Below are 57671 nucleotides of genomic sequence, written 5' to 3'. Positions count from 1 at the left end.
GGCATTTCCGCCTTCTGATGTAGCGGACCCAATTATTAGTGTATTTTGATAAATTACACCGGGACTGGTCGCATTGACAGACAGTTTGCTGACATCATGATCCATATTTGTTTGAAGGCCTTCTTTGAGGTTAGCTCTTCCATTTTTCCCGAAATCCTGCACTGCTTTGCCATTCTTTGCATCTACCGCGTACAATCCGGCACCAACGGTATAAAGAATGCGCTGATCTTCTCCATTTTCCCAATACATCAATCCCCTGCTTTGGTGGGGTCGGTCCTTTTTTTCGGGTAGGAATTTCCAGATCTCTTCCCCCGTATCTGCGTGCAGGGCAAACAGATTTAATTCTGGAGTCGTGCCATACAAGATTCCGTCGATGACGATGGGTTGGCACTGGATAGCCCCCTCCCTGGTGACAGCGGCGTTGTACATCCAGGCTATTTCCAGGTTATGTACATTTTCCGTATTAATCTGGTCTAGAGGAGAATACCTGTTCCCTTGTTTATTTCCCCCATATGTGGGCCAATCTGTCCCTGCAATCAGTGCATCAGGTTGATCAGGCCAGAAATATAACAGGCAACAACCAATAAACAGGATGCTTGTCATCCAAATTATTCTTTTTCTCATGGGTAGAATCTGTTAATTTAAGTAGTGGTCGCTTTTTTTCAATCGGGCCGACCGGATGACCTAACCAGTAAGCTTTGGAAACCTGGTGTCAGTTAAGTACAGTTGTTAAGGCTTAATGATGGTCCCATCTCCCTTGCGCAAGGTACCCATGCCATTATGTCTGATAGGGTATTTTGCCGCTTCAGTTTCATTGATGTCAATTCCCAAACCATATTTTTCAGTTACGGTAAAATAGCCGTTTTCCATAAGAGGTGTTCCGGGAAATACTTCCTGAACACGGGCATTGAAAAACTGCCCTTCCTGTATTCCAAAATTGTATACTGCCAGATTAATGTGGTTGTTGGCCTGGTGGCCAACCGGGGAAGTATCTCCTGGACCGTGCCAGGCCGTTCTTACATTAAACCATTCACCCAAACGTGCTACTTTCATGGCTGGGGTAATGCCTCCGATCTGGGAAATATGACAACGAATAAAGTCAAAGAGCTGATTGACCATTGGGTCTCTGAATTCGTTGATGTTGTTAAACAATTCCCCCATCGCCAGCGGAACGCTGGTAGTGGTCCTAAGTTGCTTAAACCAGCCCATATTCTCAGGAGAAAATGGATCTTCTATAAAGAAAGGGCGATAATCCTCCAATTCCTTGATCATATTGATGGCTTGTATCGGTTCCACCTGTTCGTGCATGTCATGCAAAAGTTCCACTTTTTCACCACAAGTCTTGCGGACGTATTCAAACATTTTTGGTACGCGTCTCAAATATTCACCCTGGTCAGAATATCCATCTGTTTCCCTTGCATAACCTGCTGCTTTAAAATCTGGAACAACTTTTCCAAATGTCCCGGTACCTCCATATCCTCCCTGCTGTATACGTACGTGCCTCCAGCCCTGATCCATATATTTCTGAACTTCGTCCGCTATTTCTTCGACAGTTTTACCACTGGCATGGATATAGGTATCTACATTAATTCTGCTTCTTCCACCCAACAACTGATAAACGGGCATTTTGGCTCGTTTTCCTTTTATATCCCATAAGGCTTGATCCAAACCTGATAGCGCATTATTTAAAACAGGGCCATTCCTCCAATAGGAACTTACATAGGCAGACATCCACAGATCTTCAATATTGTCTACGTCCCTTCCGGAACAAAAATCATTGAGATAAATATCAATTGCCGGAACTACCACCGCCGCCCGCTGGGTAAAGGTGGCACAGCCCAAACCGTATAAGCCCGGTTCGGAAGTTTCCACTTTTACTATTACCAGATTTGATCCACCTGGTGCTGTGGTGATTGCCCTGACCCGGGTAATGGTGACAGGTGCTGCTCCTTTTTGATAGGCCGGTGTTTCATAGGTGGACGCCCTTGCTTCAGCACTATCCATAAGTCCAAACAAGCCAGCCGTTGAACCCATTGCCAGCATTTTTAGAACATTTCGCCGATTTGAAGGGAGAGTGAAATTTTGTGTTTTCATTTTAGAGGTTTTTTTAGGTTAATATTTTTTTTGGGTTTGTAAGACAAATCAAAGCCCAAAAACTCCTTAGAGAAAAGCAGGGCATTTAACTGCTGCAATTAAAAATAAGCAGGTTAAAAAAAGATTAATGGAATATTAATGGTTGAGTGAATAGCCGATTATACGCTAATTCTTTTAAAAAAAGAATTAAAAGTATCCCGTTGACTACCAATTATTAAGAGAAAATTGTTCGGTGATGACACCAAAAAATAACAAGGTTGAAATTAGAATTTTATTAACTTTCGCCATAGTGCTATCCTCTGCAGCTTGTTAACAAAGGGTACCAGGATGAGGATAAAATGCAGATTCAACCATTAAATTTTCCCAATTACCGGATCAAATGCTGCTGGAATGCCATATAGTAATTAACTTAATAAAAAGTAATCAGACAAGAGGAATGGTACCTTATTGTCATTGAAAATAAACTGGTGTCATGACAACGCTAGAATGACCTGCAATGCGGTATTGGATTTTGAGTTGGATTAACGAGCATAGCCCTGGATATATATGCTTTTGGGAACGTTGAAATAGCTCAAAAGACGCACTGGATTAACATAGATTAAGGCTTAACATGACACCATGCAAAAGCAAATAATAAGACAGGACTCAGGCTGGCTAGTCTTGTGATTCAATTGACCTACAAAATGAAATCCTGCTTCCAAAAGTATCTTTTACCAATTTTTATAGTTTTTAGTTTTTCAGGCCCCATTTCAGGCCAATATTATGGTTTATCATTTGCAAGTAGCGAGGCCATTCAGGACTTGCGAACCGGATTGGACCTAAGCCCAGGTAAGACCCTGTGTTTTGACAATAATTTTCAGTTGTCTTTTGACGTCTCCTTTCAACCTGACCAATTGGAGTATTTTGGTTATATCTTCCGCATTATCAATCAAAGAAACCAAAATTTCGATTTAATCAGTAACCTTACCTCCCCAAATGGCAGTCAATTTGTAATTATAAACCAGGGTAATGCTGCCCCCCATTCCTTTGATTTAGAAAATACAGGAATCTTTAACCAATGGGCTAAGTTTACCTTTGATTTTGATTTAGAGAATCGGCTGCTCACCTATTCCTTTTTAGGCATAAAAAAAACCGAACCTTTATCTTTTGAAAAAAACAGCTGTTTTAAAATATTGTTCGGGTCCAATGACTATCCCAAATTTAAAACTACTGATGTTCCGCCGATGAATATCAGGAATATAACCATACATGAGGGGGATTATCTTAGATACGAGTGGCTTTTGGATGAATATTCCGGGAAAGTGGCAAAGGAAAAAATTGAGGGCCAGGATGGGCAGGTGGAAAATCCCTTGTGGGTAAAAAAAATGCGAATGGAATGGAAGTTGCTCAAAAGTTTTTCCGTAGAAGGGCCGATTAGTGTAGCTTTTGAGGAAAGTGAGGAACTGATACATTTTGTCGGGTTAGATTCTTTGATCAGCTTTTCCTGCGCCAATAACCAAATGATACATACTCCCTACGAATCGGGAAGACTTCACCTATCACGAGGCAACCAGTCATTATTCAATCAGTATACAGGGCAGCTTTACACCATTTATCCGGATCAGCAAAAAATAGCAGTTTTTGATGAAAAAACCCGTACATGGGACAAAAATTTTGACCCTCCTGAGCGTATAACGGATAATTGGCAATTCAATAAATTCTATTCCAGACAGGATAGTTCTATTTACCTTTTAGGCGGCTATGGACATTTTATATACAAAAATAAGGTGAAACGATATCACATCCCAACCGCAACATGGGATTCAATAATGCCTCCTTCTGATTCCTTTGTGCCCAGGTATCTTTCTGCATTGGGTCAGGTGGATAGCGGAGCCTACATTCTGGGGGGTTATGGGACCGAAACCGGACAGCAGATCCATAATCCAACGAATCTTTATGACCTTTTATATTTTAATGTGAAAGACACAACCTTTGAGAAAATTACTGAATTGAAAATTAAAAACGAGGAATTTGTTTTTGCGAATTCACTGATTATTCAGGAAAAGACGCGCACCTATTACGGGCTGACTTTTTCCAAACACCTGTTCAATTCAAATCTGCGTCTTATAAAAGGTTCTCTCGATTCTGCAGATTATTCCCTGGTAGGAAATAAAATTCCTTATAAGTTTTATGATATCAACGCCTTTGCCGACCTATTTTATTCCCCCAATCTGGACCGGTTTTTTGCGGTTACCCTATTTCACAATACAGACAACCAAACGGAGGTATCGATATATTCCATCGCCAACCCACCACTTCCATTGGCACAGGAGGGGGAACCTTTCTGGAATTATGGGTTGAATTACATTTTACTGGTTGTTGCCGGACTGGTTGCTTTGGTTGGCGTAATCCTATACATCAGCAGAAAGAAATTAAGTATCGGTCAGGCTCCCTCGATAGAATCAATTCCCAATTCACATATATCCAGCCCGGATGAAGGGGTTATACAAGACCGTAAAAATATCATTTACTTGTTTGGTGTATTCCAAATGTTTGACAGTGAAGGAAATGACATCACCAAAAATTTTACCCCGCTTATACGGGAATTATTCCTGGTCATGTTGCTTTTTACCATCAGGTGGGAAAGGGGCATCAGCTCGGAAAAGCTCAAAGATTTGCTCTGGTTTGACAAACCGGCAGAGAGTGCAAGAAACAACCGATCGGTCAACATCGCAAAACTAAAAGCAATTCTCGCCAAAGTAGATGGCTGCCATATCTCTAAAGAAACGGGATATTGGAAGGTAAACACGGACCCCACCAAAATCAGAGTGGATTACCTGAAATACCATCATATCGTACAGGACAAAAACACCCTGAACAAAAGTATCATTCAGGAGCTAATCGCAATTGTCCACCGGGGAGGTTTTCTCTCCAATCTTGAACATGAGTGGTTGGATAGCTTTAAGGCTGAAATCAGTAATGAGGTTATTGATATATACATTCATTTTGCCAATTCCATGGACATTGCAGAAGATCCTGAATTTATGATAGAAATTGCCAATTACATCTCTTATTTTGACCTGGTCAATGAGGAGGCAATGATGTTAAAATGCAAAGCCCTGGTACACCTGGGAAAGCATTCCCTGGCAAAAAAAGTCTTCGATAACTTCAGGAAAGAATACAAGAATATTTATAACGAAGACTTTATCAAAGACTTTCAGACAATTTTGGATTAATCCAGTAGTAGGCTCTATTTCCAAACTTGAGCGTCCTGTACGTTCAGGATTAAATTCAAAAAGAAACGAAAACCTCTTGAACTTTCACATTGGGAATTAACTTATGCTCGATTTTAGAAAAAAACAAACACTTCATTTATTACGCCATGGCCACGATCAACTCCGGCCATTCGATATCTTTTACCCGATCATCAGAACTGCCTACTCAGCCCCAATTAAAAAACAAAAACCCTAAACTACTCACTAAAAGTAATTTAGGGTTTTTATATGTAGAGAGTGGGGGATTCGAACCCCCGGTACGCTATTAGACGTACGACAGTTTAGCAAACTGCTGGTTTAAGCCACTCACCCAACTCTCTGATTGTAATTCAACAATTTGACATATTTTAGAACAAATCCCCATCACAAAGGCTTGTCAGGCTATGCCCTATTTGGATGCAAATATAATCGATTATTTTCCATTTTAACAACAACAAACCACCAAATAATGGCTGAAATTGCCCTAAAATCCAACTTCAAAAGTTAAGCTCCTGTACCTCAATAACAAAATAGCTACCCACTACCACTGCAATATTTATCAGTCTGAAGAAAAGTCCCTTTAAAAACACCCTGAATTTGCCTGAGAAAAGCGAATTGAGCGTGCCATTCCTCAGATCAACCGGAAAGGGTTTCGGGAAACTTTATTTATCCGACTGTACCTAATATAAAAAGTCACTTTTGAAATCAGCGGTAAATGCCTTTCTTTGCATTTTATATTTAACCAGAACAGCATGAAAATCATTGCCATTGGGCGGAATTATGGGGAACACATCCAGGAATTGGAAAATGAAAGACCTGATGAACCGGTAGTATTTATGAAGCCGGATACCGCCCTGCTGAAAAACAACGAGCCATTCTACCATCCGGAGTTCTCCGATAATATCCACCATGAAGTAGAACTGGTCCTCAAAATCAGTAGAGAAGGCAAATACATTCAGCAAGAGTTTGCCCATAAATATTTTGATGAGATAGGTATTGGCATAGATTTCACCGCCAGGGACCTGCAGCAAAAATGTAAAACCAAAGGCTTGCCATGGGAAATCGCTAAGGCTTTCAATGGATCGGCCCCTCTGGGAGAATTCCGGCCTGTATCCAATTACCCGGCAATGAACAATATCAATTTTCACCTGGATATCAACGGTGAACGCAGGCAAACAGGAAATACCTCCCTCCTGCTTTTCCCATTTGATGTGATCGTCGCATATGTGTCACAGTTTTTTACGCTTAAAACCGGTGACCTGATTTTTACAGGCACCCCGGCGGGAGTGGGGAAAGTAAATATCGGTGACCGGCTGGAAGCTTATGTGGAAGACGAAAAATTGCTGGATTTTGAAGTTAAATAAATCCCATTATCTCCTTTTGTCTTCCCTGCTTATCCTAATGCTGCTCTCACAAACAGCGAAGGACTATTATCTTTTTCCCATTAAACCCGGAAAACAAAACTTTTTAGCCGGAAACATGGCGGAAATTAGGCCCAACCACTTCCATACCGGACTGGACATCAAAACCGAAGGAAGGCAGGGCCTTCCCGTATATGCTGCTGCAGACGGATACCTGTCCCGCATCAAAATCTCATCATTCGGCTATGGAAATGTCCTTTACATCAAGCATCCCAATGGCAGTTCTACCGTGTATGCCCACCTACGGGAATTCGAAGAACCCATTGCCAGCTACATGAAATCCAAAATTTATGATGCTGAGCAAAATGAACTGGAATATTTCCCGGAACCAGGCGAAGTTACTGTCAAAAAGGGAGATGTCATCGCTTTATCAGGCAACACAGGCAGCTCCGGCGGGCCACATTTGCATTTTGAAATCAGGGATTCCTTAAACAGGGCCATAGACCCTTTGCACGCTGGGTTTTCTGAAATAAAGGATACTACCTCTCCTATAGTCAGAAGGGTAGCCATCACTCCATTGGATCAGAATAGCAGGGTAAATGGTATGTTTCGCCGCCAGGAGTTTTACCTGGTTTATAGCGGCGGGGCTTTCAGGGTACCTCCTACCATCAACATCAGCGGAAAGGTAGGCATAGAAATTCTTGCCTATGACCAGTTGGATGAGATGTACAACCAAAATGGATTTCCCATTTACGAAATTTATGATCAGAAAAAGCGGATCTTCAAATCGGAAGTGAATGAAGTGGATTTTCGCCTGGGCAGGTTCATTCTGGTCCATACCTACCGCAACCGCTATACCCGACTTTACAAAAAGCCCAACAATCGATTTGATTTTTATGAACCGGATTCGGCATTCAGCGGAGCCATAAGTGCCAAACCCGGAGAGAATAAAGAGATCCTGGTAAAACTGAAAGATGCCTACGGCAATGAAACGGACCTTGTACTTGATTTTTACGGAGAAGAAGCCCCTACCCTGCTGAGGAATTTCAATTATACCTCTGGCAATAATAGCCTTGACTATGATGAAAACCACCTGATTATCAATGCACCAAAGTCCGATAATGGCAGTCTGGCCAAATTTTATGTCCATGGCTACAGCATGGAAATACCTTATGCCTATGAGGGAACCAATAAGAGGACCTATCTTTGGGACATGCGTTTAGGCGTTCCAGACTCTGTAGATGTTTGTACCGAAACTTTTTTTCCCGAGGTAAATGCAGTCATTCCCTCAAATAAGGAAGTCCAATATGCTGATGACCGGGTGGCGATAACTTTCGGTAAGGAAACGCTTTTGAATGACCTGTACCTTAGATCAAGTGACATACAGGAGAAGTCATTGCAGGGCATCGCTATCAACGATCCGTACGAATACTTGTGGAACAGCATGAGCGTCTCCTATCATGCACCGGACTTTCCGGGAGATAAATCCAAAACACACATGTATCTGTTGTATGACAATGGATACAAAAATTTTCAGGGTGGCAACTGGGAGGGCAATAGCATCCGTTTTGCCACCAGAAATTTCGGGAAATTTGTGCTGGTCACAGATTCGGTTCCTCCCGGCATTCGTCCTATACGGATCAACCGCAATCAATTGCGGTTCGTCATCAGGGATGGTTTGTCCGGAATCCGGGATTTTGAACTTCGTGTAGCCGGGGAATGGATACAGATGAGGTACGAACACAAACAGGCAGTGATATGGTCTGATCCACCTTCCGGTAAGACCCTTGAGGGAGAAGTAGTTTTAAAAGTATGGGATCAGGCAAATAACGAGTCCATTTATAGGGGAAAGATTTAATTTATTACGATATTTAAGGCCTCAAATCAATTCACCAATCCATAAATAAAAAAATCATGTCACTAGAAGTAGGCCAGGCAGCACCTGATTTTAATTCAATCGATCAGGATGGAAACCCCATCAGTCTTTCAGATTTTAAAGGCAAAAAGGTGGTATTGTATTTTTACCCCAAAGACAATACTCCCGGCTGTACCGCCCAGGCTTGTAACCTGAGAGATAATTATGAGGCCCTCCAAAAAGCAGGGTACGTGGTATTGGGCATCAGTTCTGATTCCGGAAAATCTCACAAAAAATTTATAGAAAAGCATGAATTGCCTTTTACGCTGATTGCCGATGAGGATAAAAGCGTTCATGAAAAGTATGGTACCTGGGTAGAAAAAAACATGTATGGCAGAAAGTACATGGGTACCGCCAGGACCACCTTTGTCATAGATGAAAAAGGAGTAATCGAAGAAATAATTTCAAAGGTAAAGACCAAAGAACACACCAATCAAATTATTAAATAATTCCAAATCAATGGAAAAACATTCAACAGAACAATTAAAATCAATTTGCTCTCAGGTTAGGAGAGACATTTTAAGGATGGTGCATGCCTGTCAATCAGGCCATCCCGGAGCCTCTTTGGGCTGTACGGAATTTTTCGTGGCCCTGTATTTTGACCAAATGAAGCACAATAAAAATTTCAATCCTGATGGGATAGGGGAAGATCTTTTTTTCCTTTCCAATGGCCACATTTCCCCGGTATGGTATAGCGTGCTTTCAAGGAGTGGTTACTTTGATACCAAAGAATTGGCAACTTTCAGGAAAATCAATAGCAGGCTCCAGGGTCATCCGGCTACTGAAGAGGGGCTTCCCGGCATCCGGGTGGCTTCCGGCTCACTTGGGCAGGGGCTTTCTGTTGCCATTGGAGCAGCACTAACCAAAAAAATGAATGGGGACAAGCAAACTGTCTATGCCCTTATGGGGGATGGAGAACAGCAGGAAGGACAGATTTGGGAGGCTGCCATGTGCGCCCCACACCACAATGTGGATAATTTAATCGCTTCCATAGACGTCAACGGTCAGCAGATCGATGGCCCTACCAAAGAAATCATGAACCTGCGGGATTTAAAGGCAAAATGGGAAGCTTTTGGCTGGGAGGTCATCGTTACAAAAAATGGCAATGAAATCACTGAGGTGATCCAGTCCCTGGAAAAGGCCAAAAGCTTGCTGGGAAAAGGAAAACCGGTGCTGAACCTGCTCCACACAGACATGGGTTTTGGAGTGGATTTTATGGTAGGCACGCACAAATGGCATGGAGTGGCACCAAATGACGAACAATTGGAAAATGCCCTGGGCCAATTGGAAGAAACACTGGGGGATTATTAAATGCGATCAATTTTGATCTTTAAATGGTTTGAATAATGGAAAAAACACTCGATACCAAATATACTTACACAGAAAAAAAAGATACCCGTTCGGGATTTGGGGACGGATTTCTTGAATTGGGTAGAAAAAATAAAAATGTGGTCGGCCTTTGTGCTGACCTCATCGGCTCACTCAAAATGGGCGCATTTCAGAAAGAATTCCCTGAGCGTTTCTTTCAGGTGGGAATTTCAGAAGCCAACATGATGGGCCTGGCGGCTGGAATGACCATAGGAGGCAAAATACCTTTCACCGGTACCTTTGCCAACTTTTCCACAGGTAGGGTCTATGACCAAATCCGGCAATCTATTGCCTACTCTGAGAAAAATGTAAAAATCTGTGCTTCCCATGCGGGACTTACCCTTGGAGAAGACGGTGCCACACACCAGATTTTGGAGGACGTAGGCATGATGAAGATGCTGCCTAATATGACTGTAATCAATCCATGTGATTATAACCAGACCAAAGCGGCTACCATGGCCATAGCTGACCACGAGGGTCCGGTATACCTGCGCTTTGGCAGGCCCAGTTGGCCTATTTTCACTCCTTCCGACCAGAAATTCGAAATAGGCAAAGCCTGGAAAATGATTGAGGGAAAGGATGTCAGCCTTTTTGCTACCGGGCATCTGGTCTGGGAAGCTGTAGTAGCTGAAGCCATGCTGAGAGAGGAAGGCATTTCCGTGGAATTGATCAACATCCACACCATCAAACCTCTGGACACAGAAGCAGTGCTCGCCTCCGTTGCCAAAACCGGTTGTGCAGTGACGGCCGAAGAGCACCAGCTTAATGGTGGATTGGGTGATAGTATTGCCCAAACACTGATCCGAAACAATCCGGCACCCCAGGAATTTGTCGGCGTTGATGATTCCTTCGGTGAATCCGGAAAACCAGTGGACCTGCTGGAAAAATATGGATTGAATGCCGAAAACATTGTAAAAGCGGTAAAGAAAGCTATTTCCAGGAAATAAAAGGGATTAGCCTAACACAAAAAGCGGAAAGAGAGAACTTTTTCCGCTTTTTTTATGGAAACATAAATTAGGTTAATATACAGGAAACTACTATTTTTAACTAAACTCCCTTAGCCACATAGCATGCAAATCTCCTGGTTTTCATTTTCGAAAGTGCTGTTTTCACTTTTTATACTGGTCATGTTCATAATGGACCTTGAAGCCCAAACCCTGACTTTTGAAGAGCAGGATGAAGGCTGGCTGTTGCTTGACGATGGGAAGCCCCGTTATTTTTACCAAGCAGCGACCAAATCCCTTGATGGAAAATACCCCAGGGCAAATTACATTCATCCTTTATACGATACAGACGGTGAGGTAGTAACGGAGGATTTTCCAGCCGACCACCCCCATCACCGTGGAATATTCTGGACGTGGCACCAATTGTGGGTCAGGGACCAAAGGGCTGCAGATCCCTGGGTCTGTGAAAACATCATCTGGGAAGTTAAAAGGGTAAAAACCAGCATTCATCCCAATGGCGCCGCAAACCTGGAAGCAAAAGTACTATGGAAAGGGACAGGTCCAATTAAAAAAAATATTGTCGAAGAAACATTGATTATCAGCTATCAACGAATTTCTTCCAGTGCCTATAAGCTTGTTTTTGATATTACCCTAAAGCCACTTGTCAGGGAGGTAAGGTTGGGTGGTTCTGAAGACCCAAAGGGCTATGGAGGCTTTTCGCCCAGAATCAAATTGGCCGAAAATGTGGGTTTTTATGATGAAAACGGAGCGGTGGTACCACAGGACCTGGCTGTCCAGGCAGGTCCATGGATCAATGTTACCAGGGAAAAAGCTGAAGATCCTGGCGTGGTCATCATGGGAGAACCTGACAGGCTTCCCTCCTACCAGGGTTGGATTTTGAGATCGGAAAACAGCATGCAAAACATGGCTTTCCCGGGCAGAGAAGCCATGTTATTGAGTAATAAATCACCCTACTTAAGGTTCAAAAATCAATTATTGGTACATCAGGGTCTGGGTAATCAAGAAATCGTAAATCAGTATAGAATTTTCAAAAATCAACCCTGAATTTTTGATTCAAGCCGTTTCAGGTAGCTGTTGTTACCTTTTTGCATCAGCATGAGGATTCAGCCATACCAATCCCAAAACCCTTTTTTTTTTTAAACAAATAATAATCAACACTTTAAAGAATAATTTTTATTTTGGTATAATATTGGCCCATGATTGATGTGTAAATCAATCAAACTACAATATGAATGTCACAGACAACTCCCCCGTAATTCTAATAACGCGTGGAGAATCACTGTTTTCTGGAAAATTGGCAAGTGAATTGGCTGGTAAGGGGGCCAGTATTTTGCTTTGTGCACAGAAAATGGATGAGAGATGTAAGTGGAACAAATATAATATTGAAAAAGAAAACAATTCCTGCCAGCTCCTTATCGGTGATATTCAAAGTGCTGAGTATTGCCGTAGTATTAAAGAAATGATACTGGAAAGATTTGGAGGCCTTGATATATTGTTCAATAATTCCCTCTTACCAAATATTCCGGAAAACGGTATCCCCACCGCCCTATGGAAGAAGCTTACTTCTTTTTCAGAGATTGGGATTTTTTCCTTTCAGCAGTTAACGGATACTTTGATACCATGTATTAATCCCGGCGGTAAAATCATAAATAACCAGATTTTGGAAAAAAGATGTTCAGCAAGATCAATAAATAACGGGGTTCATGCCAGGCATCTCCGGCTATTTACTTCGTTTTTTTCCAAAAGGCTAATACCAGGAAAAGTCAAAACTGAAGGAGTCTTGTATTTGCAAGCCATGAATGGGCAACCTGTTTTAGCACCTGATCAAAAGCTGGATTCCCTGGATGGAATTTCGAGTGACGGGCTGTTTGATTATTCCCATCCCATCCTTTTAAATGATGAGAATTAATCACTTTTTGCAGAATATGCTGAGATAATAATTCATTTTTGAAATTCCTTATTTTGAAAAGATGGTTTAATTCATTTTCTATTCATTAAAAATCCAGTGAAGTCTATTTTAACGTAGGGCTCGGTCAGTACTATCAAAAAAGGCAATGGTCACGGACCATTGCCTTTAAGTTGGTTAATTGTTTCAAAAATTGGGTTTCTATGCTTATTTAGCAGGTTCTTCTTTCACCTCTTTACCCATGTTATCATACTTCTTCTCTACTTCTCCTTCAGGAGTATCGCCTTCGAATTTTACCAGGTAAAATACTGATGCTTCTTCCATGACCTGATGGGCTTCCTTGATTTTGAGATCTTTTACAGCCTCATCATTTTGAATGGCTTCTTTTACCTTTTCCGGAAGACTTTCAGGATCGATTTTTGTAGTTTCCTGAACCAATTCCTGATCTGCAGATTTCACTGTCTGGGCATTGATGCCTGCAAAAGCCAATACGCTCATTGCGGCAAGAGATAACATTAACTTTTTCATAACGTTTTAAATTTATAGTGTTAAATAATAGTTGGTTGAAAACAATACTATTTATATATTATTTTCAATTATACTTACCCAAATGGTGTGCCAAATAATTTTAAAGTATTTTTCTTATAAAAAACAGGGCTTTAAATACCTTTAAAACTGGTATTTTAAAAATTTGATCAATTTTGAAAAAATTACAACTCATTTAGCGTATACAGCATTGTGTGGATCAAGCACCCCAATATGTAAAGGATTGCAGACAAAAGATTGATAAATTTGATATTAAAAATTTTGTAAAAAATAAGTGTTTTCTTGTATACCAGCAAATATCATGGATAGAAGGCCAAATATATATTTGACTGGAAAGCGGCATACAGCACTCAATCAATAAGGACAAGCCCTCTTGCCATTCGTGCAGAAACCAAACACACACCATCAAACTTACCTGGTATGTACCTCTTCCCGACGAACGTCTACATTCACCCACATCTAATATAAAATAGAAAGCCTTTTGTAAACTACCAGTCGACAACAGAATTAATGCAGGAGCCTTCCCGTCTTTCCTTGGAAAGTTCTATATTTGCGCTCCAATAAAAACGCTCATTATGGATATCCAGCAAACCATTACAAATGCCATAGCAAGTGCATTTCAGGCCCTTTTTGATCATTCTGTGGATCCGGATAGCCTAAGCCTGCAAGCAACCCGAAAAGAGTTTGAAGGAACCTATACCTTTGTAATGTTTCCTTTTTTGAAAATCACAAAAAGCTCCCCTGAGGCCAGTGGTGAAAAAATAGGGGCTTATTTGCAGGAAAATCTTTCCGTAGTCAGCTCATTCAATGTGGTGAAAGGATTTTTAAATATCTCTCTTTCGGATACCTATTGGCTGGACTTGTTTCAAGAATTGGCTACCAAAGAGGACCATGGCAAATTCCCACCTAAAAACAGGAAGGTAATGGTCGAATACAGTTCCCCCAATACCAACAAGCCGCTTCACCTGGGCCACCTTAGAAATAACTTCCTGGGATTTGCTGTTGCGCGGATATTGGAAGCTTATGGGTATGAGGTGATCAAATCCAATCTGGTCAATGACCGGGGCATACACATTTGTAAATCCATGGTAGCCTATGAAAAATTGGGCAATGGAGAGACACCGGAATCATCTGGTTTGAAAGGGGATCATCTGGTGGGAAAATATTATGTGCTTTTTGACCAGGAATACAAAAAACAGATCAAGGAGCTTACTTCATCCGGAATGGAACAGGAAGCGGCGAAAAAGACGGCTCCCTGGATGAAGGAAGCCCAGGAAATGCTGGTACGTTGGGAAGCCGGGGATCAAACTACCATTGATTTGTGGAAGAAATTGAATGGTTGGGTTTATCAGGGCTTTGAAGAGACCTATCGCAAAATGGGAGTCGATTTTGATCAGTACTATTACGAGTCCGACACCTACCTTTTGGGGAAGGACATCGTGGCGGAGGGCTTGGATAAAGGCGTATTCTTTAAAAAAGAAAATGGCTCTGTCTGGGCTGATCTCAGTGATGAGGGACTGGATGAAAAATTGGTTTTAAGGGCTGATGGCACATCCGTTTACATGACCCAGGATATGGGTACAGCAGACCTTAAATACAAGGACCATAGGATTGAAAAATCTGTTTATGTGGTAGGAAATGAGCAGGATTATCATTTTGAGGTATTGTTTAAGATCCTGCGTAAGCTGGGCAGACCATATGGCAACGGATTATACCATCTGTCCTATGGCATGGTAGATCTTCCTTCCGGAAAAATGAAATCCCGGGAAGGCACAGTTGTAGACGCAGATGACCTCATCGCAGAAATGGTGGACACAGCCAGGGAGCATACTCAGGAACTGGGGAAAATTGAAGGGTTCAGTCATGAAGAAGCGGAAGCCCTTTATCAAATGCTGGCATTGGGAGCATTAAAATATTTCCTGCTCAAGGTAGATCCAAAAAAACGGATGCTGTTCAACCCCCAGGAATCCATAGAGTTTCAGGGCAACACAGGACCTTTTATCCAATATACCCATGCACGGATTGCCGCTATCCTGAGGAAAGCGGCCCAAATTGATCTGGACTATTCCGCTAACCAGTTTCAGGCCTATAAACAGCTGGAAAAAACCGAGCAAAGCCTGGTATTTCTATTGGCCGATTATGAAAATAAAATCGCTTTGGCGGCTGAGGAACTTTCACCGGCAGTTATTACACAATATTTATTTGATTTGGCCAAGGAATATAACCGGTTTTATGCAGAACTTCCTATATTTAGCGAAACCAAAGCCGAAGTGCAGGCTTTTAGAGTAGGCCTATCCGCTCAGGTAGCCAAAACAATTAAGTCGGGCATGGGTTTACTTGGTATAGATGTACCCCAAAAAATGTAACTATGAAAACTTTATTCAACTTGATCGCTTTAGCTTTACTGGCTTTCCAGTTTCCTCAGTCCAGTCAGACAAAGTACACGCCATCGGACAGTGGTATTAGATTGGCTTCAAACTTAAATAACATGAATGTGCAAGAAAATTTTTATGATTTTACCATGAACGATATTGATGGTAATCCTGTGGATTTTTCTGCGTACAAGGGGAAAAAGCTTTTGATTGTCAATGTGGCCTCAAAATGCGGATATACGCCACAGTACGCAGAGCTACAGGAACTTTACGAGGCATACAAGGATCAAATGACCATTTTAGCTTTCCCGGCAAATAACTTTGGAGGTCAGGAACCGGGCACTAATGAAGACATCAAAACATTTTGTTCCGAAAATTATGGGGTTACTTTTCCCATGTTTGAAAAAATTTCTGTCAAAGGAGTTGATAAACATCCTTTGTACCGCTGGCTTTCAGACAAAAACCTTAATGGATGGAACAATACAGAACCATCCTGGAATTTTTGCAAATATTTCATCAATGAAAAAGGTGAATTGGTTAAATTCTTCCCTTCTTCCGTAAAACCGATGGATGAAGAAATAATTGCCTTAATCAAAGCTTAGTAACAGTATCTTGATTTGGAAAACACCAAATTACAGGCGAATCCCCTTTCAGGGGAATTTGCCTGATTTTTTTTTACCTTTAAATTTATGTTTTAACACTTGACTGTGCAAAATAAAAGACAGGCATGGATTCATGCCATGAGATTAAGAACTTTGCCTTTGGCCCTATCAAGTATTTTGATGGGTAGTTTCATTGCATTCCAAACCTCCGGTCTCAAATGGCCGGTTTTTTTGCTTGCTGCCCTTACCACTATTTTGTTGCAGATTTTATCAAATCTTGCCAATGATTATGGGGACAGCATCAACGGAGCAGACCACGTAGGCAGGAAAGGCCCGGTAAGGGCTGTTCAATCAGGCATTATTTCCCTTACTGAAATGAAGTCTGCAATGATTATTTTTGCCATTTTATCATTATTCAGTGGTGTTTGGCTATTGTATATCGCTTTAGAAGACCTTTTTAAGTTTCTGTTATTTTTCGGAATGGGAATCCTGGCTATTTTGGCCGCCATCACCTATACTTCAGGCAGCAAGCCTTACGGATATGCGGGACTTGGCGATATTGCCGTGTTTGTTTTTTTTGGATGGCTTGGTGTTATGGGTACCTTTTACCTCCATACCCAGTCTTTTGATTCTTCCCTTTGGCTGCCGGCTTCTGCTGTAGGATTGCTGAGTACAGCAGTGCTCAATATCAACAATATCAGGGACATACAATCTGATAAAGCTGCAGGAAAACGCTCTGTACCTGTAAGAATCGGTAAAAATGCTGCAACAAATTACCATTGGACATTATTAACCACCGCTTTACTTTTATTAATTGTCTTCATTCTGATTGAAAAGGCATGGGGAGGACTCTTTTATTTGCTGGCCACACCATTTATTTTAAAAACAGGTTGGGCACTGGAGAAATTTGATTCCCCGGAGAAGCTGGACCCCTATTTGAAAGTAATGGCCATTTCAACCTTTCTCTGTGTTTTATTTTTTGGATTGGGCTGGCTGATTTTTTAAACAAACAATTTGGCAATTTACTACCTATTTTGGGTAGATTTTTGTAGTTTACCTCCATCATAAACTTAAATATCTCGAAGCGAAGATGAAAAGCATTTTAGTACCTTATGATTTTTCGGAAGAAGCGGAAAATGCCTTCCAGCTGGCTCAGGAATTGGCCACCAAGGCAGCCTGTAAATTAAAATTAATTCATGTGATTGAAATTCCCACTGCCCAACATTTTAATACTATGGGCGAAATCAACATGGAGGATAATTTTATTGACAGGATATATATGGTTGATTTGGTAGAAAAAAGGAAGAAACAGTTTAAAGAACTGGAAGAAAAGCATGCCGTAAAACCATACCAATTCAGCACCAATCTTTTATTCGGGAATCCATACGCCGGTATATCCAGCGAAATAACTGAAGTAAAAGCGGATTTGGTTATTATGGGGTCAAAGGGCTCAAGCGGATTGGAGGAACTGTTGATTGGTTCGAATACAGAAAAGGTTGTCCGGCATTCCAAGTGTCCTGTTATAACCGTAAAAAGCGCGCTGAAAGCTGAGGATCTAAAGGTGATCGTTTTTGCCAGTGATTTTAGCGAAGACAGCAAGAAGGTAATGAAACATTTGAAAAATTTTCAAGAGCTTCTGGATGCTGAAATCAGATTAGTCAAAATCAATACACCAAATTCATTCGAAAAATCAAAAGTTTCATTTGAAAAAATCAATGGTTTTGTAAAGGCCAATATACTGACAAATGTTCAGATTGACATTTACAATGCGGATACAGAAGAAGAGGGAATCATTGAATTTGCAGATGAGATAAATGCCGACCTGATAGCCATGGCCACTCATGGCAGGACCGGTTTTTTACACCTGCTCAGCGGGAGCATTGCAGAAGACGTGGTCAACAGTGCCAAAAGGCCTGTATGGACCATGAAATTTAAAAAATAACAGCTGATTTATGGGTAGAAAAAGGGACAATGACTGGAAAAAAAGAGATGGAGTAGTGTATTCTACAGCGGATAATTTTGACTTCGATGAAGGCGAACAGGAGTCAACCGAAACTCTTCCTCCCAAACAACAGCATTTAAAAGTGATGCTGGATAAAAAATCCAGAGGCGGAAAACAAGTGACCCTTGTTACCGGATTTATTGGTAATGAGGATGATTTAAAATCTTTAGGAAAAGCCCTCAAAACCAAATGTGGTGTAGGTGGCAACACCAAAGATGGAGAAATAATCATCCAAGGGGATCAAAGAGATAAGGTTTTGGAACATTTAATGCAAGAAGGTTACAAAGCAAAAAAATCCGGGGGCTAAGCTTCCGGATTTTTTTTTACCACTTCCAACAGATATTTTTAACCCCAGATAGCAGAAGTTTACCGACTACTTTTCACAGTTGAACGAATTCTTTCCAGGTAAATAAAAATTGCTATTACCTTCATACCATCAAATTTTTACTACCGGCCAATCCGGTAAAGTTTGGAAGTGCGTAAGTACCTCCAAAAATAAACAGCAAAAAACAGTAGAAAATGGGACAGTTCAGATTATTAAGTTTTAGTGCGGAGGTAACAAACAAGGAAGGTTTAAATTTCCACCTGGGCCTGGAAGAAACCAAAAAATTATTGGTTCAGTTAAAGACTCTGCCTGCCATTAAGGAGGCATTTGTTTTGTCCATTCCGGAAAGAACAGAAATTCTTTATTTCAGCTCGGAAGCAATGGACGATGCCATATATGCTGCCATTGTTAGCATCAAGGCACAGGACGATTTTCCCGAAGCCAACCTATTTCAGCATTCCTGTAATGAAGAAATGGCACTCGCACATTTAACTGAACTTTGTTTTGGAGTGCAGGCTTCAACTTATGGATCGGTTCCCCTTTTCCCTCAATTTATAACGGCATTTTCTATCGCTTCCCAGTTTGGGATGACAGGTGAGCTACTCGAACAGTGGTGGAGCCACCTGATAAGTACGAATAAAGAAATCAAAAACGAAGTGAGTTTTCAATTCCCGAATTTTTCGATCTCTTACACGGTATCAGACATGGTAACCGAGTTGATCCGGAAAGTAAAAACTCCCAAAATCGCCATTATTGGTTTCAACGCATTGGGCAGAAGGATTTACCAGAGTCTGACGGAAAAAGGTTTCACGAATATATCTATTGTGGAGAGCAGCATAAAATCCTTTTCAAGCCTAAAAGGCAGGGAATTGAAAAACTTCATTTTTGAACCATTCGACCAAATCAAAAACGTACTGCAGGAAAATGACATTTTGATATCAACACTGGAAGATTTGGAGTCGGTATTGTCTCAAGATCCGGAAAGCCCGGAACTTACCGCTCCTAAAGTACTCATTGACCTTTCCATAAAAGGAGAATTTCTGAATTGGCTAAACCATCACGAGCTGGTCATTTCCTTCGAGCTGGCAGACATCTATCAGATCATTGAAAACAAGATGGAAATCAACAAAAAATGGTTAAAAAAGGCGAAACCCCTGATTGCACGTAAAAATGCCACTTTTTTTGATTGGATGGATAAAAAAAAAGGATTGGATATGTTGAATCAAGCGAATGAGTTGTTGATGAAAAATCCTTTTGGGGGCCAATATTTCACGAAAGTCTTAAGTAGTGATAGCCTCAAGGTTAAAAATGTCATGAGCACCAGCCTTGTGAATAAATTGCTCTTAAAACGGTCTATAGAGCAAATCAGCAGCAAATCTCCTTATAAAGACATTGTCAATTACGAAAGAATAGTGAATGAATTTTATTTATATAATTAATTTTTGAACTTTATTTTTAGCAGATTCGATAATTTGGTTAAAAGGTTTTTTGGTTAAGTTGGTTTATTGTTTTGGAGGCTCCCGCGGGAGCCTCTTTTTTGTGTCGTATAGCGGCATTTATTTTGTATGTTGGCAATAGCTCCTTAAATTTGCCTTCTCATGATGACCATACAGAACACATATCTTAACTCCATAATTTTTCCTCCTTCAAATGTCCTCAGGCATCATGAAAATCATATCAGTTCCAAAAAGTAGCTTAGAATCCGAAAGCACTTTTTCAATCAAAAATGAATACGATTTAATAAAAGTCATTTTGTAACCGAATTACATGGAAAATACAATCAGAATTGCTGTTCAAAAAAGCGGAAGATTAAGTGAGGAATCGCTGAAATTAATAAAAGAATGTGGCATAAAATTTTACAATGGAACAGGTAAATTAAAGTCTACTTCCACCAACTTCCCCATCGAATTTTTGTTTTTAAGGGATGATGATATTCCCGGTTATGTGGCAGATGGAGTAGCTGACCTGGGCATTGTCGGAGAAAACGAGGTAGTTGAAAAAGACAAGGCCATTGATGTCCTTAAAAAACTGGGTTTTTCCAAATGCAGGTTGTCGCTTGCCATCCCTAAGGGAGAAAGCTATTCCGGGGTAGGTTATTTTGAAGGCAAAAGCATCGCAACGTCTTATCCGAAAATACTAGGCGACTACCTGGAATCCCGGCAAATAAAGGCTGATATACATGAAATCAGTGGCTCCGTAGAGATTGCTCCCAGCATAGGATTGGCAGAAGGTATTTGCGATATTGTAAGCTCGGGGTCTACTTTGATGATGAATGGCCTTAAAGAAGTAGAAGAAATTTTCCAGTCGGAAGCTGTTCTGATATGCCATAAGGGCATTTCAGTTGAAAAGCAACAAACCGTTGAAAAGTTGCTCTTCAGAATGGATGCAGTTCAAAAAGGCAAGAAAAACAAATATGTCCTTTTAAATGCACCAAATGAATCTTTGGAACGCATTGTTTCCCTGATTCCCGGCATGCGCAGCCCAACAATTTTACCATTGGCCGAGAAGGGCTGGTCATCGGTGCATTCTGTTATCAGCGAGGATCAATTTTGGGAAAATATAGAGGAATTAAGGGCTGCTGGTGCACAGGGAATCCTCGTAGTACCCATAGAGAAAATGGTAATATAAAGCAGCGGTAAACTGAAGCGAGCAAAGTCTGTAAGGCTTTTTCGGGGTTCAGTTGATTTCAAAACTTTCCCTGTAATACATTGTGGGGCTGAAAACAACCTGATATAACATGAAATCGACACGATTAAGAGCGTCATTAAACCCACAGGGCAATGATTATTTTATTCGTCAAAGATTCCCTGTCTGCCGACAGGCAGGCATATGACATCTAAGAAACAATTATAAACCTATGAAATCGAGCATGACGAAATCGTCACACAGTGGGATGATTATCATTGCGAGATTCCATCTGACAGCTAAAAATCAAAATATAAACAGATGAAAATCCTGGTTAATCCTGACATCAATACCTGGAGTAAAGAACTGGCCAGGCCGGTTCAAAAAATGAAGGATATTGAAAAGATCGTAAAGCCGATCATGAAAAAAGTAAAGCGTCAGGGCGATAAGGCTTTGAAAAAATTTGCTTTGGAATATGACCATGTAGAAATTGAAAGTCTTTTGGTAGACAGGGAAGCTTTGGATACTGCAGGGCAAAAAATAAATGCCGGTTTAAAAGATGCCATTCAAACGGCAAAAATCAACATAGAGAAATTTCATAAACTTCAGGAAGCACCGCCCCTTAGTTCTGAAATCATGGACGGGGTGACTTGTATGAGAAGGAGTGTCCCCATCCAAAAAGTAGGTTTATACATTCCAGGGGGTACTGCTCCTTTGTTTTCCACCGTTTTGATGCTGGGGGTACCAGCTAAATTAGCCGGCTGTCAGGAAATTGTTTTATGCACTCCACCGGATACCAGGGGGGAAATCCACCCCGCTATTTTGTTTACTGCAAAAATGATAGGCATTGACAAGATTATAAAGGCTGGTGGGGCACAAGCAATAGCAGCCATGACTTATGGAACTGCATCCGTACCCAGAGTGGACAAGATATTTGGGCCAGGTAACCAGTATGTTACCGCAGCCAAACAATTGGCAACAAAACAGGGTGTGGCTATAGATATGCCGGCAGGACCTTCAGAAGTGCTGGTTTATGCCGATGAAACTGCCATTCCTGAATTCGTGGCGGCTGACCTGCTATCCCAGGCAGAACATGGAATAGATAGTCAGGTGGTTTTGGTTTGCCCTACAGAGAAATTTGTAAAAAAAGTCATTAAATGTGTGGAAATACAGCTGGAAAATCTTCCTCGTCACAAAATAGCCAAAAAAGCACTGGAAAACAGTGTGGCTGTGGTCATGGCTAATCCTGACAAAGCCATGGACCTGATCAACGCTTATGCTCCGGAGCACCTGATCATTTCAGTAAAAGATGAGGAAAAGGCTGTTTCCCGGGTTGTTAATGCAGGGTCTGTTTTTATTGGAAATTATACCCCAGAGTCCGCAGGGGACTATGCTTCAGGAACCAACCACACCTTGCCTACCAATGGCTATGCCAGGAGCTATTCGGGAGTATCACTGGATAGTTTTGTAAAAAAGATCACCTATCAGAAAATCACTGCAGCAGGGATTAAAGCATTGGGACCAACCATAGAGATCATGGCAGAAAATGAAAATTTGCAGGCCCACAAAAATGCAGTAAGCGTTCGTTTAAAGTACCTCTCCAAAAATGAATAATATGGCATTTGATCTATCAAAGTTGTTGCGGCCACACATTGCCGCTCTTAAGCCTTATTCCTCTGCCAGGGATGAATACACGGGAAAGGAGGGCGTTTTTCTGGATGCCAATGAAAACCCACTGGGGTCAATCACCAGAGAGGCTTTCAACCGTTACCCTGACCCCTATCAGATGGCACTCAAAACAAGGCTTTCCCAGATCAAGAAAGTGCCTGCAGAAAACATGTTTTTGGGAAACGGCAGCGATGAGGCGATTGATTTGCTCTTCAGGGCTTTTTGCAGGCCAGGAATGGATAATGTCATCATCCTCCCTCCTACTTACGGCATGTATGAAGTCAGTGCGGGCATTAATGATACCAGGGTCGTGAAGGTTCCCCTAAGTACCGATTTTCAAATACGGGAAGATGAAGTCCTTCAAGCCGTGGATGCCCATACCAAAATCATCTTTATTTGTTCGCCCAATAATCCCAGTGGGAACAAACTGCATAGGGATGCCATCTATAAAATCCTAAAGGGTTTCGATGGACTGCTGGTAGTAGATGAAGCCTATATTGATTTTAGTGATGAGCCTAGCTTTTGCGAAGAACTGGACCGATTTCCAAATCTTTTGGTCTTGCAAACCTTATCCAAAGCATGGGGGCTTGCTGCATTGAGATTGGGAATGGCCTATGCATCTAGAGAAATCATTGCGATTCTCAATAAAATCAAACCCCCCTACAATGTGAGCGGACTTACCCAGCAAACCGTACTGCAGGCAATGGGCAATATGGACAAGCTCGGTGGGATGGTACAGGATATTTTAAAGCAAAAAGAGAAACTGATAAAGGATCTGGGGAAAATTTCCAGGGTAGAAAAAGTCTTTCCCTCGCAGTCAAACTTTTTGTTGGTCAAAGTACCAGATGCCCACAAGGTTTATCAGCAACTGATTGGCAAAAAAATAATAGTCAGGGACCGGTCCAAAGTTCAGCATTGTGACGATTGTTTGAGAATAACGGTAGGCACGGAAGGTGAAAACAAACGAATGTTACAAGCCTTGAATGAAGTATTGGAAGCTCAGGCAAACGACTAAATCCCCAAATTACGATTAAGATGAAGAGAAAGGTTTTATTTATTGATAGGGACGGTACAATCATCAAGGAACCACCTACAGATTTTCAGGTAGATAGCCTCGAAAAGTTAGAATTTATCCCCAGGGCCATTACCAACCTGAGCAAGTTATCGGAAGACAATGATTTTGACCTGGTGATGGTTACCAATCAGGATGGTCTGGGAACCTCATCCTTTCCGGAAGATTCCTTTTGGCCTGCGCAATACAAGATGCTTAAAACCCTGGAGCAGGAAGGAGTGATATTCAAAGCCATACACATAGACAAAACCTTCCCGCATGAAAATGCCCCTACACGCAAACCCGGTACGGGCTTGCTACAAGAATACATGAATGGGGATGTTGACCTTGAAAATTCGTACGTGATCGGTGACAGGAATACAGACGTTCAGCTGGCAAAAAACCTGGGAGCCCGGGCCATCTATTTTGGGTCGGAAGAAGTTTCCGGAGCTGAGCTTTGTGTCAACTCCTGGGACGATATTTACAGTTTTTTGAAGTTACCTCCCAGAATGTCAAGCCTGGACAGATCAACTTCAGAGACCCAGATTTCAATTCGGTTGAACCTGGATGGAACCGGTAAAAGTGATATCCACACGGGCATTCCTTTTTTTGATCACATGTTGGATCAACTGGCGAGACATGGAGGCACTGATTTGGAAATAAAAGTCAAGGGCGATTTGCATATAGATGAGCACCATACCATTGAAGACACAGGATTGGCATTGGGTGAAGCATACCTTAAGGCCCTGGGTGACAAAAAGGGAATTTACCGATACGGTTTCCTTTTGCCTATGGATGATTGCCTTGCACAGGTGGCAGTAGATTTTGGAGGAAGACCTTGGCTGGTTTGGAATGCCGATTTTAAACGTGAAAAAATCGGTGATATGCCGACGGAAATGTTTTTTCACTTTTTCAAATCTTTCAGTGATACCGCAAAATGTAATCTGAATATTCAGGCTTCAGGAGAAAACGAACACCATAAAATTGAAGCCATTTTCAAGGGATTGGCAAGAGCCATCAAAATGGCAGTAAAAAAAGATCCTCATGGCCTGGATCAGTTGCCAAGTACAAAAGGGAAATTATAAAAAAAAGGCTATCCTGCCGTGTAGGATAGCCTATAAAAAAATAACTGATTTTTTATCTTATTGCAAGTGCTGATGATATCTTTCGGAAATCAAAAAAGATTTACTTCCTGTAATCGGTTGTAAATCATTTTTTTAATTTCTAATCGTACAATATAAGATACATTTACGATGTATTCTGCACCTTTGGATTGAAATGATATCCGTTTTTTTGTAATAAAAAAGAAATTCCTGTATATTTAAAACTAATCTATTAATATATGAGAATTTCATTGACCATTAACCTACTAGTCTGCTTTTTTGTTTCATTGCTTTTTAGTCAATGCATAGGCAGTTTCAGGGATGCGGAAGCCCTGTATCAAAATGGCAGATATGAAGAAGCTATTCAAGAGTTTAATAGGGTATTATTTGTCAGCTCAACGGATTTAAAGACTTTACATTTAAGAGCCAGATCTTATGAGGAGTTGCAGATGTATGACAAAGCCATCCAGGATTACCGCAGAATCCTGAGTCTTGATCCAACCTATGCCCAGGCCTATGCAGGAATTGGGAAAATCGCCTGGGAAGAAGATGACATGAAAGATGCGGAAAAAAATTTTTTATTGGCAGCCATGCACGACCCCAAGGATTATGACATCCTGATTTTTCTCTCCAGGTCCATGATTAAAAACGGACGCTTTAAAAGTTCCGTGGAATTTCTGGATGAAGCCATCCGGCTGAAACCAGAGGAAGCCATGCCACACTATTATAAAGGCATTGCCCAGGCTTATTCAGGTGATGGTCTTGGGGTCATCGTTTCTTTTAACAAATATCTGGAAATTGAACCCGACAACCTGAGCGCACATTATAACAGGGGCTTTGCCTTGATGAAACTGGGTTACAAAGAGTGGGCCATTGAAGATTTCGATGAGGTATTGGATAAAAATCCAAAACATTACGAGGCATTGGCACGAAGAGCGCTTTGCCTGATCGATAAAAATCCACGACAGGCTTGTCTTGATTTGGAAACGGCAGCATTAAACGGTAATTTACTTGCTAAATCCAACATGAAACGCTGCAACGGCAACCCATAAGCCTCACAAAATTGTTTATTTAAAGATTTTTAACTTTTCAAAAACCGAATTTTTTTCCGTTTTCAAAGAATAAACGTTTATATATTCTACTTTTGTACTTTGAAATATGAATAGCAAAAAATTAGTCATCATACCAACTTACAACGAAAAGGAGAATATCCAGGATATCGTTACGGCAGTGCTGGACCTTCCTGAAGGATTTGAAGTATTGGTAATTGACGACGGATCTCCTGATGGCACAGCCACACTGGTAAAAGCCCTGCAATTTGATTTTTCCAACAGGGTCCATTTGATTGAACGAAAAGGAAAGCTGGGTTTGGGGACGGCTTATCTGGAAGGTTTCGCCTATGCGCTGAACAATGGTTACGAATATATTTTTGAAATGGATGCTGATTTTTCACATGATCCCAAAGACCTTAGCAGGCTGTATCTCAAGGCGTTTGAAGAAGGACATGACATGGTGATTGGCTCTCGGTATGTATCTGGTGTGAATGTAGTCAATTGGCCGATGGGTAGGGTATTGATGTCATTTTTTGCCAGCAAATATGTGCAGCTCATCACAGGTATTCCCATAAAGGATACCACAGCTGGATTTATATGCTATCATAGAAAGGTTCTGGAAGCGATCAACCTGGAAAAAATCAGGTTTATTGGATACGCTTTTCAGATCGAAATGAAATTCACTGCCTGGAAACTTGGCTTTGACATCGTGGAATTGCCAATCATCTTTACAGACAGAACCAGAGGTTCTTCGAAAATGTCCAAGCACATTTTCAGGGAAGCCATATTTGGTGTAATTTATATGAAACTGAAAAGTATTTTTTTCGGGTACAAGGCGGTCAATCAAACTTAATAGACTTGATTGGATTGACATTGCTGGTAATCATGGCAGGAATAAACAACACGGCGGTGGTGATCAGAAGAATCAGAATATTCAGGCCAATGATTATCGGCCAATTCCAAAATACCGGGACAAAACTCATGTAATAATTTTCAGGATTGAGTTTGATCAACTGGGTATACTCCTGTATCCAACCAAAGCCCAGGCCAATAATATTTCCCAATACCATGCCTCTGCCAATAATCCGGACACCATTCCAAATAAAAATATTCCTTATTTGCCTGTTTTTCGCCCCCATTGCCTTTAATAGACCGATCATAGGTGTTCGTTCCATGATCAGGATAAAAAGAATCGACACCATATTAAAGGCAGCGACAAAAAGAATAAGTGCCAGAAACACATACACATTGTTATTCAACAATTCCAACCAATCAAAAATCTGAATGAATTTATCAGTAACCTTAACCAGCCTTAAATCATAATCTAAAAAATCATACAAGGATTCCTCGTAGCTATCAATATCCTGTGGATCATTCAAAAAAACTTCGAAACCACCTACCTGCGATTTATCCCAGTCATTGAGCACCCGAATGACCTTTATATCCCCCAGCACAATCTTGTCATCAAAATCCTCCAGAAAGGTTTCATAGAGTCCAACCACCTCCATTCTCCTAAACCTTGGCGGGTCCTGAACGAAATACATGGTAACCCTGTCACCGACATCGAGCAGCATTTTGCGGGCAATTTTAGTGCTGATAATGATCTCATTGGCAGCAGAACCATCTTCGTTGAATTGAATAAATCGGCCCTTTATCAGTGAAGATTTAAAAGAAAGGGAATCAAACCCCGGCCCCACTCCTTTCATCATAACCCCCTCTACTTCTTCCTCACCCTTGATTAAGCCCGGCTTGTTGGCATACACCTGAACATGTCGGATTTTGTCCAGATCGGTATAATTGGTATAAAAATTACTTTCAGTGCTCGTCGGTGAATCATCCAGAGATTGACTCATGACAAAACGGTTGACCTGATAATGCCCGGTGAAGGAAAAAACCTTATTGGAAATCACCTCCTGGAAACCTCCCAGAATCAGAAAGGAAATGATCATGATAGAAAGCCCCAATGCAATGCTGGCTACCGCTATCCTGTGAATGGTTCCGGTGAAACCTCCTGTCTTTTTAAAACTGATTCTTTTTGCAATGAAGTAGGAAAGGTTCAATGAAGTCGTTTATTTTGTTAACCGAAACGCAAATTAATATGAAGCACCTAAAATTAATACTTATCCTGGCTTTTTTGTTTGGAAACCTGACATTTTGCAAACAAAGCTCAGAAAACCGGGCAGAAATTACCAGACAGCCAGATAATGAAGTCCTTTCCAGGAAAGCGATACCCGGTGCTGACCGACCTGAGTTGTATTTGCCTAAATTAGCCGGCAAACGGGTGGCCCTTGCGGTTAACCAAACCAGCGTATTGACTCAAAGTGACAACATTCATTTGGTCGATTTTTTGTTGCAGGAAGGGATTGAGGTAAAAAAGGTTTTTGTTCCGGAGCATGGATTCAGGGGTGATGCCGATGCAGGCGAAAAGGTTGAAAACCAGGTCGACCCAAAAACAGGCTTACCCCTGGTCTCACTTTATGGGGACTCCAAAAAGCCATCCAAAGCTGCACTGCAGGATGTGGATATCATTATTTTTGATATTCAGGACGTTGGGGTTAGGTTTTATACCTTTATCAGTACCCTCCATTATTTGATGGAGGCCTGTGCAGAACAAGGTAAAAAACTAATGATCATGGATCGCCCCAATCCAAATGGAGACTATGTAGACGGACCTGTTCTGCAACCTGGATATGAAAGTTTTGTGGGCATGCATCCCATTCCCGTAGTCCATGGGCTTACCGTGGGCGAGTTGGCTCAAATGATCAATGGCGAGGGTTGGTTGGAAAATAAGGTGAAGGCCGAAATCGATATCATTCCGGTGGCACAGTGGGATCATTCATCCCATTATTCCCTGCCTGTCAAACCTTCTCCAAACCTGCCCAATGATGTATCGATCAGGCTGTATCCCTCCCTGTGTTTTTTTGAAGGGACAAATATCAGCCTGGGTAGAGGAACCCTTTTTCCATTTCAGGTATATGGCTATCCTGATCCAAAATTCGGTGATTTCACTTTTACCCCTGTCAGCATTGAAGGCATGTCCAAAACCCCCCCTCAGGAAAATAAGGTTTGTTATGGAAAAGATCTTAGAAACGAGCCCCTCACCCACAGGTTTACCTTGTCACATTTGTTGGAAGCATACAGAATTGCCAATAATGGACCGAATTTTTTCAATAACTTTTTTGATAAACTGGCAGGATCAGATCAATTGAGAAAAGCCATTCTGGACGGTAAGGGCGAGGCAACTATAAGGGAATCCTGGCAGGAAGATTTGAAAGCCTATAACAGAATCAGAGCGAAATATTTGATTTACGAATAATGTACCATGGAAAAGGATCTCAGGATAATATTTATGGGAACACCAGAGTTTGCAGTTGCTCCTCTGGAGTCCTTGCTGAAGAATGGCTGGAACGTGGTGGCTGTGATTACCGCGGTGGATAAGCCTCAGGGAAGAGGCAGAAAAGCAAAACCTTCCCCTGTAAAGGACTTTGCACAGCGTCATGACATCCCTGTGTTGCAACCACCAAATCTGAAAAATGAGTCATTCCTGGCCGAATTAAAATCCTACCGGGCAGATTTACAGGTAGTAGTGGCCTTTAGAATGCTTCCGGAGCTGGTATGGTCCATGCCCCCAAAAGGCACTTTCAATCTGCATGCCTCGCTTTTGCCAGATTACAGGGGTGCAGCTCCCATCAATTGGGTGCTGATCAATGGGGAAACGAAAACCGGAGTCACCACTTTTCTTCTTCAGCAGGAAATTGATACGGGAAATATCCTTTTTCAGGAAGAAGAGCCCATTCATCCTGATGATAATGTAGGTAGCCTTTACGAGCGATTGATGCAAAGGGGCGCAAATCTGGTTGTGAAAACTGTAGAAGCAATTGCTACAGATAATGTCCGGCCCCAAAAGCAAGACCACAGCAAAGCCCTTCATCCGGCACCGAAAATTTACAGGGAAACTTGTGAAATTGATTGGAGCAAATCTGCCGCCGCCATACACCATCTGGTACGGGGGCTTTCGCCCTATCCAGGGGCCAGGTGTATTTTGAATGGAAAGTCCTGTAAGGTACTCCGAACCGAGGTCCTGGACCATGAACCCGCTGGCTTAAATCTCGGGGAATATAAAACAGATAACAAATCTTATATCCATTTCCAGACCGGAAATGGAGCATTGTCCATTTTGGAACTACAGCTTGAAGGGAAAAGAAAGATGGAAGTGCAGGATTATTTACGGGGAAATTCACTTTCATAATGAATTGATTTAGGACGGCCCGGAATTGGGCGATTACAAAGGGCTTATTAATCCGATTGAAAAGGGGAATCACAAAAATTTTCCATTTATTCGGTTCTTTTCAACTACTTCATTAAACCCAGATGGCCTTTTCCAGTCTAAACAACTAATGGTTCCCTTAATCGATGTAAAACTTTTGGAATTGATCAATGATCCACAAACCAGGGATCAGGGCTTCAGGATATTAGTTGAAACTTATCAAAAGAGGGTCTATGGCATGGTCAGAAAAATGGTCGTCATCCATGATGATGCCGATGATGTGGTTCAGAACACCTTTATCAAGGCCTTTAGAAACATTCATCAGTTCAACCACAAATCGACCTTGTTTACATGGATCTATCGGATAGCTGTAAACGAAAGTCTGAATTTTCTGGAAAAGAAAAAGAGGCGTAACTTTTTTTCTATGGAAGACCACCATGAAGTCATGAAAGCCTATGTCGAAGAATCGCCTCTGGTGGATGGTAATGAGATCCAAAGACAACTGCAAAAAGCCATTTTGAAGCTACCTGAAAAACAAAGACTGGTTTTTAACCTTAAATATTTTGAGGAATTGTCCTATGAAGAAATAAGTAAGATGACCGATACAAGTGTAGGTGGCCTTAAGGCCAGTTACCACCATGCCGTAAAAAAAATTGAAGAAATTCTGAAGCGGGAATAAACCTTGGGGAGGATAAACAGTCTAAAAGAAGTATATGAATAAATTTCCAAAAGAGAATATATTTAAGGCTCCGGAAAATTACTTTGAAAATCTTCCGGATATCATCCTTAATAAGAGAAAGCAGCGGATAAAACACTATTATATTAGCGGAATCGCTGCAGCGGCTGTTTTGCTGATTGGCTTTATGATATTAGCCATTGACTTTACAGCCATTGATGAAGTGGATCTTCAGACCCAGATCAATGACGACGTAGAGTATTACATAACTACTGGTGTATGGGATGATGAGGAAGTATTACTTCTTGCAGAGCATCCGAATGATTTATTGGATCTTATCGCAGAGGAGGAATGGAGCAGTCAGGAATGGGATGAAGTAGAATATTATGACACAGAAATTTGGTATTGATATGAAAAACTGGATCATGGTCTTGCTGATGATGGGCATTACCCTTACAGCTTTTGGCCAAAGGGATAACAATATTGATCGGGAAAAGCTCAATGCAGCCCGGGTTGGTTTTATTACCAACAGGCTTTCGATTACGCCCGAACAGGCGGAGAAATTCTGGCCATTGTTTAACGAACACGAGCAAGCCAGGATGTCCATGATGAGGGAAATGCGCAATATTTCCAAGAAAAGTGAAGGTGAAATCAGCAATGAAGAAGCCAGGGAGCTGATACAGGCAAGATTTGATATTCAAATGAAACTCTTAAACGCTGAAAAAAATTTTCTGGAAAAGGTTTCCGAAACCTTATCTCCAGTGCAATCTTTGAGATTGAATGAGGCGAACCGGGATTTTACGAGGCATATCTATAGAATGCAAAGGCGGGAAAGGGGTTCCAGAGACCGGGACAACGAGGACTGAACAGCTTGAAATAAATTGATTATTTTGTTTTCCCTACCTGGCATCATGTAAAATACCTGTCTTAGGTCTGCCTTTTTGATTTCCAATCCTTATTTTTTTTGTTTATTTGTGGCATGCAGCAAGCCATTACATTATTTTCCCTGAATACCATCATTAAGGAATGCCTGGACAAACAGCTCTCTCCTACTTATTGGGTCATTGCGGAAATTGGCGAACTGAGAGAAGCTGTCAGGGGGCATGCCTATTTGGACCTGGTGGAAAAAACAGATGGCGAGATTCGGGCAAAAATGAGAGGGAATATATGGGCCTACACCTATCAAGCCATAAAAAACAAGTTTCAGGGCACTACGGGCCAGCCATTAAAAAGTGGCATGAATATCCTTGCACTGGTCAATGTTCAGTTTCACGAACTTTACGGCATCAGTCTGGTTATCAAAGATATTGATCCCAATTTCACCCTTGGAGAAAGAGCAAGAAAGAGACAGGAGGTAATTGACCGGTTAAAATCAGAAAGTTTAATTGATCTGAACAGACAATTTGTCTTGCCGGCAGTAAGCCAGAAAATTGCCATTATCAGTTCGGTTACAGCTGCTGGTTATGGAGATTTTATCAATCAATTGGACCAAAACCATCATGGTTATAAGGTTCATTATCAGTTATATCAGGCTGCTATGCAGGGCAAGTCAGCAGCCGCAGAAATCACTGCTGCCATCCAACAAATTGAAACGGCAAGTCCTGCCTTCGATCTATTGGTATTGATCCGCGGCGGAGGTGCACAGACGGATTTTGACTGCTTTGACGAATATGAATTGGCCAAAGCCATCGCCAATGCAGCCCTGCCTGTAGTAACCGGCATCGGACATGAAAGGGATGAGTCTATAGCTGATCTGGTAGCACATACCCAGCTTAAAACCCCGACGGCCGTTGCCAGCTTTATTTTATCCGGATTCCGGGAATTTGAAGAAAACCTTCAACACAAACTGATCAGCATCGAAAGATTTGTCCAAAGTAGGATAAAACAGGAGTCAGAAGGCATAATGGACAAAACACATCTCTTGAAGAATCTATTTCAAAGTAAAGTGAATGAGAAAACCCTTTTTTTAGACCGCCTGTCCCAACAATCCATGCGTGCGGCATTGCATAAAGTTGAAAAAGACAAAATTAAGGTTGACAATAATCAAAAATACCTGCATAAAGCAACCCAGTCCTGCACCATCAAAGCCCACGATAAATTGAACCAGCTGGAAAAAAACCTGAACAGGTTGAATCCGGATTATCTGTTATCAAGAGGGTACACCAAAACTGAAAAGGATGGCATGCCCATTCAGTTTCTGAGCCTTCAGGAAGGGGATGAATTGGTAACCTTTAGCCAAAAAAGGAAAATCACATCTATTATCAAAAAATTAGAGCAAAAATGAATAAAAAGAAGGATGAGCCAGGCTACGATGAAGCCCTGAAGAGATTGGAAATGATTGTAGCTAAACTGGAAGAAGAAGATCAGGGGATGGATGAACTGACGCAATTGGTAAAAGAAGCCAGTCAGCTGGTAAAAGTATGTAAGAAGAAATTAAAGATGACAGAAGAGGAAATCAAACAGGCATTTTTGGATGAGGACTAAATGATTGTTATACCATCGAAATAAAAACTTGAAAACATTGATCTAATTTCAAAATGCCATCAGGTTATTTTGGGCAAAAACTGTACATTTGAAAGTAGATAGTTATATCTTTTTTAATGAATAAACCAAGCAGGGAAGAAGCAGAAAAACGGATGGTTGATTTGACGCAAACCATCAATTACCACAATCACCTGTATTACCAGGAAGATCGGTCTATTGTCAGTGATTATGAATTCGATCAACTTTTAGCGGAGTTGATCAAGCTGGAAAATCAATATCCGGAACTTAAAAAAACAGATAGTCCCACGCAGCGGGTTGGAGGAAGCATCACCAAAAATTTTGAAACGGCAACACACGCTGTACGTATGCTTTCACTCGGAAACACCTACTCCAAAGAAGAATTGATGGCCTTTGATGAGCGGGTTGCAAAGGGTTTGGGACACAGGGACTATGAGTACTTTTGCGAATTAAAATTTGATGGAGTGGCGATTAGCCTGGTGTATGATCAGGGGCAGCTTATCCGGGCGGTCACCAGAGGTGATGGGTATAAAGGAGATGTGGTGACAGCAAATGTAAAAACGATTCGCACGGTTCCATTAAGCATAAAGGATCAAAAAAGCCTTCCACCTTATTTAGAAGTAAGGGGTGAAATATTTTTACCTAAAAAAGGTTTTGAAAAAATCAACCAGGAACGAAAGCGCAGGGGAGAAAATTTGCTGGCCAATCCAAGAAATGCCGCATCCGGCACTTTGAAAATGCAAGACTCCTCCGTGGTGGCAAAAAGAAGACTAAATTGTTACGTATACCAGTTGATAGCGGATGATTTGTCCATGTCCAAACAGCATGAGGCCATAGAAAAACTACAACATTGGGGCTTCAACGTTTCTCCTACTTTCCGAAACTGCCAAAGCCTGGATGAAGTTATGGCCTATATCGATGAATGGCGGGACAAAAGACATGATTTGCCTGTAGAAACTGATGGAGTGGTGCTCAAGGTAAATGATTACCACCAGCAGGAGGAACTTGGCTTTACGGCCAAAATCCCAAAGTGGGCCATTGCCTACAAGTACCAGGCAGAAAGCGCTGCCGCAACTTTACTTTCCATTACTTATCAGGTTGGCAGAACCGGCGCCATCACCCCAGTGGCCAATTTATCACCTGTCTCTTTAGCAGGGACCACCGTCAAAAGGGCTTCCCTGCACAATGCCAATGAAATTGAAAGACTTGGCCTGCATGAAGGCGACACGGTGCTGGTGGAAAAAGGAGGAGAAATTATTCCAAAAATTACGCAGGTCGTTACCGAAAGCAGGGCAAAAAACAGTAAACCCATCATTTACATTGATGCTTGCCCTGAATGTGGTACACCTCTGGAAAGAAAAGAAGGAGAAGCCAAACATTTTTGCCCTAATGAATCCGGTTGCCCTCCACAAGTCTTAGGAAGGATCGAACATTTTGTTTCCAAAAGGGCCATGGATATCGATTCGCTGGGCACCGAAAGATTGCGCGCACTTGTGGAGCAGGGATATGTAAAAGACCCCTCTGATCTCTATGATTTACCCGGTAAAAAAGATGATTTGCTGGGGCTGGAAATCTCAGATGACCAGTATACCAAGAACAGTGACGGACATTTGTACGTGAGCCTTAAAAAAACCTTGTATGCCCTGACCCATCAGGTCACCTTAAAGGAAATAGAAGAATTTCTACAGTTTCACGAAACGAGCAGTCAGGAAGAAAAAATCAGTTTATTTTTAGATAGCCATCAAAACAAGGGAAGAAAATCCCAAGAAAGCGAACAACGCCTCAAAAACCTGCTTGAATTGATCCACAACCAGAGCTTGGATAATATAGATGATTTTGTACCCCTTGCTTTTGTACTATTCGTTTTGATGCCTTCGTCCGATATCAGCGTGGAAGAAATGTTGAAAATATCCAAAAATAAAAGCAGCCTCCATGACCTGATCATCCATGGCAAACTGAATGTACCAGAGCATGCCGAAGAAGCAATCAATAAGCTGAAAGGAAGCACTTTTCAGGAAGGTGTGATTAAAAACATGATGGAAGGCATCAGACTTTCTCTTTCCCAGCCATTTCCAAAAGTGCTGTTTGCCCTGGGGATAAGAAATATTGGTGAAAATACAGCTATCTTGTTGGCCAGGCATTTTAGGCATATAGATGAACTTGAAAATGCAACGGATGATGCCCTATTGCAAATCAATGGTGTAGGAGAAACCTTGGTGCACAGCATCAGGACATTTTTCTCGAATAAAAGAAATCAGCACATCATCAGGCATTTGAAAGAAAAAGGACTTCGGTTTGAGTTAATCGAAGAAGAAAGAAAAAATGAAAGCCAACGGCTAGCCGGTAAAAAAATACTTGCCTCCGGAAAATTGAACCATTTTAAAAGAGATGAAATCATAGATTTTATTGAAGCCCACGGTGGGTCATACAGCAAATCGGTTTCCAAAAATCTGGATTTCATCATTGAAGGCGAAGAGATGGGACCAAGCAAGAAAGAAAAGGCAGTAAAATTAGGGATTCCTTTGATAAGCGAAGAAGAATTCCTTAAAATGTGTTCAACCAAATAGATTAATAAATAGACAAACAATGAAATGGGTAAGGGAATATTTTGTTAAAAATGCTTTGGAAAAACCAAAGAAAAAGAAGACCCAAAAGTCCATCTTACTTCACATAGAAAATATCAAAACCATTGGAATTCTAGCCAACAACAAAGAAGAAATAGAAAAAATAACAGCAATAATTCACGAACACCTGAACAAAGATATAAAGGTCTTGGGAAATTATTATGATGAAAATTCTGTAGATGAACAGGCATTTTCCTATAAAGATTTTACTTTATTTGGTAAACCAGGAGAAAAACTAAATCAATTACTTTCCCTTAAACCAGATTTGATTATTTTTACTTCTGAGAAACTGAATTACTTCACCCTCTATCTGCTACAGTTACAGTCTGCGTCTTATAGCATGGGGTTTTTCAGTGATGAGTTAAAGCCCTATTTGGACCTGATGTTAAACAAGGAAGAAAAAGATATCCAGTCAGGTACGGCATTATTGATAAAATATTTAAAGCAGATCAATTAATACAATGGAAAAATTCAAAGGTACCGGTGTAGCATTGGTAACGCCTTTTTATGAAGACGGAACTATTGATTTTCCGGCTTTGGAAAAAGTAATTGAACATGTAATTCACGGCAATGTGGATTACCTGGTAGTTCAAGGTACCACCGGAGAATCTGCCACCCTATCCGAAACCGAGAAAATGCAGGTACTGGCATTCACCAAAAAGGTAAATCGATCACGACTACCAATTGTTTACGGACTCGGTGGAAACAATACCCAAAATGTCCTGAATGAGATGGAAAAAATCGATTTCTCGGACATAGATGCCATCTTGTCGGTAAGTCCCTACTACAATAAACCCAGTCAGCCTGGAATCATTGCTCATTACAGCAAAATCGCAGATCACTGTCCCGTTCCGGTAATCCTTTATAATGTTCCCGGAAGAACCGCTTCAAACCTGACTTACCAAACCAGTCTGAAACTGGCCCAACATCCGAATATTGTTGGCGTAAAAGAGGCCAGCGGAAACCTGGAACAATGTATGCGCATAGCCAAGGATAAGCCAGATGACTTTTTGTTGATTTCAGGAGATGATATGATCACCACCTTAATGCGCAGTATTGGAGCAGAAGGAGTAATTTCGGTCATTGCCAATGCCTATCCTGAAATAATGGGTTCCATTATTCATGGCAATGCTACCTACTCTAAAAAAGGAACATTCAGCTTATTGGAAATTAACCCGCTGATGTATGAGGAAAGTAATCCTGTAGGTGTGAAATGTTTGATGAAGCATTTGGGCATTTGTGAGGATCATGTGAGGTTGCCCTTGCTAAAAGCATCTCCTGATTTAAGCCAGAGAATAAAAACGGCAGCGGAAAAAGTCAATACCAAACAATTTTACTCTCCACACCTGGAGTGAAAAAAAAGAGGGCTGTTTAAATACAGCCCTCTTTTTTTATTTAAATCTTAAGTATTCTTGATGTCTTGAACTTCTTTTCGGATATCCTGTGCCAAATTTTTCAAATCTTGCATTCCTTTCCTTACCCGGGTGCCAGCTGCTTGATTCTTCTTGTCGTAGAATTTTTCAAAATCAGCTTCCAGCGACATAATAAGATCTTTGATTTCACTAAATCTGTTCATAATTAAAAGTTAATTAAGGTTGATGATAAGATTAATTTTTGATTCAATATAGTTAAAATGTTTATAAATCTACAGTTATAGTAGCTTTTTCTCCATTTATTCGCCAAATGAAGTGGCCAGTGCTGTGGTTTTATAAAATCCACTGCTCAATTTACCTTTAATTGCCTCAAATGCAGCAATGGTTTCTTCCACATCTGCCAGTGAATGCACTGCTGTAGGAATCAATCGCAATATGATCATTCCTTTTGGAATTACAGGATAAATAACAACCGAACAGAAAATATTATAATTTTCTCTAAGGTCTTTACTCAATGTTGCCGCCTCTCCTACCGTTCCGTTCAATACTACAGGGGTCACCGGTGAATTGGTCTTTCCAATACTGAAACCTTTTTCCTTTAATCCATTTTGCAATGCATTGACAATCTTCCAAAGATTTTCCCTGAATTCAGGTCTGTTTTTTAGCATCTCCAGGCGCTTCAAGCCACCTTCCACCATTATCAACGGCAAAGCTTTGGCAAATATTTGAGAACGCATGTTATATTTTAAGTAATGCACTATTTTTGCATCACCTGCAATAAATGCGCCAATACTGGCCATGGATTTGGCAAAAGTAGAAAAATATAGATCTACCTGATCCTGTACACCCTGCTCTTCACCGCTGCCTGCACCGGTTTTTCCCATGGTGCCAAAACCATGTGCATCGTCTACCAATAGCCTGAATTGAAATTTTTCCTTAAAGGCAACAATATCCTTCAAGTTACCCATATCTCCGGTCATTCCAAATACACCTTCGGTAATTACCAGAATTCCACCTCCTGTGACCCGGGTAAGTTTTTCCGCTCTAACAAGTTGTTTTCCAAAGCTTTCCATGTCATTGTGGGGAAAGACAAAGCGCTTTCCCATATGCATTCTCAGTGCATCAATGATACAGGCATGACATTCTCCATCATAGACGATCACATCCTTTCGGTCGATCAGAGAATCTATCACACTCATGATCCCCTGATAACCATAGTTGAGCAGGTAGGCTTTTTCTTTACCAACAAATTCCGCCAGTTCATGCTCCAGTTTTTCATGGAGGTCGGTATTCCCGGACATCATCCTTGCTCCCATGGGATAAGCCGCGCCCCATTTTTTGGCAGCTTCTTCATCCGCTTTTCTCACTTCCGGGTGGTTTCCCAACCCCAAATAATTATTAAGGCTCCAGGTAAGTACTTCTTTTCCCATAAACTTCATTCGGGGAGCTATTTCACCCTCAAGCTTAGGAAACATAAAATAACCTTCCGATAATTCGGAATGCTTTCCCAAAGGACCCAGATTTGTGTTCAGTTTTTCAAATATATCCAACTTGTAACGACTTTACTGTATAACAAATATCTTTAGATCGATGATTTAAACCCTCAAAAGTAATGTTTTTAAGCGGCTTCCCCAAAATTACAGGGACTTTTGGTAAATCCTTTCTTTTATAGTGCATATTTGTTTAATTCGTGATGCACCATGAAAACCTGACCTGTGAAAATTAAAAAACTTTTGGTAGCCAATCGGGGTGAAATTAGTCTCCGTATCATGAGAACAGCCAAAGAAATGGGAATCAAAACCCTGGCCATTTTCAGCGAAGCGGATGTTTTCGCTCCTCATGTCAGGTTTGCAGACCAGGCCGTCTGTATTGGTCCTCCCCCGGCATCCCAATCCTACCTGAACCAGGATGCCATCCTCCAGGCTGCAAAAAAGTTTGATGTGGACGCCATTCATCCGGGATATGGTTTTCTATCGGAAAATGCTGCCTTTGCCCAAAGGGTAAGCGAAGCAGGTTTGTTGTTTATTGGCCCCACACCGCAGGCCATTGCCACCATGGGCGACAAACTGGCAGCAAAAAAAGCGGTAGCAGCATTTGATATCCCTCTGGTTCCCGGAACCACTGCTTCAGTTACTGACCTGGATGAAGCGGATAGAGCTGCCCGCAAAATAGGATTTCCTTTGATGATCAAAGCAAGTGCCGGAGGAGGAGGAAAGGGCATGCGCATTGTTCACCATCCGGCGGATTTAGGGGAAGAATTATCACGGGCCATGGGAGAAGCCAAAAGTGCATTTGGAGATGCTGCCGTTTTTTTGGAAAAATTTATCCAATCACCCAAACATGTAGAAATTCAAATACTGGCTGACCAGCAAGGGCATACCCTCCATTTATTCGACCGGGAATGTTCCGTGCAACGTCGCCATCAAAAAGTAATAGAGGAGGCGCCATCCCCTTCCATTAGCCCGGCGACCAGAAAGGCCATGGGTGATGCGGCCATATTGGTGGCCAAAGCTTGTAACTATACCGGAGCCGGAACGGTAGAATTCATCTTAGATAGGGATCAGAATTTTTATTTTCTGGAAATGAACACAAGGCTTCAGGTAGAGCATCCGGTAACGGAATGCATAACCGGTATTGATTTGGTAAAAGCCCAGATCAACATTGCTGAAGGAAAAGCACTGCCATGGTCACAAAATGACCTGAAAATCAGAGGAAACGCCATGGAAATAAGGGTATACGCCGAAGACCCTAAAAATCAATTCTTACCTGATACCGGATCATTGCAGGTCTTCAAAAAACCAGAAGGACCCGGAATAAGGGTAGATATCGGATACGAAGAAGGTATGGAAATACCCATTTTTTATGATCCGCTGATTGGGAAATTAATAGTGTATGCGGAGGACAGGAGCAGCACCATTGACAAAATGAAAAGAGCTATCGGTGAATTTAAAATACATGGGGTCAAAAATACGCTCGGCTTTTGCAGTTGGGTAATGCAGCAAGAGGCTTTTGTAAACGGTACCTTTACCACACATTTCATAGACCAGTATTTTAAACCTGACATGCTGGAGGAAGAGCCGGGTATGGAAGAAAAAGAAGCCCTCGCCTTTTTCGTTTCAGACATTCTGAGCATTCCTTCTGCATCAGGAATAAAGCAAATAGAAAATGGCAGTCCTTCCAAATGGAAAAAAAGAAAAAACAACTAACGAAACCAAATTGGAAATCCCTGACAAAAACATCATACTGGCCTCCAAATCCCCAAGAAGGCAACAACTGCTCAGGGATTTAGGTCTTCAATTCACCACCAAATCTCTGGATACGGATGAATCCTTCCCAAATGACCTGGACCCGGGCAGGGTTGCTGAATATCTGGCTGAAAAAAAGGCCAAAGCTTTTTTGCCTTACTTATACGATGAAGATCTGTTAATCACTGCTGACACCACAGTCCTGGTTGGGTCAGCTATTTTGAATAAACCTGGGAATGAAACGGAAGCCATAGAGATGCTGGAGTTGATTCAAGGAAAAAGTCATAAGGTGATCACCGGGGTCTGTATCATGGACCTGGAACATCAATTACTTTTTTCTGATTGCACAGAGGTAAGTTTCTCCCCTTTGGATACTATCGAAATCAAGCATTACATCAAGGCCTTTAAACCTTTCGACAAAGCAGGCGGCTACGGTATTCAGGAATGGATAGGGCTGATTGGCATCAACAGCATCCATGGTTCCTATTATACCGTTATGGGATTGCCTGTGCATAAACTTTATGCCTACTTAAAATCGAATTATGATTTGAAGTATTGACCGGAAAAAATCAGGAGGCGATTTTTTTCGAAAATGTCTTCAGAATCTTCTCAACGGAGGTTTTCAGGTTTCTGCTTTTTTGCTGGGGTTTGTTGATTTCACCTACGGCACTGATCCGCATGACTACCTTATCCTGTTTGGTGTCGATAAAATCAACGACCAATTCGCCCATGTCATAATTTTCCACCCTGAAACTACCCATATTTGATCCCCAGGGCATCATCCAGGGATTGTACCAACCCATACCCATATAAGGATTCATCATGGGAGTAGAATTCACCTCTTTCTGCCTGTCGGTAAGGTTGGTATTGTACCTGACAATCAAGTCCGGCATTTCCATATCCTGTTCAAAACCAAAACCCTTCATACCTTCAGTGAGACTGTTTTGCAGGTTGTCCTCCAAAACAGGCGATTCAAATGCATCTTTATCATAATATTGATTGATGACATAGAATGTTTTGTAATCGGCTACCTCTGTTACCTCGTTTTTTTCCAAAAAGACCCTCACAGGGCTACAGGAAGCCAACATAATCATAGACGATATTACTAATATACGCTGTGTATATTTCATATTTTACTCCTTAATTTTTACCTTCAAGACGTAATTGAAATAAGGAATGTTGTAAGATTTTTGACAAAAATTGTTAAACTCGTGACCTGAGGGCAGCTGTATCAGTTTCCATTTTTTGTCAATAAGCTCCTTTTAGAATGAAAAAAGAAATTGATATTAACTGTGACCTGGGGGAAGGTATGCCATTTGATCAAAAAATCATGCCCTATTTGGGAAGCTGTAACATCGCCTGCGGAGGCCATGCCGGAGATGATGCCAGTATGAAGCGTACCATAGGTCTGGCAAAAAAACACCAGGTAAAAATCGGGGCCCACCCCTCCTATCCGGATAAGGATAATTTTGGGAGAATTTCCCTAGACCTTGGTATTGAAATTTTAAAAGAAAGCCTTAAGTCACAAATCGAAAAGATAAAAAGTATGGCCATACAGACAAAGGTTGATCTCCACCATATCAAATTCCATGGAGCCCTCTACCTGGACAGTTTGATTAATCAGGAATTAGCCCTTGAACTGGCCTTTTTTATCAAACATCATTATCCAAATCAAACCCTTTATGCCCCCTTCGGGTCCTGTATGGCCAATGCAGCCACCCGAACAAGTATTCCGCTATGCCATGAGGTTTTTGCAGATCGCAGGTATGCTTCTGGCACACAATTGCTACCCAGAAAAGATCCCAGGGCAATTTTGACGGATATAAAGGACATTGATGAACAGGTTTCCTTATTGCTGGAGAAAAGTAGCGTAGAAACAACTAACGGAGGTCTTTGTAAAGTTAAGGCCGATACGATTTGTATCCATGGTGATCATCCCAGGGCAGTGGAAATCGCGAAGCTGGTCGCTACAAAACTTGCAGAAACCCCAAACCCTCCTTCATGAATTATCCTGTAAAAATTTTTGCCCTAAGCCCTAATATTGTTGAAGTTCACTGGCCCGAGAGGATAGAGGAAGAAATACTTTTGGATATCCTTGATTTTAAAGCGCGCATATCCCGGAAATGGAAAGACAAAATACGTTCCATCCACCATGGTTACCAGGTCCTTGGCATCCAACTGAATGAGGATGTTGATGCCAAATCCTTCGTTCCAATCTTACGGGAATTGAAGCGATCTTCCAAAAAAAAACCGGAATTGCTGCCAGTAGAATGGAAATTTCCGGTTTGCTATGACAGGGACCTGGTGCCTGAGCTGGAGGAATATTTAAAAAAATCAGGCTTGAAACGATCCGCTTTTATCGAAAAACATACTGCTCCTTCCTATCTGCTATACTTTTATGGCTTCTTGCCAGGTTTTATGTATTTAGGTGGGCTTGATAAGGACTTGCATGTACCAAGAAAGGCCATCCCAGAGAGAAAAATTGTCAAAGGATCTGTTGCCATTGGGGGAAGCCAAACTGGGGTCTACCCCATGGATAGTCCGGGAGGATGGTATGTGGTGGGCCGCTGCCCGGTAGGATTTTTCCAAAATGGAAAGTTACAACTTCCCTTCTCGCCGGGCGACAGGCTCCGGTTTGAAGCCATCCCCAGGGAAGCATATGAAGAAATAGTTGCTCTGAATGATTTTAACTGGGAAAAAACAACTTATCATGGCTAGCATCAGGTTGAAGAAAGCAGGTGTCATGAGCACCATACAGGACAGCGGCAGGAGCGGATTTGCTGCTTTAGGTGTGCCTCAATCCGGCCCGATGGACCTTGATTCCTTTATGCTGGCCAATCGGCTGATGAGAAGGCCATCGGGTGCTGCCTGTCTGGAACTATATATGGGAGGGGTGGAAATGATTTTTGATACAGCTACTCAAGTGGTTTTTACCGGAGCTGTCGGAAAAATAACCTACCAGGGCACCTCTTTTTCAGGCAACCAAATTATCCACGTCCATAAAGGCGAAGTTTTGACCATTGCACCACCTGCTAAAGGGCAATGGGCCTATATGGCCATCAACGGAAATTTTGCTGCTGATCAGGTACTGGGAAGCCGTTCCTTTTACCCTGGTATTACCCAAAAGGCAAAATTCGCCAACAATGATCGTATTGTTTTTTATCCAAAAAGCGAAGACATACCCAATGACCACGCCAAAATAAAACCGCTAATATTTACTGAATACCAATGCCTTGAAGCCTATCCCGGGCCCTCCTTTGCACAGTTAAATGAGCAGCAAAGGCGGCAACTTGGTCAAAACACCTTTACCCTATCTCAGGCCCAAAGCAGAATGGGCATACAGCTGGAAGAAAAAATGATTCATGAGCTGAAAGAATTGATTTCGGCTCCGGTATATCCGGGAACGGTTCAATTGACTCCTTCAGGAAAATTGATTGTTTTGATGAAAGATGCACAAGTAACGGGCGGATACCCCAGAATCCTGCAATTATCCTGGAATTCCCTATCGAAATTGGCGCAATTAAGACCTTCCGGGAAAATTCACTTTAAAATATTGTCCTACTGAAGGAGCATAACCCGGAGTATTATTTAACCTGGACTTTTCGATCAGCCATACCCATCAGGACCTGGAAAACAAGGGTGTCCAATACAAGGATCTTGATTTTTAGATTGATCAGTAATCAAAATATCGATTATTTTTTCATCCTATAATGCTATTTTTTCATTTATTGAATATTTTATAACATATTTTTTTCACCTTTATTTTGAATTTAAATGAATTATTTGATAATATTGGTTATTATTTAAACCACACAAACAACTATACTTTCCAGTGAACCCAATCTGACCCAAGCTTATTATCACTTTAACCACATTGAAATGATTCATCCAAGAAGGGACTTTATCAAGAAAGTTAGTTTAGCAGCACTGGGCGCCGGATGCATTGGTAATCCTGCATTTTCAGGTATTGTTGAGAAGGATGCTGGATTTTATATTGGAAAGCGGGTAAGGTTGCCAAAAGTAAAGGTATCCTCCTCCAGGGTAATCAAGGAAAGCGTCGGCTTGAGGCCATTCAGGCGATCCGGGCCCAGAATAGAGTCCCAGGAACTGGGTAACAAGGTTTTGATCCACAATTATGGTCATGGCGGCAGCGGTTGGTCACTATCCTGGGGCTCAGCCATGCTGGCTTGCGAAATGGTGCCCTCAGAGCCAGGATTAAGCAAGGTAGGTGTGATGGGTTGTGGTGTATTGGGTCTTTCTACAGCACGAACACTACAACAAAAAGGCTATGAAGTAACGATTTATACCAAAGACCTGTACCCCAATATTACCTCTGCCATGGCTACAGGAACCTGGTCTCCTTCCCACAAACTTATTGAGCCTGGCATGATAACGGAAGCTTTTCAGGAAAAATTTAAAAAAGCCTATTACCATTCCTACCATACTTACCAGCGCCTGCTTGGATTGAACCAGGTAGTGGATTGGATGGACAATTACAGCATACGGACAGATGACAGGTCGGAAAGGCCCAATCCCGGGGAAGCCTCTATCAAAGACCTTCTGATAACGAAGGAAATGGATTTTTACCCAAAAGGGGAAAGCTTGTCCCGTAGGGAAAACCCTTTCAAAATCAAAAACGTATCCAAAAGCCCCACGAATATTTTCAACATCCCCTCCTATCTGAAGATGCTGAAAGATGATTTTTTACTCGCAGGAGGTAAAATAGATATCAAGGAATTTAACAGGCCGGAAGATGTGGATGCCCTACCTGAGAAATGTATTGTGAATTGCACCGGATTGGGTGCAAAAAAAATATTCGGAGATGATGATTTGGTACCCGTATCCGGACAATTGTGTTTTTTGATACCCCAGCCGGAGCTGACTTACAGGGCAAACATGTCCGGTGTTTATTTTATTCCCAGAAGAGACGGAATCATGCTGGGTGGCAATCATATTGAAGGCAATTGGGATACCACTCCTGATCCGGCAGTAAAGGATAAATTTCTCACAACCGTGGAAGACATGATGGAAGAACTAAAAGGATAAAAAAAGAGGAAACCCCGGGTTAGGGCCCGAGGGTCTCCTCAGATTGAACTTAGCCACTAACAACTAATTCATTTCAAATCTATGAAAAATTTATTAAAAAGAAATATTTTTAAAGCAGGAAGATTGAAGTTAAAGGGTATAGCCGACAGCATTACACATTTTTTTCAGCTTTTTTCCAATAAAGGGATTTCCGTAGTCTTGAAAAGTAATTTCAGGACTTTCTATCTGCAGAATAGATAGTTGATGCATTCCTCCTTATTTTTGGAAAAAAACCAACCCTATTAGCTCATGTATTTGCTTAAACTTAAACTATTTGGTGTATTACTCCTTATCTTCATTTGTAAAATTGAGGCAATAGGTCAATCCGGGGAAACAAAAACTCCGGATATCAATTCCCTAACCCAGGGCATGGAAAAAATGCCGGGATTAATTGACCTGTACTGGGACGATTCAAAAGGGAAAATCTGGATGGCCATTCCTGAATCCGCTTCGGAAATGCTGTATTACCCTTCTCTGTCTGCTGGGCTGGGCTCCAATGATATCGGTTTGGACAGGGGTAGGATATCCGGAGCAAGGATAGTAAGTTTTATTCCTGTTGGTGAAAAATTACTCCTTCAGGCCAATAATTACAACTACAGGGCCTCAGCAAACAACCCCCTGGAACAAGCGGCGGTGGAAGAGTCCTTTGCTAAATCCATTATTTGGGGTTTCAAAATTGCCGGCCGTGGAAACAAGCAAATTCTTGTGGATGGAACTGATTTTTTCCTTCAGGACGCCATAGGCGTAGTAGAAACCATCAAAAGAAATGGACAGGGCAATTTCAAGGTTGATTTATCCAGATCAGCCCTTTTTAAACCCAGAACAAAAAGCTTCCCCAAAAACACGGAAATAGAAGCTACCATCACCTTCACCGGAGAGCAGGCAGGGAATTATATCCGGCAAATTTTACCCGACCCAAACGCCATCAGCCTGAGACTGCACCATTCTTTTGTGGCCCTGCCAGACGATAAATTTGAAATCAGAAAATTCGATCCCAGAGCAGGAGTCAATGCGGTCAGCTATTATGATTATTCTACCCCAATCAATGAACCCATAGCAAAGCAGATCATGCGCAGGCACCGGCTGGTAAAAAAGAATCCCGGAGCAGCTTTGAGTGAAGTAGAAAATCCAATCATCTATTATATCGACCCCGGAACTCCCGAACCCATAAAAACGGCACTTATGGAAGGCACCCTTTGGTGGGCCGAGGCCTTTGAAAAAGCAGGCTTTAAGGATGCCTTTCAGGTTAAATTGCTACCTGAAGATGCCGACCCCATGGATGTGCGCTATCACCTGGTGCAGTGGGTACACCGATCTACACGCGGATGGTCTTATGGAGGTGGGGTAACAGATCCCCGCACCGGAGAAATCATCAAGGGAAAGGTAACTTTAGGCTCGCTGCGGGTAAGGCAGGATTACCTGATTGCCCAGGCCCTGGCGGGAGACTTCGATTCCTCAAACCGGGATGATCAAGCCATCATGAATCTGGCACTTGCCAGGATGAGACAATTGGCTGCTCATGAAGTGGGGCATACACTTGGACTACCACATAATTATATCGCAAGTGCAAAGGGAAGAACTTCTGTCATGGATTATCCCCATCCTACCATCAGGATAAAAGATGGTGCGATAGACCTGTCTGGTGCCTATAGGGAAGGAATTGGTGAATGGGATATTGCGGCCATCAAAATGGCTTATTCAGCCCTGCCGGATGGAATGGAGGAGCAAGCTGCGCTCAACCAGTGGATAGCTGAATATAAGAAAAATGGGCTGGACTTTTTGTCTGACCAGGATGCCAGGCCAGCAGGTTCAGCACATCCCGAAACCCATTTATGGGACAACGGATCGGACCCGGTAGCCGAATTAAAGCAAACACTGGCTATCAGAAAACTGGTACTGAACGATTTTGGTCTCCATAAAATACCCGATGGGACCCCCCTTGCCAAACTGGAAGAATTGCTGGTTCCTGTCTACATGTACCACCGGTATCAGGTAGAGGCCGCCTCCAAGGTGCTGGGAGGAGTGAATTATGAATATGCGGTAAAAGGAGATAATAGCGTCCTTCACCAAACCATTGCCAGAGAGGAGCAGGAAAATGCTTTGTCCCAGATTTTAGAAATCCTGCAAGCTGAAAACCTGGCTTTACCGGAACAGATCCTGAACCACCTGCCTCCCAGACCATTTGGTTACAACCCAAATCCAAGAGAAACTTTCCACAGAACCACAGGACTGGTATTTGACCCTTTAAGCCCGGCGGAGATCGCGGCCCACCACTGCCTTTCCCTCATCTTTCATCCCGAAAGAGCTTCCCGGTTGATTAACCAAAAAGCCATGGATCCCCGGCAAATCGGGCTGGATGAAATGATCGACCAGGTATTGGCGGCTACCTGGAAGGCTCCGGCCGAATCCGGATATGCCGCTGAAATCAAGAGATCAGTAGAAAAATTGGTCCTGCAGCATTTGATGCAGTTGGGAAGCAACTCAGGCACATCGGCTCAGGTAAGGGCTGTTGCTTTGACGAAAGCCTCGGCATTAAACGATTGGATGAAATCACAAAATACCGCTGACTTTTCTCAAAAAGCGCACTACATGTATTGCATGGATCAAATCAACCAATTCAAAGAAAATCCAGATAAGGAGATGTTGATCCTGAAACCCTTGCCCGCCCCTGACGGAGCTCCCATAGGTCAGATGGAAGAAAATTGGTTATCCCCTATTTGTGAAACAGAACATTACTAACCATTAACTAGGGTTAATTTTTTAATCTTTAATAAGTTGGAAAGGAAAAGAGGAGGTAGGTTACCTCCTCCTTTTTTTTGTATGGATGCTAAAATTATTGGTATCATCAGGCAATTACCCATTTAATCGGAATGTAAGGGGGAATGGAACAGCAGGACTCCTCGGTGGTTAGGGGAGTTCAGTTTACTTTCTTCGTTTTCCTTATGTCCCCACCCCAGTTCAGATTGCCCTTTTTTTTAAGCTGAGCCTGCCGAAGTCCGGATACTCCCAATGACCCTACCGATGACCTATTTGTTAAATACCTGTAAATCACATATTAAAAACAAACATCGTCATCTCAATTTCTGCGTTTTTTGAAATGTTAGGTCTATCGACGACGTGTTTGTTAAAACACTAAAAATCCACATATTAAAAAACCACATCGTCATCCCGATTTCTCCGGTAAAAAAAATGTTAGGTCTACCGATGATGTAAATATAACTGTTGTTTAGAAAGTAGAACTTCTTAATAAATTTGATAAACACGAAGAATGATATTTAATAGCGAAAGGAGGGTTGGCCTGACAAAAAACCGGGGGCGCGGGAGGTATGTGGGGAGAAGGATTTTTTTGTCTTGATTTCCTGCCCTCCGGGAGGCGGGTTTGGTACTTTTTCATCAAGGAAAAAGTACAATAGAAACAAGTTAAAATACTAAAAATAACCTTTAACTCCCAATTATCCATTTAACAATGAGAGATATATTTTCCCATATAACTAATTTTAAATCCTGATACAATGAACATCCCAAAATTACTACATATCCCAAAAACGCCTTCGTCATCCGGGTTTCTGTGGTTAAAAAAATGTTAGGTCTCACAATGACGGTAGGTGTCGTCACTTCGAGAATTAACATTTTAAAAAATGCAGAAATCGGGATGACTGTATTTATTTTTAACTATTTAAAATTCAACACGTTAAAAAAAATAAAATAAATCATCGGTAGGGTGCAAACCTGGATTCGATCGAATAGACCATTGCACCCGTGGCAATCTGAGGGGGTACGTAGACAACCTTTCGATACTGTTATTGTTCGATAAACTTACGCCTACCAGCCGGTTCAGATCACTGAGCTACCTATAAATATCATATAAAAAGCCTGAAAATTAACACGTTGAAAAATCTACAACTTCATCCTAATTAGGACACTTTCTGTATGCCAAACCTCATAATGACGGTTTTCTCCCAAAATTCCAACGAACCCAGGTTAAGATTAATTTACAGGTATTCAGGCCTTGTGGCGAAAAAATTCGGTATTTAAATTCATAAAAGGTAGATTAGTATCAAATTTGTAAAGAATAAAACCGCAACAATTTTTATCTATGAAAGCATCAGATTTATTTGTCAAAGCCCTGGAAAAAGAAGGGGTGGAATATATTTTCGGCGTGCCCGGGGAGGAAAATTTGGATTTATTGGAATCACTGAGTAATTCAAGCATCAAATTGATCCTTACCAGGCATGAGCAAGGCGCCGGCTTTATGGCGGCCACCTACGGCAGGCTCACCGGCAAGCCCGGCGTTTGCCTGGCCACCCTGGGTCCCGGTGCCACCAACCTGGTCACACCGGCAGCCTATGCCCAGCTGGGCGCCATGCCCATGCTGATGATCACCGGTCAAAAGCCCATAAAAAAAAGCAAGCAGGCCCGCTTCCAGATCATCGATGTAGTGGACATGATGCAGCCCATCACCAAATTCACCAAACAGCTTGTCAATGGCAATGTGATCGCCTCCCAAATCCGCGAAGCATTCCGACTGGCTACAGAGGAAAGGCCTGGTGCTGTGCACCTGGAGTTACCCGAAGACATTGCGCAGGAAGAAACAGAAGATACGGTTTTTGATGTGGTGGGTCATATTATCCCCAATCCCGATGAAAAAGCCATTGAAGCAGCGGTAAAAATGATAGAGGCAGCCAAAATGCCCCTGCTGCTGATCGGAGCCGGTGCCAACCGGAAAGTCACCTGCCAGGCCCTGGCGGAATTCGTAGACGAAACCGGCATCTATTTCTTCACCACCCAAATGGGCAAAGGGGTAATCGATGAACGCCATCCCCAGTACCTGGGTACGGCAGCCCTTTCCAGCAATGATTTCCTTCATGCAGCCCTGGATGCTGCTGACCTGATCATCAATGTGGGACACGATGTAATCGAGAAACCACCCTTTTTTATGAAACATGGTGGCAAAAAAGTCATCCATATCAACTTTTCGCCGGCAGAGGTAGATCCGGTCTATTTCCCGCAACTTAATTTGGTCGGGGACATTACCCACTCGGTGAAAAAGCTGACCGAACAGGTCTCCCAGGCGCAAAATTGGGATTTTTCCTACTATAAAAAAGTGAAGGGAGAAGTGGCCGGTCACCTTTCCAAATATTTTCAGGACGAGCGCTTCCCCATGCTCCCCCAGCGCCTGGTCAACCTGCTCCGTAAAAACTTGGGGGAACAAGATGTCATCACCCTGGACAATGGGGTGTATAAAATCTGGTTTGCCCGCAATTATACCTGCTACCAGCCAAATACCCTGTTGCTTGACAATGCATTGGCTTCCATGGGGGCCGGGCTGCCTTCGGCCATGGCAGTAAACCTGCTGTACCCCCATAAAAAAGTAGTCGCCGTAGTCGGAGACGGGGGTTTTATGATGAATTCCCAGGAATTGGAAACCGCTGTAAGACTGGGATTGAATCTGGTGGTCATCATCCTTAATGACCATGGCTACGGCATGATCAAATGGAAACAGGAAGATATGGGATTTAAAAATTACGGTCTGGACTTTAACAATCCAGATTTTATCCAGTACGCCAACAGCTATGGAGCTCACGGATACCGGCCGGAAAGTGATGCCAGTTTCCAGGAAATCCTGGACAAAAGCCTGAATAGCCCCGGCGTTCATGTCATTGACCTGCCCGTGGATTATTCCCTCAACCACCCTATATTAAATGTAATGTTAAAAGAAAAAACAGCCAAACTATGAGTGACGATAAAAAATTGAAAATAACATCTCCCTATGACCAAAGCCTGATCAGTGAGTTGCCCTTAATGGATGAAGCTGAGGTGGAAAAAACCATTCAAAAGGCGCATGCCTTATTCCAGGACCAATCCGGCTGGATTCCGCCCTACAAAAGAATTGCCATCCTGGAAAAAGCCCGTCAGCTTATGGAAGGCAAGGTAGAAGAATTGACCAAAACCGCAGCCCGCGAAGGCGGCAAACCCTACAAAGATTCCAAAGTAGAAGTCATGCGGGCCATAAACGGAGTGAAAATTGCCACTGAAGAGATTTCTCACCTGAAAGGAGAACAAGTTCCTATGGGGCTTACCGCAGCCTCTGTAAACCGCATCGCCTTTACCATCCGGGAGCCCATAGGCGTAGTGACCTCTATTTCCGCCTTCAACCATCCGCTGAACCTTATCGTCCATCAGACCGTCACGGCCTTCGCTGCAGGATGTCCGGTGATCATCAAACCTGCCAGCACCACGCCCCTGTCCTGCCAGGCACTGGTGGATATTTTAAAAGAGGCCGGCGTCCCCGAAGGTTGGGTGCAAATGGTGCTTTGTACCAATGAGCAGACCGAAAAACTAGCCACCGATCCGCGAGTCAATTTTCTGTCCTTTATCGGCTCGGGAAAAATCGGCTGGTACCTGAAATCCAAACTGGCCCCTGGCACCCGCTGTGCACTGGAGCATGGGGGCGCCGCTCCGGTGATCGTAGAACACGATGCAGATCTGGAAGACATGTTGCCCCTGCTGGTAAAAGGCGGCTTTTACCATGCCGGACAGGTTTGCGTATCGGTGCAGAAAGTATTTGTGCATGAAAAAATTGCCAGAAAGCTGGCGCAGGACATGGCTACTGCGGCCAAAAAACTAAAGGTCGGTGATCCCCTGGATGAGGCTACCGAAGTAGGCCCCCTGATCCGCACCGGAGAAGTGGACCGGGTAGAAGAATGGGTGAAGGAAGCCGTGGACGGCGGTGCTGAACTGCTTTGCGGTGGCAAGCGCATCGGCGACACCTGTTTTGAACCAACGGTATTGCTCAATCCTCCCCATGATGTCCGCGTATCCAAAGAAGAAATCTTTGGCCCTGTGGTCTGTGTTTATTCCTATGCCGATAGGGAAAAGGCCATCGAGCTGGCCAATAGCCTGGAATACCATTTCCAGGCCGCCGTTTTCACCAAGGATATCGATCTGGCCCTGGATACCGTACAAAAGCTGAACGCCACGGCCGTCATGGTCAACGACCATACCGCCTTCCGGGTAGACTGGATGCCCTTTGGGGGCAGGGATGCCTCAGGAGAAGGCCTGGGTGGCATCCCCCACTCCATGCATGACATGACCAGGGAAAAGCTGATGGTTTTCAGGAGCAAAATGTTACCATAAATAGGGTTCAAATTAGATTTAAAAGGCTTTTCATCGGAGGATGGAAGGCCTTTTTTGTGGTAATAGGCGGTTGAGAGGTTATGGATAAATGATTTGGTTAAAGCCATTGATTCTTGAATACCTTAATTGCCTACAGCTAAAGCAGTGGGCAATTGAGAAAAAAATCCTAGTCCCAAATAATTTTTCCTCAATAGGAATGCGGCTTTAGCCCATTCCTTAAAATCGAGTCCCCTGGATCCCGGCTTTAGCCAAAATGGATAGAATAGCGAAATTTAGATTTGATAGGTTATGGATAAAGGGTTTGGCTAAAGCCAATTTTCCTTAAATACCAGGTTGCCCACAGCTAAAGCAGTAGGCAATTGATTACAAGACTCTCGGTTCCAAATGGCTACTCCTCAATAGGAAATAGCCCATTCCTTAGAGAAAAATCACAAACCCCAGGCTTTAGCCGAAATGAATGAAATAGCAAAAAAGGAATTAGATAGGTTATGGATAAAGATTTTGGCTAAAGCCATTTATGCTGGCATATCCTGGTTGCCTACAGCTATTAGGCAATTGAGGAAAAAGATCTTGGTTCCTAATGATTAGCCTTCAATAGGAAATAGCCCATTCCTTGGAATAGAATTACCCCAGGCTTTAGCCAAAATAGATGAAAAAGCGAAATGTGGATTCGATAGGTTTATGGATAAAGGTTTTGGCTAAAGCCAATTCTCCTTAAATACCAGGTTGCCCACAGCTAAACCAGTAGGCAATTGATTAAAAGACTCTCGGTTCCAAATGGCTACTCCTCAATAGGAAATAGCCCATTCCTTAAAATCGAGTCCCCTTGATCCCGGCTTTAGCCAAAATGGATAGAATAGCGAAATTTGGATTTGAAAGGCTTTGGATAAAAGGTTTGGCTAAAGCCAATTCTCCTTAAATACCAGGTTGCCCACAGCTAAAGCAGTGGGCAATTGAGGAAAAAAATCCTGGTTCCAAATGATTATTCTTCAATAGGAAATAGCCCATTCCTTGGAATAGAATTACCCCAGGCGTTAGCCGAAATGAATGAAATAGAAAAAAAGGAATTAGATAGGTTATGGATAAAAGGTTTGGCTAAAGCCGATGAGACTATAAAATCCAAAATGCCTACTGCTATTAGGCAATTGATTAAAAGACTCTCGGTTCCAAATGGATACTCTTCAATAGGAAATAGCCCATTCCTTGGAATTGAACTCCGTGAACCCTGGCTTTAGCCAAAATTAATGAAATGAAAGGCTTTTGATTTTTTAATTAGATTGAGTTAGCAAATTTTCCGAATGATTTGTTAAATTAGTATGACCATCATCTGTTTTTAATATGCCATTCGTAAAGGTTTATATCCATTTTATTTGGAGCACCAAAAATCGGATACCATTCCTTGACTCAAAAAATTTGAGAAGTAAAGTTTGGTCACATATCAGGGAAAACGCAGTAAAGAAGGGGATTTTTATTGATCACATCAACGGATATGCAGACCATTGTCATTGCCTGGTATCAATGGGTATTGACCAAAACATTCAAAAATTGATGCAATTGATCAAAGGTGAGTCTTCTTTTTGGATCAATAAACACAAACTTACGCGAGCGAAATTTGAATGGCAAGATGAATATTTTGCAATTTCTGTTTCTGAATCCAGGATGGATATGGTCAGAACATATATTAGAAATCAGGAAGAGCACCATCTAAAAAAAACATTCCAGCAGGAATATGAGGAATTTACTGAGAAATATGGATTTGAGCAGTTTAAAGATAAATGATGTGTTCAAGGGGCCTGGCTTATCATTACTGCCTGTTTGGGTAGATTTGGCTTAAGCCAATGAGGTTAACATATCCTTGTTGCCAACAGCTATTAGGCAATTGAGGTAAAAAATCCTGGTTCCAAATGATTATTCTTCAATAGGAAATAGCCCATTCCTTGAATTTGAGCCCCCTGAACCCTGGCTTTAGCCGAAATAGATGAAAAAGCGAAATGTGGATTCGATAGGTTTATGGATAAAGGTTTTGGCTAAAGCCAATTCTCCTTAAATACCAGGTTGCCCACAGCTAAAGCAGTAGGCAATTGATTAAAAGACTCTCGGTTCCAAATGGCTACTCCTCAATAGGAAATAGCCCATTCCTTAAAATCGAGTCCCCTGGATCCCGGCTTTAGCCAAAATGGATAGAATAGCGAAATTTAGATTTGATAGGTTATGGATAAAAGGTTTGGCTAAAGCCAGTTCTCCTTAAATACCAGGTTGCCCACAGCTAAAGCAGTGGGCAATTGATTATAAGAATCCTGATTCCAAATGATTATTTCTCAATAGGAAATAGCCCATTCCTTGAAATTGAGCCCCCTGTACCCTGGCTTTAGCCGAAATGGATAGAATAGCGAAATATGGATTCGATAGGTTGATGGATAAAAGGTTTGGCTAAAGCCAATTTTCCTTAAATACCAGGTTGCCCACAGCTAAAGCAGTAGGCAATTGATGAAAAATCCTGGTTTCAAAAAATTAACCCTCAATAGGAATGTGGCTTTAGCCCATTCCCTGGAATTGCGCCTTGTGAACCCAGGCTTTAGCCAAAATGGAGGAATGGCAAATATTCAGGGCATGTGATCGAAAATGAGAGACCCCCATTTTTCCGGCCAGATAGCATATACTTTAAAAATGGAGACATCCCGCCGTTTTTTCTTAACTTGGTATTACGAATTGAAAACGCCTGGCATTATTCAAAAAGAACAGCATATTAAAAACACACCTAAAAAACATAGCCCAATGACCATTAAAGAAATAAAAGAAGAACTAAAAACCGCCAATCATCCCATTGCAAAATCACTCCATCACGGTACCGGATTCAAGGTGCTGGTCATGGGGTTCCTTAAAGGGATGGTTTTAAAAGAACACAAAGCCCATACTGTATCAAAATTGACCGTTTTGGAAGGGGCGGTAATTTACAAAGAAGAAGACAGGGTTTTGAAACTGAAGCAATATGAGGAAGTAGACATTCCCCTTGAAATTACCCATTCGGTGGAGGCAATGGAAGACAGCTTGTGTATTTTATCACAAGGGGAATAACCGCATTAATATTGCTCATTTAAATATCCCCGTATCAGGCAGGAAAAGCTACAGCTATTCTCCTACCTTGACAACCATCTTCCCTTTATTTTTCCCCTCAAACAAATCCAGAAAGGCTTGGGGAATATTGTCAAACCCTTCTACAATGGTTTCACTGGATTGTAGCTTTCCGTCTTTTAGCCAGGCAGCCAATTGCCGGGTTGCTGATGGGAATTTGGAAGCAAAATCGCCGATGATAAATCCCCGCATGGTGGCACTTTTGGTGAGGAGTATGGGCTGCAACCGGGGGCCCATTGGCACCTCTGTTTTATTATAGAGTGAGATGGCACCGCAAACGGGCAATCGGGCAAACTTATTGATATTTGTCAATACCGCATCTGATATCTCCCCGCCTACGTTATCAAAGTAAACATCAACCCCATCAGGACAGGTGCTTTTGATCGCCTCTTTCATATCCGGGGTTGTTTTGTAATTGATAGCATGATCAAAATGAAAAGTCGAGGTAAGTAACTTTACTTTTTCATCATTGCCGGTAATGCCCACCACCTTGCAACCCAGCAATTTCCCGATCTGTCCGACTACGGTTCCTACGGCTCCGGCAGCACCGGAAACCACCAGGGTCTCCCCTTCTTTTGGCTTTCCGATTTCCGTCAATCCCAAATAGGCGGTAAGCCCGGTCATTCCCAAAATACCCAAATAACTGGATAGTTTTGCCAGCGTAGGGTCTACCTTATTCAGCCCTTTGCCTGTGGAGGTCTGGAACTCCTTCCAGGCCAACATACCGGAGACAAAATCTCCCTTTTTGAAATCCGGAAGGTGGGAGTCCAGCACTTCGGCTATTATTCCAGACTGAATTGGTTTGTTTAATTCGAAGGGTGGAATATAGGATTTCGCATCATTCATCCTGCCCCGAAGATAAGGGTCAACGGATACATAGACGGTTTTCAGCAAAAGCTCCCCTTCCTCTGCGGTAGGAACTTCCTCATCAACCGTTTTAAAATTTTCAAGGGTTGGCTTTCCTTGCGGGCGATTGTGCAAAAGTATGGTCTTATTCATATTTTTCCAGTTTCTCTATTCCAAGGCAAAAATGATACCGCAAGCAGGAAAAGTCCTGGAAATAATTGTCCCCCGATTTTCATCTTGAATTTTGCATCAGGTAAAACCAAATGAAAAAGAGGCCAGGCGCCCCCTCCTTTTCATGTGTGAAATTTGGATTTGAATGGTTATGGATAAAGGGTTTGGCTAAAGCCAATTTTCCATAAATACCAGGTTGCCCACAGCTAAAGCAGTGGGCAATTGAGGAAAAAATTCCTTGTTCCAAATGATTATTCCTCAATAGGAAATAGCCCATTCCCTGGAATGGAATTTCCTACCCCGGCTTTAGCCGAAATGGATAAAATTGTAAAATATGGGTTTGAAAGGTTATGGATAAAGGGTTTGGCTAAAGCCAATTTTCCATAAATACCAGGTTGCCCACAGCTAAAGCAGTGGGCAATTGA

50 protein-coding genes and 1 tRNA gene (1 of these 51 running past the window's edge) are annotated in these 57671 nt (G+C 42.0%); 42 read left to right on the top strand and 9 right to left on the bottom strand.

Annotated elements, in window-relative coordinates; all coding sequences use genetic code 11:
• Positions 1-624, bottom strand: the 5' end (the start) of a protein-coding gene (locus tag G9Q97_RS17940) for an outer membrane protein assembly factor BamB family protein (RefSeq protein ID WP_166149331.1). The gene continues 1548 nt to the left of window position 1, outside the view; 624 of the gene's 2172 nt are visible here — the first part of the coding sequence; the start codon lies at positions 622-624; the stop codon falls past the left edge of the window.
• Between the two features lie 105 nt (positions 625-729).
• Complete coding sequence (locus tag G9Q97_RS17935) at positions 730-2094, bottom strand: enolase C-terminal domain-like protein (protein ID WP_246255768.1); 1365 nt, start codon at positions 2092-2094, stop codon at positions 730-732.
• 683 nt (positions 2095-2777) lie between these two features.
• Between G9Q97_RS17935 and G9Q97_RS17930 the strand changes: the two genes are divergently transcribed.
• Positions 2778-5309 carry a galactose oxidase gene (locus G9Q97_RS17930; protein WP_166149329.1) on the top strand — a complete coding sequence of 844 codons (2532 nt, stop codon included), beginning with the start codon at positions 2778-2780 and terminating at the stop codon, positions 5307-5309.
• Positions 5310-5579: 270 nt separating this feature from the next.
• Here G9Q97_RS17930 and G9Q97_RS17925 read toward each other — a convergent pair.
• Positions 5580-5668, bottom strand: a tRNA-Ser gene (locus G9Q97_RS17925).
• 411 nt (positions 5669-6079) lie between these two features.
• Here G9Q97_RS17925 and G9Q97_RS17920 point away from each other — a divergent pair.
• The 7 genes from G9Q97_RS17920 (at position 6080) to G9Q97_RS17890 (ending at position 12845) form a co-directional block, all read left to right on the top strand.
• Positions 6080-6691 (top strand): fumarylacetoacetate hydrolase family protein, encoded by a 612-nt coding sequence (locus tag G9Q97_RS17920; RefSeq protein WP_166149327.1) that lies wholly within the window; start codon positions 6080-6082, stop codon positions 6689-6691.
• Positions 6678-8546 (top strand): M23 family metallopeptidase, encoded by a 1869-nt coding sequence (locus G9Q97_RS17915; RefSeq protein ID WP_246255767.1) that lies wholly within the window; start codon positions 6678-6680, stop codon positions 8544-8546. The genes G9Q97_RS17920 and G9Q97_RS17915 overlap by 14 nt, the downstream gene beginning before the upstream one ends.
• Before the next feature lie 56 nt (positions 8547-8602).
• Positions 8603-9052, top strand: coding sequence for a thioredoxin-dependent thiol peroxidase (bcp, locus tag G9Q97_RS17910; RefSeq protein ID WP_166149323.1), 450 nt, complete (start codon positions 8603-8605; stop codon positions 9050-9052).
• A gap of 10 nt (positions 9053-9062) precedes the next feature.
• Positions 9063-9914 (top strand): transketolase, encoded by an 852-nt coding sequence (locus G9Q97_RS17905; protein WP_166149321.1) that lies wholly within the window; start codon positions 9063-9065, stop codon positions 9912-9914.
• Positions 9915-9949: 35 nt separating this feature from the next.
• The gene (locus G9Q97_RS17900; RefSeq protein WP_166149319.1) at positions 9950-10918 is read left to right on the top strand and encodes a transketolase family protein; all 969 of its coding nucleotides are present in this window, start codon (positions 9950-9952) and stop codon (positions 10916-10918) included.
• Between the two features lie 123 nt (positions 10919-11041).
• The gene (locus tag G9Q97_RS17895; protein WP_166149317.1) at positions 11042-11980 is read left to right on the top strand and encodes a DUF6807 family protein; all 939 of its coding nucleotides are present in this window, start codon (positions 11042-11044) and stop codon (positions 11978-11980) included.
• A 184-nt stretch (positions 11981-12164) separates the two neighbouring features.
• Positions 12165-12845, top strand: coding sequence for an SDR family NAD(P)-dependent oxidoreductase (locus tag G9Q97_RS17890; RefSeq protein WP_166149315.1), 681 nt, complete (start codon positions 12165-12167; stop codon positions 12843-12845).
• 204 nt (positions 12846-13049) lie between these two features.
• On the opposite strand, the gene G9Q97_RS17885 is transcribed toward G9Q97_RS17890, so the two are convergent.
• Positions 13050-13370, bottom strand: a complete 321-nt coding sequence (locus G9Q97_RS17885) for a hypothetical protein (protein WP_166149313.1) — start codon at positions 13368-13370, stop codon at positions 13050-13052.
• Positions 13371-13963: 593 nt separating this feature from the next.
• Between G9Q97_RS17885 and argS the strand changes: the two genes are divergently transcribed.
• The 12 genes from argS to G9Q97_RS17825 all read left to right on the top strand — a co-directional run bounded on the left by argS (position 13964) and on the right by G9Q97_RS17825 (position 27041).
• On the top strand, positions 13964-15754 hold the full coding sequence (argS, locus tag G9Q97_RS17880) for an arginine--tRNA ligase (protein WP_166149311.1): 1791 nt from the start codon (positions 13964-13966) through the stop codon (positions 15752-15754).
• A gap of 2 nt (positions 15755-15756) precedes the next feature.
• Positions 15757-16362, top strand: coding sequence for a glutathione peroxidase (locus G9Q97_RS17875; RefSeq protein WP_166149309.1), 606 nt, complete (start codon positions 15757-15759; stop codon positions 16360-16362).
• A 105-nt stretch (positions 16363-16467) separates the two neighbouring features.
• The gene (locus G9Q97_RS17870; protein ID WP_317168779.1) at positions 16468-17367 is read left to right on the top strand and encodes a 1,4-dihydroxy-2-naphthoate polyprenyltransferase; all 900 of its coding nucleotides are present in this window, start codon (positions 16468-16470) and stop codon (positions 17365-17367) included.
• Positions 17368-17452: 85 nt separating this feature from the next.
• Complete coding sequence (locus tag G9Q97_RS17865) at positions 17453-18304, top strand: universal stress protein (protein WP_166149305.1); 852 nt, start codon at positions 17453-17455, stop codon at positions 18302-18304.
• 10 nt (positions 18305-18314) lie between these two features.
• On the top strand, positions 18315-18671 hold the full coding sequence (locus tag G9Q97_RS17860; RefSeq protein WP_166149303.1) for a translation initiation factor: 357 nt from the start codon (positions 18315-18317) through the stop codon (positions 18669-18671).
• 212 nt (positions 18672-18883) lie between these two features.
• Entirely contained in the window at positions 18884-20128 is a 1245-nt protein-coding gene (locus G9Q97_RS17855; protein WP_166149301.1) for a glutamyl-tRNA reductase, read from the top strand.
• 328 nt (positions 20129-20456) lie between these two features.
• Positions 20457-21317 (top strand): ATP phosphoribosyltransferase, encoded by an 861-nt coding sequence (gene hisG / locus G9Q97_RS17850; protein WP_166149299.1) that lies wholly within the window; start codon positions 20457-20459, stop codon positions 21315-21317.
• Positions 21318-21635: 318 nt separating this feature from the next.
• The gene (gene hisD, locus G9Q97_RS17845; RefSeq protein ID WP_166149297.1) at positions 21636-22928 is read left to right on the top strand and encodes a histidinol dehydrogenase; all 1293 of its coding nucleotides are present in this window, start codon (positions 21636-21638) and stop codon (positions 22926-22928) included.
• A 1-nt stretch (position 22929) separates the two neighbouring features.
• A complete protein-coding gene (gene hisC, locus G9Q97_RS17840; protein ID WP_166149295.1) occupies positions 22930-23997 on the top strand; it encodes a histidinol-phosphate transaminase in 1068 nt (355 codons plus the stop codon).
• A gap of 20 nt (positions 23998-24017) precedes the next feature.
• Complete coding sequence (hisB, locus tag G9Q97_RS17835) at positions 24018-25118, top strand: bifunctional histidinol-phosphatase/imidazoleglycerol-phosphate dehydratase HisB (RefSeq protein ID WP_166149293.1); 1101 nt, start codon at positions 24018-24020, stop codon at positions 25116-25118.
• A gap of 257 nt (positions 25119-25375) precedes the next feature.
• Complete coding sequence (locus G9Q97_RS17830) at positions 25376-26188, top strand: tetratricopeptide repeat protein (RefSeq protein ID WP_166149292.1); 813 nt, start codon at positions 25376-25378, stop codon at positions 26186-26188.
• A 106-nt stretch (positions 26189-26294) separates the two neighbouring features.
• A complete protein-coding gene (locus G9Q97_RS17825) occupies positions 26295-27041 on the top strand; it encodes a polyprenol monophosphomannose synthase (protein ID WP_166149290.1) in 747 nt (248 codons plus the stop codon).
• On the opposite strand, the gene G9Q97_RS17820 is transcribed toward G9Q97_RS17825, so the two are convergent.
• Entirely contained in the window at positions 27028-28248 is a 1221-nt protein-coding gene (locus G9Q97_RS17820) for an ABC transporter permease (protein WP_166149288.1), read from the bottom strand. The two genes, G9Q97_RS17825 and G9Q97_RS17820, sit on opposite strands and share 14 nt — an antisense overlap.
• A 38-nt stretch (positions 28249-28286) precedes the next feature.
• Here G9Q97_RS17820 and G9Q97_RS17815 point away from each other — a divergent pair, with 38 nt between their 5' ends.
• The 10 genes from G9Q97_RS17815 to dapA all read left to right on the top strand — a co-directional run bounded on the left by G9Q97_RS17815 (position 28287) and on the right by dapA (position 37612).
• Positions 28287-29504, top strand: coding sequence for an exo-beta-N-acetylmuramidase NamZ family protein (locus G9Q97_RS17815; protein WP_166149286.1), 1218 nt, complete (start codon positions 28287-28289; stop codon positions 29502-29504).
• Positions 29505-29510: 6 nt separating this feature from the next.
• Positions 29511-30437: a methionyl-tRNA formyltransferase gene (fmt, locus tag G9Q97_RS17810; protein WP_166149284.1), complete on the top strand. Its 927-nt coding sequence runs from the start codon at positions 29511-29513 to the stop codon at positions 30435-30437.
• Between the two features lie 148 nt (positions 30438-30585).
• Positions 30586-31134, top strand: a complete 549-nt coding sequence (locus tag G9Q97_RS17805; RefSeq protein WP_166149282.1) for an RNA polymerase sigma factor — start codon at positions 30586-30588, stop codon at positions 31132-31134.
• 34 nt (positions 31135-31168) lie between these two features.
• Positions 31169-31540: a hypothetical protein gene (locus tag G9Q97_RS17800; RefSeq protein ID WP_166149280.1), complete on the top strand. Its 372-nt coding sequence runs from the start codon at positions 31169-31171 to the stop codon at positions 31538-31540.
• A gap of 1 nt (position 31541) precedes the next feature.
• On the top strand, positions 31542-31997 hold the full coding sequence (locus G9Q97_RS17795; protein ID WP_166149278.1) for a Spy/CpxP family protein refolding chaperone: 456 nt from the start codon (positions 31542-31544) through the stop codon (positions 31995-31997).
• A 113-nt stretch (positions 31998-32110) separates the two neighbouring features.
• Positions 32111-33415, top strand: coding sequence for an exodeoxyribonuclease VII large subunit (gene xseA, locus G9Q97_RS17790; RefSeq protein WP_166149276.1), 1305 nt, complete (start codon positions 32111-32113; stop codon positions 33413-33415).
• Positions 33412-33615, top strand: coding sequence for an exodeoxyribonuclease VII small subunit (gene xseB, locus G9Q97_RS17785; RefSeq protein WP_166149274.1), 204 nt, complete (start codon positions 33412-33414; stop codon positions 33613-33615). The genes xseA and xseB overlap by 4 nt, the downstream gene beginning before the upstream one ends.
• Positions 33616-33731: 116 nt before the next feature.
• Complete coding sequence (gene ligA, locus G9Q97_RS17780) at positions 33732-36200, top strand: NAD-dependent DNA ligase LigA (protein WP_166149272.1); 2469 nt, start codon at positions 33732-33734, stop codon at positions 36198-36200.
• 19 nt (positions 36201-36219) lie between these two features.
• Positions 36220-36714, top strand: a complete 495-nt coding sequence (locus G9Q97_RS17775; RefSeq protein WP_166149270.1) for a DUF6913 domain-containing protein — start codon at positions 36220-36222, stop codon at positions 36712-36714.
• Positions 36715-36718: 4 nt separating this feature from the next.
• Complete coding sequence (gene dapA / locus G9Q97_RS17770; RefSeq protein WP_166149268.1) at positions 36719-37612, top strand: 4-hydroxy-tetrahydrodipicolinate synthase; 894 nt, start codon at positions 36719-36721, stop codon at positions 37610-37612.
• Between the two features lie 47 nt (positions 37613-37659).
• On the opposite strand, the gene G9Q97_RS17765 is transcribed toward dapA, so the two are convergent.
• Together G9Q97_RS17765 and G9Q97_RS17760 are read right to left on the bottom strand one after the other, a co-directional pair.
• The gene (locus G9Q97_RS17765; protein WP_187357737.1) at positions 37660-37833 is read right to left on the bottom strand and encodes a histone H1; all 174 of its coding nucleotides are present in this window, start codon (positions 37831-37833) and stop codon (positions 37660-37662) included.
• Between the two features lie 96 nt (positions 37834-37929).
• Positions 37930-39180, bottom strand: a complete 1251-nt coding sequence (locus G9Q97_RS17760) for an aminotransferase class I/II-fold pyridoxal phosphate-dependent enzyme (RefSeq protein ID WP_166149266.1) — start codon at positions 39178-39180, stop codon at positions 37930-37932.
• 165 nt (positions 39181-39345) lie between these two features.
• Between G9Q97_RS17760 and G9Q97_RS17755 the strand changes: the two genes are divergently transcribed.
• On the top strand, positions 39346-40836 hold the full coding sequence (locus G9Q97_RS17755) for an acetyl-CoA carboxylase biotin carboxylase subunit (RefSeq protein WP_317168778.1): 1491 nt from the start codon (positions 39346-39348) through the stop codon (positions 40834-40836).
• Entirely contained in the window at positions 40796-41434 is a 639-nt protein-coding gene (locus G9Q97_RS17750; RefSeq protein ID WP_166149264.1) for a Maf family nucleotide pyrophosphatase, read from the top strand. Before G9Q97_RS17755 ends, G9Q97_RS17750 begins: the two co-directional genes overlap by 41 nt.
• Before the next feature lie 10 nt (positions 41435-41444).
• On the opposite strand, the gene G9Q97_RS17745 is transcribed toward G9Q97_RS17750, so the two are convergent.
• Complete coding sequence (locus G9Q97_RS17745) at positions 41445-42005, bottom strand: DUF4136 domain-containing protein (protein WP_166149262.1); 561 nt, start codon at positions 42003-42005, stop codon at positions 41445-41447.
• A 137-nt stretch (positions 42006-42142) separates the two neighbouring features.
• Between G9Q97_RS17745 and pxpA the strand changes: the two genes are divergently transcribed.
• The 10 genes from pxpA (at position 42143) to G9Q97_RS17695 (ending at position 56172) form a co-directional block, all read left to right on the top strand.
• Positions 42143-42880 (top strand): 5-oxoprolinase subunit PxpA, encoded by a 738-nt coding sequence (gene pxpA, locus G9Q97_RS17740; protein ID WP_166149260.1) that lies wholly within the window; start codon positions 42143-42145, stop codon positions 42878-42880.
• On the top strand, positions 42877-43593 hold the full coding sequence (locus tag G9Q97_RS17735) for a 5-oxoprolinase subunit B family protein (protein WP_166149258.1): 717 nt from the start codon (positions 42877-42879) through the stop codon (positions 43591-43593). Before pxpA ends, G9Q97_RS17735 begins: the two co-directional genes overlap by 4 nt.
• A complete protein-coding gene (locus tag G9Q97_RS17730; RefSeq protein WP_166149256.1) occupies positions 43586-44440 on the top strand; it encodes a 5-oxoprolinase subunit C family protein in 855 nt (284 codons plus the stop codon). The genes G9Q97_RS17735 and G9Q97_RS17730 overlap by 8 nt, the downstream gene beginning before the upstream one ends.
• 314 nt (positions 44441-44754) lie before the next feature.
• Positions 44755-45921, top strand: a complete 1167-nt coding sequence (locus tag G9Q97_RS17725; RefSeq protein ID WP_166149254.1) for an FAD-dependent oxidoreductase — start codon at positions 44755-44757, stop codon at positions 45919-45921.
• 288 nt (positions 45922-46209) lie between these two features.
• Positions 46210-48699, top strand: coding sequence for a zinc-dependent metalloprotease (locus G9Q97_RS17720; protein WP_166149252.1), 2490 nt, complete (start codon positions 46210-46212; stop codon positions 48697-48699).
• 1357 nt (positions 48700-50056) lie between these two features.
• On the top strand, positions 50057-51697 hold the full coding sequence (locus G9Q97_RS17715; protein WP_166149250.1) for an acetolactate synthase large subunit: 1641 nt from the start codon (positions 50057-50059) through the stop codon (positions 51695-51697).
• On the top strand, positions 51694-53097 hold the full coding sequence (locus G9Q97_RS17710) for an aldehyde dehydrogenase family protein (protein WP_166149248.1): 1404 nt from the start codon (positions 51694-51696) through the stop codon (positions 53095-53097). Before G9Q97_RS17715 ends, G9Q97_RS17710 begins: the two co-directional genes overlap by 4 nt.
• A 953-nt stretch (positions 53098-54050) precedes the next feature.
• On the top strand, positions 54051-54332 hold the full coding sequence (locus G9Q97_RS17705) for a hypothetical protein (protein ID WP_166149246.1): 282 nt from the start codon (positions 54051-54053) through the stop codon (positions 54330-54332).
• 103 nt (positions 54333-54435) lie between these two features.
• Positions 54436-54876 (top strand): IS200/IS605 family transposase, encoded by a 441-nt coding sequence (gene tnpA / locus G9Q97_RS17700; protein ID WP_166149244.1) that lies wholly within the window; start codon positions 54436-54438, stop codon positions 54874-54876.
• A gap of 996 nt (positions 54877-55872) precedes the next feature.
• On the top strand, positions 55873-56172 hold the full coding sequence (locus tag G9Q97_RS17695; RefSeq protein WP_166149242.1) for a cupin domain-containing protein: 300 nt from the start codon (positions 55873-55875) through the stop codon (positions 56170-56172).
• A 54-nt stretch (positions 56173-56226) separates the two neighbouring features.
• Here the strand turns inward: G9Q97_RS17695 and G9Q97_RS17690 are convergent, their stop codons facing one another.
• On the bottom strand, positions 56227-57228 hold the full coding sequence (locus G9Q97_RS17690) for an NADP-dependent oxidoreductase (protein WP_166149241.1): 1002 nt from the start codon (positions 57226-57228) through the stop codon (positions 56227-56229).
• Positions 57229-57671 lie beyond the last annotated feature (443 nt).

This window comes from Cyclobacterium plantarum, assembly GCF_011290685.1.
Lineage (GTDB): Bacteria > Bacteroidota > Bacteroidia > Cytophagales > Cyclobacteriaceae > Cyclobacterium > Cyclobacterium plantarum.
Note: the sequence above shows the minus strand (reverse complement) of the source record. Positions and strands in the feature narration are given on the sequence as shown.

Excerpts from the sequence above, each read along its gene's own strand:
- G9Q97_RS17875 (WP_166149309.1), top strand. The coding sequence starts at position 15,757 with ATGAAAACTTTATTCAACTTGATCGCTTTAGCTTTACTGGCTTTCCAG.
- hisB (WP_166149293.1), top strand. The coding sequence starts at position 24,018 with ATGAAGAGAAAGGTTTTATTTATTGATAGGGACGGTACAATCATCAAG.
- G9Q97_RS17720 (WP_166149252.1), top strand. The coding sequence starts at position 46,210 with ATGTATTTGCTTAAACTTAAACTATTTGGTGTATTACTCCTTATCTTC.
- G9Q97_RS17815 (WP_166149286.1), top strand. The coding sequence starts at position 28,287 with ATGAAGCACCTAAAATTAATACTTATCCTGGCTTTTTTGTTTGGAAAC.
- G9Q97_RS17775 (WP_166149270.1), top strand. The coding sequence starts at position 36,220 with ATGAAATGGGTAAGGGAATATTTTGTTAAAAATGCTTTGGAAAAACCA.
- G9Q97_RS17800 (WP_166149280.1), top strand. The coding sequence starts at position 31,169 with ATGAATAAATTTCCAAAAGAGAATATATTTAAGGCTCCGGAAAATTAC.
- G9Q97_RS17935 (WP_246255768.1), bottom strand. The coding sequence starts at position 2,094 with ATGAAAACACAAAATTTCACTCTCCCTTCAAATCGGCGAAATGTTCTA.
- G9Q97_RS17765 (WP_187357737.1), bottom strand. The coding sequence starts at position 37,833 with ATGAACAGATTTAGTGAAATCAAAGATCTTATTATGTCGCTGGAAGCT.
- G9Q97_RS17690 (WP_166149241.1), bottom strand. The coding sequence starts at position 57,228 with ATGAATAAGACCATACTTTTGCACAATCGCCCGCAAGGAAAGCCAACC.
- G9Q97_RS17930 (WP_166149329.1), top strand. The coding sequence starts at position 2,778 with ATGAAATCCTGCTTCCAAAAGTATCTTTTACCAATTTTTATAGTTTTT.
- hisD (WP_166149297.1), top strand. The coding sequence starts at position 21,636 with ATGAAAATCCTGGTTAATCCTGACATCAATACCTGGAGTAAAGAACTG.
- G9Q97_RS17805 (WP_166149282.1), top strand. The coding sequence starts at position 30,586 with ATGGTTCCCTTAATCGATGTAAAACTTTTGGAATTGATCAATGATCCA.
- G9Q97_RS17825 (WP_166149290.1), top strand. The coding sequence starts at position 26,295 with ATGAATAGCAAAAAATTAGTCATCATACCAACTTACAACGAAAAGGAG.
- G9Q97_RS17795 (WP_166149278.1), top strand. The coding sequence starts at position 31,542 with ATGAAAAACTGGATCATGGTCTTGCTGATGATGGGCATTACCCTTACA.
- G9Q97_RS17865 (WP_166149305.1), top strand. The coding sequence starts at position 17,453 with ATGAAAAGCATTTTAGTACCTTATGATTTTTCGGAAGAAGCGGAAAAT.
- G9Q97_RS17725 (WP_166149254.1), top strand. The coding sequence starts at position 44,755 with ATGATTCATCCAAGAAGGGACTTTATCAAGAAAGTTAGTTTAGCAGCA.
- G9Q97_RS17885 (WP_166149313.1), bottom strand. The coding sequence starts at position 13,370 with ATGAAAAAGTTAATGTTATCTCTTGCCGCAATGAGCGTATTGGCTTTT.
- G9Q97_RS17905 (WP_166149321.1), top strand. The coding sequence starts at position 9,063 with ATGGAAAAACATTCAACAGAACAATTAAAATCAATTTGCTCTCAGGTT.
- dapA (WP_166149268.1), top strand. The coding sequence starts at position 36,719 with ATGGAAAAATTCAAAGGTACCGGTGTAGCATTGGTAACGCCTTTTTAT.
- hisG (WP_166149299.1), top strand. The coding sequence starts at position 20,457 with ATGGAAAATACAATCAGAATTGCTGTTCAAAAAAGCGGAAGATTAAGT.
- G9Q97_RS17750 (WP_166149264.1), top strand. The coding sequence starts at position 40,796 with ATGGCAGTCCTTCCAAATGGAAAAAAAGAAAAAACAACTAACGAAACC.
- G9Q97_RS17735 (WP_166149258.1), top strand. The coding sequence starts at position 42,877 with ATGAATTATCCTGTAAAAATTTTTGCCCTAAGCCCTAATATTGTTGAA.
- G9Q97_RS17830 (WP_166149292.1), top strand. The coding sequence starts at position 25,376 with ATGAGAATTTCATTGACCATTAACCTACTAGTCTGCTTTTTTGTTTCA.
- argS (WP_166149311.1), top strand. The coding sequence starts at position 13,964 with ATGGATATCCAGCAAACCATTACAAATGCCATAGCAAGTGCATTTCAG.
- G9Q97_RS17895 (WP_166149317.1), top strand. The coding sequence starts at position 11,042 with ATGCAAATCTCCTGGTTTTCATTTTCGAAAGTGCTGTTTTCACTTTTT.
- G9Q97_RS17745 (WP_166149262.1), bottom strand. The coding sequence starts at position 42,005 with ATGAAATATACACAGCGTATATTAGTAATATCGTCTATGATTATGTTG.
- fmt (WP_166149284.1), top strand. The coding sequence starts at position 29,511 with ATGGAAAAGGATCTCAGGATAATATTTATGGGAACACCAGAGTTTGCA.
- hisC (WP_166149295.1), top strand. The coding sequence starts at position 22,930 with ATGGCATTTGATCTATCAAAGTTGTTGCGGCCACACATTGCCGCTCTT.
- bcp (WP_166149323.1), top strand. The coding sequence starts at position 8,603 with ATGTCACTAGAAGTAGGCCAGGCAGCACCTGATTTTAATTCAATCGAT.
- xseB (WP_166149274.1), top strand. The coding sequence starts at position 33,412 with ATGAATAAAAAGAAGGATGAGCCAGGCTACGATGAAGCCCTGAAGAGA.
- G9Q97_RS17710 (WP_166149248.1), top strand. The coding sequence starts at position 51,694 with ATGAGTGACGATAAAAAATTGAAAATAACATCTCCCTATGACCAAAGC.
- tnpA (WP_166149244.1), top strand. The coding sequence starts at position 54,436 with ATGCCATTCGTAAAGGTTTATATCCATTTTATTTGGAGCACCAAAAAT.
- G9Q97_RS17715 (WP_166149250.1), top strand. The coding sequence starts at position 50,057 with ATGAAAGCATCAGATTTATTTGTCAAAGCCCTGGAAAAAGAAGGGGTG.
- ligA (WP_166149272.1), top strand. The coding sequence starts at position 33,732 with ATGAATAAACCAAGCAGGGAAGAAGCAGAAAAACGGATGGTTGATTTG.
- G9Q97_RS17890 (WP_166149315.1), top strand. The coding sequence starts at position 12,165 with ATGAATGTCACAGACAACTCCCCCGTAATTCTAATAACGCGTGGAGAA.
- pxpA (WP_166149260.1), top strand. The coding sequence starts at position 42,143 with ATGAAAAAAGAAATTGATATTAACTGTGACCTGGGGGAAGGTATGCCA.
- xseA (WP_166149276.1), top strand. The coding sequence starts at position 32,111 with ATGCAGCAAGCCATTACATTATTTTCCCTGAATACCATCATTAAGGAA.
- G9Q97_RS17730 (WP_166149256.1), top strand. The coding sequence starts at position 43,586 with ATGGCTAGCATCAGGTTGAAGAAAGCAGGTGTCATGAGCACCATACAG.
- G9Q97_RS17920 (WP_166149327.1), top strand. The coding sequence starts at position 6,080 with ATGAAAATCATTGCCATTGGGCGGAATTATGGGGAACACATCCAGGAA.
- G9Q97_RS17855 (WP_166149301.1), top strand. The coding sequence starts at position 18,884 with ATGGGACAGTTCAGATTATTAAGTTTTAGTGCGGAGGTAACAAACAAG.
- G9Q97_RS17860 (WP_166149303.1), top strand. The coding sequence starts at position 18,315 with ATGGGTAGAAAAAGGGACAATGACTGGAAAAAAAGAGATGGAGTAGTG.
- G9Q97_RS17695 (WP_166149242.1), top strand. The coding sequence starts at position 55,873 with ATGACCATTAAAGAAATAAAAGAAGAACTAAAAACCGCCAATCATCCC.
- G9Q97_RS17900 (WP_166149319.1), top strand. The coding sequence starts at position 9,950 with ATGGAAAAAACACTCGATACCAAATATACTTACACAGAAAAAAAAGAT.